The organism is Methylobacterium bullatum, assembly GCF_014845095.1.
Lineage (GTDB): Bacteria > Pseudomonadota > Alphaproteobacteria > Rhizobiales > Beijerinckiaceae > Methylobacterium > Methylobacterium bullatum.
Map to the genome: position 1 here is coordinate 1 of NZ_NKUG01000144.1, position 57,083 is coordinate 57,083.

Annotated in this window: 50 protein-coding genes and 1 tRNA gene (1 of these 51 running past the window's edge); 33 read left to right on the plus strand and 18 right to left on the minus strand. The window is 67.9% G+C overall.

What is annotated here, in order from left to right; genetic code table 11:
- The first annotated feature begins 253 nt into the window (after positions 1-253).
- Genes MBTS_RS18890 through MBTS_RS18900 form a run of 3 tightly spaced genes read left to right on the plus strand, consistent with a single transcriptional unit; the run spans position 254 to position 2,963 of the window.
- Positions 254-1,372, plus strand: a complete 1,119-nt coding sequence (locus MBTS_RS18890; protein ID WP_147831584.1) for a patatin-like phospholipase family protein — start codon at positions 254-256, stop codon at positions 1,370-1,372.
- Positions 1,373-1,407: 35 nt separating this feature from the next.
- On the plus strand, positions 1,408-2,151 hold the full coding sequence (locus MBTS_RS18895) for an acetoacetate decarboxylase (protein WP_056139874.1): 744 nt from the start codon (positions 1,408-1,410) through the stop codon (positions 2,149-2,151).
- Positions 2,152-2,177: 26 nt separating this feature from the next.
- Positions 2,178-2,963, plus strand: a complete 786-nt coding sequence (locus MBTS_RS18900; RefSeq protein ID WP_056139878.1) for a 3-hydroxybutyrate dehydrogenase — start codon at positions 2,178-2,180, stop codon at positions 2,961-2,963.
- Positions 2,964-3,032: 69 nt separating this feature from the next.
- On the opposite strand, the gene MBTS_RS18905 is transcribed toward MBTS_RS18900, so the two are convergent.
- From MBTS_RS18905 to meaB, 3 genes are all read right to left on the minus strand, one after another.
- Positions 3,033-3,377, minus strand: a complete 345-nt coding sequence (locus MBTS_RS18905) for a CsbD family protein (protein WP_147831583.1) — start codon at positions 3,375-3,377, stop codon at positions 3,033-3,035.
- A gap of 127 nt (positions 3,378-3,504) precedes the next feature.
- Entirely contained in the window at positions 3,505-4,137 is a 633-nt protein-coding gene (locus MBTS_RS18910; protein ID WP_147831581.1) for a pyroglutamyl-peptidase I, read from the minus strand.
- Complete coding sequence (gene meaB / locus MBTS_RS18915) at positions 4,134-5,138, minus strand: methylmalonyl Co-A mutase-associated GTPase MeaB (RefSeq protein ID WP_056139883.1); 1,005 nt, start codon at positions 5,136-5,138, stop codon at positions 4,134-4,136. The genes MBTS_RS18910 and meaB overlap by 4 nt, the downstream gene beginning before the upstream one ends.
- A gap of 234 nt (positions 5,139-5,372) precedes the next feature.
- Between meaB and MBTS_RS18920 the strand changes: the two genes are divergently transcribed.
- The 3 genes from MBTS_RS18920 to MBTS_RS18930 all read left to right on the plus strand — a co-directional run bounded on the left by MBTS_RS18920 (position 5,373) and on the right by MBTS_RS18930 (position 7,501).
- A complete protein-coding gene (locus MBTS_RS18920) occupies positions 5,373-6,410 on the plus strand; it encodes an alpha/beta hydrolase (protein WP_147831580.1) in 1,038 nt (345 codons plus the stop codon).
- A 147-nt stretch (positions 6,411-6,557) separates the two neighbouring features.
- Positions 6,558-6,920 carry a hypothetical protein gene (locus tag MBTS_RS18925; protein ID WP_018045358.1) on the plus strand — a complete coding sequence of 121 codons (363 nt, stop codon included), beginning with the start codon at positions 6,558-6,560 and terminating at the stop codon, positions 6,918-6,920.
- 206 nt (positions 6,921-7,126) lie between these two features.
- On the plus strand, positions 7,127-7,501 hold the full coding sequence (locus MBTS_RS18930) for a VOC family protein (RefSeq protein ID WP_056139886.1): 375 nt from the start codon (positions 7,127-7,129) through the stop codon (positions 7,499-7,501).
- Between the two features lie 5 nt (positions 7,502-7,506).
- Here MBTS_RS18930 and MBTS_RS18935 read toward each other — a convergent pair whose 3' ends face one another.
- The gene (locus tag MBTS_RS18935) at positions 7,507-9,024 is read right to left on the minus strand and encodes a L,D-transpeptidase family protein (protein ID WP_147831575.1); all 1,518 of its coding nucleotides are present in this window, start codon (positions 9,022-9,024) and stop codon (positions 7,507-7,509) included.
- Between the two features lie 144 nt (positions 9,025-9,168).
- On the opposite strand from MBTS_RS18935, the gene MBTS_RS18940 reads away from it, so the two are divergent.
- Positions 9,169-10,005: an SDR family NAD(P)-dependent oxidoreductase gene (locus tag MBTS_RS18940; RefSeq protein ID WP_147831573.1), complete on the plus strand. Its 837-nt coding sequence runs from the start codon at positions 9,169-9,171 to the stop codon at positions 10,003-10,005.
- 42 nt (positions 10,006-10,047) lie between these two features.
- Here the strand turns inward: MBTS_RS18940 and MBTS_RS18945 are convergent, their stop codons facing one another.
- Positions 10,048-11,592: a Dyp-type peroxidase gene (locus tag MBTS_RS18945; protein ID WP_147831571.1), complete on the minus strand. Its 1,545-nt coding sequence runs from the start codon at positions 11,590-11,592 to the stop codon at positions 10,048-10,050.
- Between the two features lie 739 nt (positions 11,593-12,331).
- On the opposite strand from MBTS_RS18945, the gene zwf reads away from it, so the two are divergent.
- Together zwf and MBTS_RS18955 are read left to right on the plus strand one after the other, a co-directional pair.
- Entirely contained in the window at positions 12,332-13,810 is a 1,479-nt protein-coding gene (zwf, locus tag MBTS_RS18950) for a glucose-6-phosphate dehydrogenase (RefSeq protein WP_056161427.1), read from the plus strand.
- Positions 13,811-13,955: 145 nt separating this feature from the next.
- On the plus strand, positions 13,956-14,630 hold the full coding sequence (locus tag MBTS_RS18955) for a GntR family transcriptional regulator (RefSeq protein WP_056139898.1): 675 nt from the start codon (positions 13,956-13,958) through the stop codon (positions 14,628-14,630).
- A 72-nt stretch (positions 14,631-14,702) separates the two neighbouring features.
- Here the strand turns inward: MBTS_RS18955 and MBTS_RS18960 are convergent, their stop codons facing one another.
- Both MBTS_RS18960 and MBTS_RS18965 read right to left on the minus strand, forming a co-directional pair.
- The gene (locus MBTS_RS18960) at positions 14,703-16,379 is read right to left on the minus strand and encodes a methyl-accepting chemotaxis protein (RefSeq protein WP_192216238.1); all 1,677 of its coding nucleotides are present in this window, start codon (positions 16,377-16,379) and stop codon (positions 14,703-14,705) included.
- Between the two features lie 127 nt (positions 16,380-16,506).
- Complete coding sequence (locus tag MBTS_RS18965) at positions 16,507-17,163, minus strand: GntR family transcriptional regulator (RefSeq protein ID WP_192216239.1); 657 nt, start codon at positions 17,161-17,163, stop codon at positions 16,507-16,509.
- A gap of 163 nt (positions 17,164-17,326) precedes the next feature.
- Between MBTS_RS18965 and dctP the strand changes: the two genes are divergently transcribed.
- The 3 genes from dctP to MBTS_RS18980 are packed head-to-tail and all read left to right on the plus strand — an operon-like array spanning position 17,327 to position 20,336.
- On the plus strand, positions 17,327-18,346 hold the full coding sequence (gene dctP / locus MBTS_RS18970) for a TRAP transporter substrate-binding protein DctP (RefSeq protein ID WP_018045349.1): 1,020 nt from the start codon (positions 17,327-17,329) through the stop codon (positions 18,344-18,346).
- Positions 18,343-18,987, plus strand: coding sequence for a TRAP transporter small permease (locus tag MBTS_RS18975; protein WP_056139906.1), 645 nt, complete (start codon positions 18,343-18,345; stop codon positions 18,985-18,987). The genes dctP and MBTS_RS18975 overlap by 4 nt, the downstream gene beginning before the upstream one ends.
- Positions 18,984-20,336: a TRAP transporter large permease gene (locus MBTS_RS18980; RefSeq protein ID WP_018045347.1), complete on the plus strand. Its 1,353-nt coding sequence runs from the start codon at positions 18,984-18,986 to the stop codon at positions 20,334-20,336. The genes MBTS_RS18975 and MBTS_RS18980 overlap by 4 nt, the downstream gene beginning before the upstream one ends.
- 94 nt (positions 20,337-20,430) lie before the next feature.
- On the opposite strand, the gene MBTS_RS18985 is transcribed toward MBTS_RS18980, so the two are convergent.
- Positions 20,431-21,027 (minus strand): LOG family protein, encoded by a 597-nt coding sequence (locus tag MBTS_RS18985; RefSeq protein ID WP_147831565.1) that lies wholly within the window; start codon positions 21,025-21,027, stop codon positions 20,431-20,433.
- A 215-nt stretch (positions 21,028-21,242) separates the two neighbouring features.
- Here MBTS_RS18985 and MBTS_RS18990 point away from each other — a divergent pair, with 215 nt between their 5' ends.
- From MBTS_RS18990 to MBTS_RS19035, 10 genes are all read left to right on the plus strand, one after another.
- Positions 21,243-22,853 (plus strand): LysM peptidoglycan-binding domain-containing protein, encoded by a 1,611-nt coding sequence (locus MBTS_RS18990; protein ID WP_147831563.1) that lies wholly within the window; start codon positions 21,243-21,245, stop codon positions 22,851-22,853.
- A gap of 122 nt (positions 22,854-22,975) precedes the next feature.
- Positions 22,976-24,943, plus strand: coding sequence for an ABCB family ABC transporter ATP-binding protein/permease (locus MBTS_RS18995; RefSeq protein WP_147831561.1), 1,968 nt, complete (start codon positions 22,976-22,978; stop codon positions 24,941-24,943).
- Between the two features lie 223 nt (positions 24,944-25,166).
- A complete protein-coding gene (locus MBTS_RS19000; RefSeq protein WP_056139923.1) occupies positions 25,167-25,421 on the plus strand; it encodes an acyl carrier protein in 255 nt (84 codons plus the stop codon).
- On the plus strand, positions 25,418-26,581 hold the full coding sequence (locus MBTS_RS19005) for an acyl-CoA dehydrogenase family protein (protein ID WP_147831560.1): 1,164 nt from the start codon (positions 25,418-25,420) through the stop codon (positions 26,579-26,581). The genes MBTS_RS19000 and MBTS_RS19005 overlap by 4 nt, the downstream gene beginning before the upstream one ends.
- Positions 26,581-27,516 carry an amino acid--[acyl-carrier-protein] ligase gene (locus MBTS_RS19010; RefSeq protein WP_192216255.1) on the plus strand — a complete coding sequence of 312 codons (936 nt, stop codon included), beginning with the start codon at positions 26,581-26,583 and terminating at the stop codon, positions 27,514-27,516. The genes MBTS_RS19005 and MBTS_RS19010 overlap by 1 nt, the downstream gene beginning before the upstream one ends.
- 3 nt (positions 27,517-27,519) lie before the next feature.
- Entirely contained in the window at positions 27,520-28,485 is a 966-nt protein-coding gene (locus MBTS_RS19015) for a DUF1839 family protein (RefSeq protein WP_192216240.1), read from the plus strand.
- An 11-nt stretch (positions 28,486-28,496) separates the two neighbouring features.
- On the plus strand, positions 28,497-30,971 hold the full coding sequence (locus MBTS_RS19020; protein ID WP_192216241.1) for a glycoside hydrolase family 2 protein: 2,475 nt from the start codon (positions 28,497-28,499) through the stop codon (positions 30,969-30,971).
- Positions 30,961-32,691 (plus strand): alpha/beta fold hydrolase, encoded by a 1,731-nt coding sequence (locus MBTS_RS19025; protein ID WP_192216242.1) that lies wholly within the window; start codon positions 30,961-30,963, stop codon positions 32,689-32,691. The genes MBTS_RS19020 and MBTS_RS19025 overlap by 11 nt, the downstream gene beginning before the upstream one ends.
- A 61-nt stretch (positions 32,692-32,752) precedes the next feature.
- Entirely contained in the window at positions 32,753-33,673 is a 921-nt protein-coding gene (locus tag MBTS_RS19030; RefSeq protein WP_192216243.1) for an ADP-ribosylglycohydrolase family protein, read from the plus strand.
- A gap of 103 nt (positions 33,674-33,776) precedes the next feature.
- Entirely contained in the window at positions 33,777-34,952 is a 1,176-nt protein-coding gene (locus MBTS_RS19035; RefSeq protein ID WP_056161453.1) for an MFS transporter, read from the plus strand.
- A gap of 30 nt (positions 34,953-34,982) precedes the next feature.
- Here the strand turns inward: MBTS_RS19035 and MBTS_RS19040 are convergent, their stop codons facing one another.
- From MBTS_RS19040 to MBTS_RS19055, 4 genes are all read right to left on the minus strand, one after another.
- Positions 34,983-35,303, minus strand: a complete 321-nt coding sequence (locus tag MBTS_RS19040) for a hypothetical protein (protein WP_192216244.1) — start codon at positions 35,301-35,303, stop codon at positions 34,983-34,985.
- A gap of 67 nt (positions 35,304-35,370) precedes the next feature.
- Positions 35,371-36,144 (minus strand): ABC transporter ATP-binding protein, encoded by a 774-nt coding sequence (locus MBTS_RS19045; protein ID WP_192216245.1) that lies wholly within the window; start codon positions 36,142-36,144, stop codon positions 35,371-35,373.
- The gene (locus MBTS_RS19050; protein WP_192216246.1) at positions 36,141-37,181 is read right to left on the minus strand and encodes a FecCD family ABC transporter permease; all 1,041 of its coding nucleotides are present in this window, start codon (positions 37,179-37,181) and stop codon (positions 36,141-36,143) included. The genes MBTS_RS19045 and MBTS_RS19050 overlap by 4 nt, the downstream gene beginning before the upstream one ends.
- Entirely contained in the window at positions 37,178-38,275 is a 1,098-nt protein-coding gene (locus MBTS_RS19055) for an iron ABC transporter substrate-binding protein (RefSeq protein WP_192216247.1), read from the minus strand. Before MBTS_RS19055 ends, MBTS_RS19050 begins: the two co-directional genes overlap by 4 nt.
- A gap of 262 nt (positions 38,276-38,537) precedes the next feature.
- On the opposite strand from MBTS_RS19055, the gene MBTS_RS19060 reads away from it, so the two are divergent.
- Positions 38,538-39,854, plus strand: a complete 1,317-nt coding sequence (locus tag MBTS_RS19060; RefSeq protein WP_192216248.1) for a UDP-glucose dehydrogenase family protein — start codon at positions 38,538-38,540, stop codon at positions 39,852-39,854.
- A gap of 95 nt (positions 39,855-39,949) precedes the next feature.
- Here MBTS_RS19060 and MBTS_RS19065 read toward each other — a convergent pair whose 3' ends face one another.
- Positions 39,950-41,131: an MFS transporter gene (locus MBTS_RS19065; RefSeq protein ID WP_192216249.1), complete on the minus strand. Its 1,182-nt coding sequence runs from the start codon at positions 41,129-41,131 to the stop codon at positions 39,950-39,952.
- Positions 41,132-41,259: 128 nt separating this feature from the next.
- Here MBTS_RS19065 and MBTS_RS19070 point away from each other — a divergent pair, with 128 nt between their 5' ends.
- On the plus strand, positions 41,260-42,159 hold the full coding sequence (locus MBTS_RS19070) for a LysR family transcriptional regulator (RefSeq protein ID WP_056139970.1): 900 nt from the start codon (positions 41,260-41,262) through the stop codon (positions 42,157-42,159).
- Positions 42,160-42,253: 94 nt separating this feature from the next.
- Here the strand turns inward: MBTS_RS19070 and MBTS_RS19075 are convergent, their stop codons facing one another.
- Complete coding sequence (locus tag MBTS_RS19075) at positions 42,254-44,230, minus strand: acyl CoA:acetate/3-ketoacid CoA transferase (RefSeq protein ID WP_018045329.1); 1,977 nt, start codon at positions 44,228-44,230, stop codon at positions 42,254-42,256.
- A gap of 613 nt (positions 44,231-44,843) precedes the next feature.
- On the opposite strand from MBTS_RS19075, the gene MBTS_RS19080 reads away from it, so the two are divergent.
- Positions 44,844-45,764, plus strand: coding sequence for a bestrophin family protein (locus MBTS_RS19080; protein ID WP_056161469.1), 921 nt, complete (start codon positions 44,844-44,846; stop codon positions 45,762-45,764).
- A 22-nt stretch (positions 45,765-45,786) separates the two neighbouring features.
- On the opposite strand, the gene MBTS_RS19085 is transcribed toward MBTS_RS19080, so the two are convergent.
- The gene (locus MBTS_RS19085) at positions 45,787-46,932 is read right to left on the minus strand and encodes a type II asparaginase (RefSeq protein ID WP_147831858.1); all 1,146 of its coding nucleotides are present in this window, start codon (positions 46,930-46,932) and stop codon (positions 45,787-45,789) included.
- A 378-nt stretch (positions 46,933-47,310) separates the two neighbouring features.
- On the opposite strand from MBTS_RS19085, the gene MBTS_RS19090 reads away from it, so the two are divergent.
- The 4 genes from MBTS_RS19090 (at position 47,311) to MBTS_RS19105 (ending at position 49,759) form a co-directional block, all read left to right on the plus strand.
- Positions 47,311-47,778 (plus strand): MarR family winged helix-turn-helix transcriptional regulator, encoded by a 468-nt coding sequence (locus MBTS_RS19090; protein WP_018045326.1) that lies wholly within the window; start codon positions 47,311-47,313, stop codon positions 47,776-47,778.
- A 400-nt stretch (positions 47,779-48,178) separates the two neighbouring features.
- Positions 48,179-48,667 carry an NUDIX hydrolase gene (locus MBTS_RS19095; RefSeq protein WP_043764370.1) on the plus strand — a complete coding sequence of 163 codons (489 nt, stop codon included), beginning with the start codon at positions 48,179-48,181 and terminating at the stop codon, positions 48,665-48,667.
- Between the two features lie 59 nt (positions 48,668-48,726).
- Positions 48,727-48,801, plus strand: a tRNA-Thr gene (locus MBTS_RS19100).
- Between the two features lie 355 nt (positions 48,802-49,156).
- Positions 49,157-49,759: a hypothetical protein gene (locus MBTS_RS19105; RefSeq protein WP_238254024.1), complete on the plus strand. Its 603-nt coding sequence runs from the start codon at positions 49,157-49,159 to the stop codon at positions 49,757-49,759.
- A 73-nt stretch (positions 49,760-49,832) separates the two neighbouring features.
- Here the strand turns inward: MBTS_RS19105 and argB are convergent, their stop codons facing one another.
- Entirely contained in the window at positions 49,833-50,744 is a 912-nt protein-coding gene (gene argB / locus MBTS_RS19110; RefSeq protein WP_018045323.1) for an acetylglutamate kinase, read from the minus strand.
- Positions 50,745-50,971: 227 nt separating this feature from the next.
- Between argB and MBTS_RS19115 the strand changes: the two genes are divergently transcribed.
- Together MBTS_RS19115 and MBTS_RS19120 are read left to right on the plus strand one after the other, a co-directional pair.
- The gene (locus MBTS_RS19115; RefSeq protein ID WP_192216251.1) at positions 50,972-51,235 is read left to right on the plus strand and encodes a hypothetical protein; all 264 of its coding nucleotides are present in this window, start codon (positions 50,972-50,974) and stop codon (positions 51,233-51,235) included.
- Positions 51,236-51,431: 196 nt separating this feature from the next.
- Positions 51,432-51,707, plus strand: coding sequence for a hypothetical protein (locus MBTS_RS19120; RefSeq protein WP_018045321.1), 276 nt, complete (start codon positions 51,432-51,434; stop codon positions 51,705-51,707).
- A gap of 117 nt (positions 51,708-51,824) precedes the next feature.
- Here MBTS_RS19120 and MBTS_RS19125 read toward each other — a convergent pair whose 3' ends face one another.
- The gene (locus tag MBTS_RS19125) at positions 51,825-52,616 is read right to left on the minus strand and encodes an MOSC domain-containing protein (protein ID WP_238254026.1); all 792 of its coding nucleotides are present in this window, start codon (positions 52,614-52,616) and stop codon (positions 51,825-51,827) included.
- Between the two features lie 202 nt (positions 52,617-52,818).
- Between MBTS_RS19125 and clpB the strand changes: the two genes are divergently transcribed.
- The gene (gene clpB / locus MBTS_RS19130; RefSeq protein ID WP_192216252.1) at positions 52,819-55,449 is read left to right on the plus strand and encodes an ATP-dependent chaperone ClpB; all 2,631 of its coding nucleotides are present in this window, start codon (positions 52,819-52,821) and stop codon (positions 55,447-55,449) included.
- A 123-nt stretch (positions 55,450-55,572) separates the two neighbouring features.
- On the opposite strand, the gene MBTS_RS19135 is transcribed toward clpB, so the two are convergent.
- A complete protein-coding gene (locus MBTS_RS19135; protein WP_056161473.1) occupies positions 55,573-55,929 on the minus strand; it encodes a hypothetical protein in 357 nt (118 codons plus the stop codon).
- 188 nt (positions 55,930-56,117) lie between these two features.
- Here MBTS_RS19135 and MBTS_RS19140 point away from each other — a divergent pair, with 188 nt between their 5' ends.
- Positions 56,118-57,083, plus strand: partial view of a short-chain fatty acid transporter gene (locus MBTS_RS19140; RefSeq protein WP_056139988.1) — the 5' portion only. It continues 516 nt past the right edge of the window; the window shows 966 of its 1,482 coding nt (coding positions 1-966); it begins with the start codon at positions 56,118-56,120; its stop codon lies off the right edge, out of view.

Consider the following 57,083-nt stretch of genomic DNA (forward strand, 5'->3'; position numbering starts at 1 on the left):
AAGATTTCTAGGTCGGTCCCGGGGGCTCGGAAGTGTGTATAAGGGGCAGGGGCGGGCGGGAAAAGCCGCGGTTGGCCCGGCGGTGTTGGCGAAGGAACACCGCCTGTCAACCATCCCGCCCTCCCGAGCCGTCTTCGCACTGCGGGACGATGGTCATCGGTTCGGCCTTGGGTCATGGTGCCGTCATCGTTCGACGTCCACCTTGCTTCACCGGTGAACGGCGTCGAGGGACGTCCGTGAGAGGTCCGCGCCCGTGACAGAGTTTTCCAGCGGCGAGTCCCATGTCCTCGTGCTCCAGGGCGGCGGGGCCCTCGGCTCCTATCAGGCCGGCATCTACGAGACCCTGGCGGCGGAGGCCATCGCGCCCGATTGGGTGGCGGGCATCTCCATCGGCGCCATCAACGCGGCCCTGATCGCCGGCAACTCGCCCGAGCGCCGCGTGGAGCGGCTGAAGGCGTTCTGGGAGCAGGTCTCCTCCGGGGTGATGGGCTCGCCCTGGTTCCCCGGTGAGCAGGCGCGGGCGGCCTTCAACGAAGCCAGCGCCAACTGGATCGCCACCGTGGGCGTGCCCGGTTTCTTCAAGCCGCGCTTTCCTCCGGCCACCCTCTACCCACCCGGCGCACCGGAAGCGCTGAGCTACTACGACACCGCTCCGCTGAAGGCGACGCTGGAGCGGCTCGTGGATTTTGATCTCATCAACGAGGGCCGGACCCGGCTCAGCATCGGCGCTGTGAACGTGCGCACCGGCAACTTCGTCTATTTCGACAATCGCTGCGACCGGATCACGGCCGAGCACATCATGGCTTCTGGCGCGCTGCCGCCGGGCTTTCCGCCGGTGACCATCGACGGCGAGCAATATTGGGACGGCGGCATCGTCTCGAACACGCCGTTGCAGTACATCCTCGACGAGGAGCGCACCCGCGACCTCGTGGTCTATCAGGTCGACCTGTTCGCGGCGCGCGGGCCTATGCCGCGCACTCTCATCGAATCGGCAGAGCGCGAGAAGGACATCCGCTTCTCGAGCCGCACCCGGCTCAACACCGACAAGAACCTCGAAGCCCGCCGGGCGAAGGCCGCCTTCCGGCGGCTGGCCGAGAAGCTGCCCCCCGAGCTGATGAGCGACGAGGACGTCGCCTACCTGCGCCAGGTCACCCACGCCAACTTCACCACCGTGATGCAGCTGATCTACCGGCGGAAGGCCTATGAGGGGAACTCGAAGGATTACGAGTTCTCCCGCGCCACCATGCTGGAACATTGGGCGGCGGGTGCCGGTGACATGCGCCGCTCTCTGCGCTCCCCCGCCTGGTGCGACCGGGTGCACGACGAAACCGGCGTCGCCGTGTTCGACCTGACGCGGGACGCCCGCGACTGACCCCGCCCTGATTTTCTACACGGGAGCCCCACGCCATGACCCGCGACGAGATCCTGCACGTCCCCTCAATGCCCGCCTTCAGCCCGAGCTATCCGCGCGGGCCGTATCGCTTCCTCAGGCGCGAATACCTCATCATCACCTACGAGACCGATGCGGAGGCCCTGCGCCGGGCGCTGCCGGAGCCCCTGGAGCCGCACCCCGAGAACCTCGTCTATTACGAGTGGATGAAGATGCCGGATTCCTCCGGCTTCGGCGATTACGAGGAGAGCGGCTCGGGCGCCATCGCCACCTATAACGGCGAGGCCTGCAACTTCTCGATCCAGATGTATCTCGACGACGAGCCGCCGATCACCGCCGGCCGCGAGATCTGGGGCTTCCCGAAGAAATGGGGCGTGCCCCGCCTCAAGGTCACGAAGGACACCCTCACCGGTACGCTCCATTACGACGAGGAGCGGGTGGCGATGGGCACCATGACCTACAAGCACAAGAGCCTGGAGAAGGAGCTCGACACGGTGAAGGCCGGCCTCGGCCGCCTCAACGTCAACCTCAAGCTCCTCCCCGATGTCACCGGCGCGCCGAAAGTGGCCCAGCTCGTGGGCTATCGCCTGGAGGACATCACCGTCCACGGCGCCTGGGACGGCGAGGCCCGCCTCGACCTGATCCCGCACGTGAACTGCCGGGTCGCCGACCTGCCGGTGAAGCGCATCGTCGGGGGTCGGCACATGATCGTCGACTTCACCTTGCCCTACGGGCAGGTGCTGCACGACTATCTCGCCTGATCGCTCAGTTGACCCGAGAGGCTTCCATGATCCTGACATCCAAGACCGCCGTCGTCACGGGGTCCACCAGCGGCATCGGCCTCGCCTATGCCCGCGCCTTCGCCAAGGAAGGCGCCAATGTCGTCATCAACGGCTTCGGCAAGCCCGAGGACATCGAGAAGGAGCGCGCCGGGATCGAGGCGGATTTCGGCGTGAAGGCGGCCTATTCCCCGGCCGACCTGACCAAGCCCGGCGAGATCGAGGGATTGATCCGCCTTGGCGAAGAGACGTTCGGCTCCGTCGACGTGCTCGTGAACAATGCCGGCGTCCAGTTCGTCTCGCCGATCGAGGATTTCCCGCCGGAGAAGTGGGAGCAGATCATCGCCCTCAACCTGTCCTCGGCCTTCTACACGATGCGCTACGCCATCCCCGGCATGAAGGCGCGCAAATGGGGGCGGATCATCAACACCGCCTCGGCCCATTCGCTGGTCGCCTCGCCGTTCAAGTCGGCCTACGTCTCGGCCAAGCACGGCATCGCGGGCCTCACCAAGACCGCCGCCCTCGAACTCGCCACCCACGGCATCACCGTGAACTGTATCTCGCCGGGCTATGTCTGGACGCCGCTGGTCGAGGCGCAGATCCCCGACACGATGAAGGCGCGGGGCCTGACGAAGGAGCAGGTCATGAACGACGTGCTGCTGGCGGCCCAGCCCACCAAGCAGTTCGTGACGGTGGAGCAGGTGGCGGCCCTCGCCGTCTTCCTGTGCGGCGACGGTGCCAGCCAGATCACCGGCGCCAACATCCCCATGGATGGTGGCTGGACCGCGCAGTAGCCGACACAGAAAGCCCTGCCTCGCCGGAGGGCGAGGCAGGGCGATCGACAGGCGATGGGCCGTGAAGGCTCAGCGGCGGCCGTGCAGCAGCAGGGCGAGGCCGTAGCCGACGGCTCCCGCGATCACCAGGGCGATGATCGGGTTCTCCTCGACGCGGCTCTCCACGGCGCGGGCGCCGTCGCGGACATAGGATCCGCCGCGATCGTAGGCCTCGCCGGCGTAATCCGACACGTTTCCGGCGACATCGCGCAGGGTGTCCTTGGCCTGGCCGTAGACCTCCTGGGCGCGGCCTTCCGCCTCGCGGTAGCGGCCTTCCGCCGAATTGCGCGACGATCCTACGGCATCGCCGATGGCGCTCTGTGCGCGGCCGCCGAAATCCTTGGCCGCTCCGACGACCCGATCCGTATCAACCATTGGTCTGCTCCTTCAGAATCGACAACGCGTGATCGGCGCTTCCAAGGCGGCGCCCGCATCCGATGGTCACAGAACGTGCGAACCGGCCAAGCGCACCATCGCACGACAACTTTCTTGAGCGAGCGGTTTACGGGGCGTGTCGCTCCCGGGCTTCGATGAGCAGCAGACGCCCCACCTCGGCCACCGCCCTGGGGAGGACCGCCAGGGGATCGCGCCGTTTTCGCGCGGGCGACGCGGATCGCCGCCATGCCGCCCGGACGGGTGGGATGTGGAGGAACAGAACCGGGATAGGCTCGGCCAGCGCCTGGAAGTAACTGGCATTGCACAGGTAGCGGCCGGCATTCCGGGACGGGATCGCCGAAATTCCCTGTCGTTTCAGGCAGACCAAGGCGCGGGCCGCGATGGCGGTTTCGCGCTGCGCCGGTCCCTGACGGTCGAGCCGCAGGGTGGTCGGAATCCGCCCCGATGCATCGGGAAACAGCCGGCTCGCCCGGTTGAGCGCGCGAGCCTCGACGCGAACCCGTTTGGCGCGCCCGGCGACGCCGATCATCAGCACGGCGGCCGGGCTCTCGGCGAGGGCCGGCTTCAACGACTCGGAAAGAGCCGCATAGGCGGTGCGCAGGATCAGCGTGCGCACCGGGACCCCCGCGATGCCATGCCGGCCGAGATGTCCGACCTGCCGGGCGAGCGTTTCGCTCGGGTTGCGCGGCATGCCGGGGAAGGGGCCGAAGCCGGTGACGAGGAGATGCCCCCGCGTCACAGCCCGATCAGGGTTGCGATGGCCTCCGCGCCGGCGGCCGGGGAGGATTCGCCCCGTGCCACGCCGGCTTCCGCCTCCGCGGTCTGCTTGCGCACCTCGGGCGAGCCGACGAGGCGCTGGTGCAGGCGCTCGTGGACGAGGGCCCACATCCACTTCACGTCCTGCGCCCGGCGCTTCTTCGCGATCTCGCCGGTGGCGGTGAGCTTGTTGCGGTGGTCGACCACCTTGTCCCATAGCGCGTCGAGGCGCTTGTTGTTGAGCCCGGAGATCGTGACCACGGGGGGCGTCCAGCTCGAACTCGGTGCGCTGAGGATGTGGAGCGCGGCCCGGTATTCGCCGGCCGCCGCATTGGCCCGGCGCTCGCCCTCGCCGTCGTCTGCCTTGTTCACCGCGATCATGTCGGCGAGTTCGAGGATGCCCTTCTTGATGCCCTGCAACTCGTCGCCGGCGCCGGGCAGCATCAGCACGAGGAAGAAGTCGGTGAGGTCGGCCACCGCCGTCTCCGACTGGCCGACGCCCACCGTCTCCACCAGGATGACGTCGAACCCCGCCGCCTCGCAGAGGAGCATGGTCTCACGGGTCTTGGCGGCGACACCCCCCAGCGTTCCCGAGGAGGGGGAGGGGCGGATGAAGGCGTTGGGATCGAGCGCCAGCTGCGCCATCCGGGTCTTGTCGCCGAGGATCGACCCGCCGGTGCGGCTGGAAGAGGGGTCCACCGCCAGCACCGCAACCTTGTGCCCGGCGGCGGTGAGGTTGGCGCCGAGATTGTCGATGGTGGTGGACTTGCCGACCCCCGGCACCCCGGTGATGCCGACGCGGATCGCGGTGCCGGTCTGCGGCAGCACCGCATCGATGAGGTCGCGCGCCGCCGCCCGGTGATCGGCCCGTTTCGATTCGGCCAGGGTGATCGCCCGCGCCAGAGCCGCACGGTCGCCCGCGAGCAGCCGCTCGCGCAGGGAATCGAGGTCGAGGGAAGGAGGAAGAGCCATGAGCCCCTTCATGCCGGGCCGGCCCGGTTTCGTCGAGGGGGCGCGTGTCGTTGCACCGGGGTCCCTGGCGCGGGAGTACCTGTACCCGCCGGGCCACGGACCGGGCTCTGCCCGCAATTCACATCGCCTCCCGCCACGTCCGCGCCCTGCCATGGTCACGATCGTCGCCGACAGGGTAGGACGAGAGAGCCGGGACCGAGCGCCGGGCCATCACGGGGCCGTCGACACGCCATGATCCGAAACCGCATGCCGGGAGCACCATCGCAGACCCGCCGCTCGCTCATCCGCGGCGCCGCCCTTCTGGGCGTCGCGAGCCTCACGCCGGGCCTCGCCGGCTGCGTCACCGAAGGGCTCGTCACCGGGGGCACCGGCCCCGAGCGGCAATCGAACCTCGACGTCAGCCCGATCCTGCTGGTGGCGACCACCCGCAAGCCCGTGGGCAGCCCGCCCAAGAGCCCGTATTTCAGTTCCGAGCGCGGGCGCGGTCTGAGCTTTGCCGAAGTCCGTGTCTCGGCCCCCGATCGCTCGCTCATCGGCAAGGTCTCCTCCGTGGTCAGCGGGGACTGGGCGGTGACGGCGGTGCCGCAGGTCGAGACCGGACCCAGCGCGGCGGCGGCCTTCACCCAGGCCGCCTTCGGGCGAGACGTGCTGATCTACGTCCACGGCTACCGCGAGAGCTTCGCTTCCGCGGCGGTGAGTGCGGCGCGCCTGTCGGACGGCATCCGTTTCCGGGGCGCCTCGGCCCTGTTCACCTGGCCGTCCGCCGCCGCCACCTTCGATTACGGCTACGACCGAGAGAGCGCCCTATGGTCGCGCGATGCGTTCGAGGATCTCCTCAAGGCGCTGGCTGGCTCGCCCTCCGGCGGGCGCATCAACATCGTCGCCCATTCCATGGGGACGTTGCTGACCCTGGAGACCATCCGCATGCTGCGCGCCGAGGCCGGCGAGGCGGCGATGGCACGCATCGGCGCCATCGTGCTCGCCGCCCCCGACATCGACATCGACCTGTTCACCGGGGCGGTGGAGCGGATGGGGCCGGACGTGTCGAAGATCACCGTGATCTCGTCCACCAAGGACCGGGCGCTGGAACTCTCCGGTGCCATCGCGGGCGGCGTCGTGCGTGCGGGCGCAGCCGACCGCGAGCGCCTCGAGGCCCTCGGGGTCCGCGTGGCGGATGCCTCGGATTACGGCGGCGGCCTGATCAACCACGACCTGTTCCTGTCGAATCCTGAGGTCCAGGGCGTGGTCAAGCGCGCCATCGGCCGGGCGGCGGGCGGCGCCTGAACGTTGCACCGCAAGAAGACTCAGCTTGAGGACGTGGCTTGAGGTCTTGGCCTCGGCCCCGTTCGCCCCTACACGGGCGGCTGTCGGGCTGACGATTCCCACGCCGACGCGGCCGCCTCCCGGCGCGCCCAGAATGAGGATTGTGCGATGTTCACACTCGATATCGATGGCGTGGCCATCGCGGTCATCAACGGGACCGAGGAAACCGCTCGCGACCTGTTCACCTGCGACGGCTTCAAGGAAGACATCCAGGCGATGAAGAGCGACGGCAAGGTGCTGTGGAACGGCACCTCCGAGCTCAAGATCCGCCCCGCCACCGAGGACGAGATCGAGATCTTCGAGGATGCCCTGGCAGAGGATGATTCGGAGGAGGACGCCCCGTTCGAGCCCGACATGCGCCACGCCAAGAGCGCCGAAGAGCCCGACGAGGACGAGGATGAAGACGGCGAGGACGACGCCGACATCGTGTTCCTCGTGGATATCGACGAGGATGCCGGCCTCGATTCGTAAGGTCTGATCCCGCAGGATCATCTATCGCCGACCGCCTCGCCCGGACACGGGCGGGGCCTTGTATCGCGATCCCTTCTGCCAGCCGTTGACGGCGGCTCTTGCGGGCTATCCCTGAGCCGTTGGGGTATCCGCCGGGATCGGGCAAGGTCTCGAACACGGCGTGGGCGCGATGCCTGCCACGAGTCTCGGCACAGAGCGAGGACCGCATGACTTTCCGCTTCGAACACCTTCATCTTCGCAGCCGGGACGCCGTGGCGGCCGCCGGTTTCTATGCGGAGACCTTCGGCGCCCGCGAGATCGCCCGCGAAGGTGCGCCGTCCGTGACGCGCGTGGTCCTCGACCTGTCGGGGCTCACCCTCTTCATCGAGCACGCGCCCGAGGCCGGCCCCGCCGCCAAGCCGCCGAACCGGGGCATCGAGCATATCGGCCTGGCCGTCGACGACCTAGAGAGCACGGTCGCCGATCTGAAGCGCCGCGGTGTCGCCTTCGTCATCGACATCACCGACGTCCGCCCCGGGCTTCGCACCGCGTTTCTCGACGGACCGGACGGGGTCCGGATCGAGCTGTTGCAGCGCGGCTGATCCGGTCAGTTCGCCGCCGGTCGCGCCGCCTTCTGCGGGATCAGGCCCGGCGGCACCGGGGCGTTGCCCGGAGCCTTCGCCGGAGCGGCGGGCGCCGCCTTCTTCGGCGTGATGGAGCCCGTCATGACCGCGTCCCGCATCGGCACCGCCGGCGAATCGATGCCGTAGATGTCGTCGCGGAAATGCGCGCGTCCGTCCGGGGTGGCGTAGCCGGTGAGATAGACGAAGGTGACCGGGATCTGGTTCGGCAGCTTGATATCGAGCCGCTCGTTGGTGGCGATGTTGGCCTCGATCTCCATCGGTCCCCAGGTCGAGCCGGGGCCGCTCGGGCCGGGAGTGCCCTCCAGAAGCCAGCCCGCCAGCTCCTTCACCTGGGCCACCCGTACACAGCCATGCGAGTGGAAACGCACCTCGCGGGCGAACAGCGATTTCGACGGCGTGTCGTGCATGTACACGGCCTGCTTGTTCGGCATGTCGATGCGGACCTGCCCCAGCGAGTTGTCGAGGCCGGAATCCTGGCGCAGCGTGTAGTTCGCGGCCTTCTCGCCGGCCCAGTCGATGGTCGTCGGATCGACCTCGACGCCGCCGGGGCCGAGGATGCGGATCCGCTCGCGGGCGAGATAGCCCGGGTCTTTCCGCATCTTGGGGATGATCTCCTTCTTGATGATGGAGACCGGCAGGGTCCAGGTCGGGTTGAGGTTCACGTCGGTGATGCGCGCCTCGATCCGCGGCGTCGCCTTGTCAGGCTTGCCGACCACGGCCACGTAGCGGCGCACCACGACGCCGTTCTCCACCGCCTCCACGGCGGCCGACGGGATGTTCACCACCACGTAACGGTCGCCGTAGGGGAAGTTGGAGCCGATCTGCCGCGCGGCCGAGGCCGAGAGCTGGCGCTGGCGGGTCGCCGCCGGCACGTTGAGGGCGGTCACCGTCTGGCGGCCGACCATGCCGGTCTCGGGCAGTCCGTGGCGCGCCTGAAACGCCTTCACCGCCGAGACGAGGATGGGGTCGAGCACGTCGGAGCTCGGCACGCCGGCCGGCAGATCGCCGGTGAGGACGAGGTGCTGGCGAAGTGCTGGAATGTTCGGGTCGCGGGCACCCGGCTTGATCGTCAGGTCGGCGGGCAGGGTCCCCCAGCCCCCGGCATCGACGATGGCCTGATAGCGCTCGGCCATGCGGAACGTGTCGAGGAAGGTCGAGGGCGCCAGGGTCGGGACGGGGTCGTCCGAGACGCGCGCCACCACGAGGGGAGGCAGTTCGCGGGATTTCTTCGGCGCCGCCGGTGCCGACTCCGCGCCTTGCGCCAGCGGGACCGCATTCGCCGGCGCCACCTGTTCGGGCTTCGGAGCGGCGTCGGGTCTCGGACCGGCCTCGGCCTTGGGCGCAGGCTTGGCGGCAGCCGGCGGCGCCTCTGGGGGAACCGGAGCCGGTTCGGCCCCAGCGCCGGTCAGGCACAGCATCAGCGCCAGCGGCGACAGGCCGGCACTCAGGATCGACGGGAACACGACGCAACGCGACGACACAGGCAGCCCTCATGAGCAGACAGAGCCGGATCATGCGGGCGGGATGGTTACCAAGTTCCTCCGCCTCCCTGCCGGGCGGCCCTGACAAAACGGGACACCCCGCCCTACCTCCCGGCCAACCCGAACCGCCAAGGAGGCCGTGCCATGATTCATCATCCCGCGATCCGCAGAGGCGGCACGGCCGTCGTGACGGGAGCCGCGAGCGGCATCGGGCTCGCCGCCGCCAGGCGGTTCGCCGCTTCCGGCATGAGGGTCGTCCTCGCCGACCTGCCCGGCGAGGCGCTGGAGACGGCGCGCGCGGAGATCGCGGCGACGGGCGCCGATGTGCTGGCCCGTCCCACCGATGTCGGCCGCCGCGAGGACATGGACGCTCTGCGCGAGGCGGCGGGCGACGCGCCCGCGCTCGTCATGCTCAATGCCGGGATCGAGGCCGGAGGTCGCCTGTTCTCGGACGACGCGACCTGGCGGCGCATCCTCGACACCAACCTCTGGGGCGTCGTCAACGGTATCCAGGCCTTCGTTCCGGCGATGATCGAGGCGGGCGAGCCCGGCGCGGTCATCGTCACCGGCTCGAAACAGGGGATCACCACGCCGCCGGGCAACACGCCCTACAACGTCTCGAAAGCCGGGGTGAAGGTGGTCGCGGAGGCCCTCGCGCATGACTTGCGCGGGCGGGAGGGCGCGCCGGTCAGCGCCCACCTGCTGATCCCCGGCTTCGTCTTTACCGGCCTGACGAAGGCGCGCGGCGTGGCCGAGAAGCCCGAGGGCGCCTGGACACCGGAGGAGACGGTGGAACTCATGATCGAGGCGATGGGCCGGGGCGACTTCTACATCCTCTGCCCCGACAACGAGACCACCCGCGAGCAGGACGAGCGCCGCATCGCCTGGGCGGCGGGGGACGTGATCGAGAACCGGCCCGCGCTCTCACGCTGGCATCCGGATTTTGCCGAGGCGTTCAAGGACTTTCTCGCTTCCCGATGAAGGGCGGTCCCCGGAGCCCGCCGTGGCGATGCGGCCGCCCCGTCAAGACAGTTCCTTCAGGGCCAGGATGGAGGGGGCGAAGAAATACTCGCCGCCTTCCATCCGGACGAAGCTCCTGAGGTTGAAATCCGGCCTGTTCGCCTCCACCAGCGAGAACGGAGCCGCGCCCTTGAAGGGACGGTCGACAGAGGCCGATTGGCCGATGATCGGATCGATGCCGCTGGCCGGGTGGGAGAAGTCGTCCGCGTTGCACCAGCTCCGTTGGACGAACTCGAACTGGTCGTCGATCGAGGTGACGTAGCATTTGAACAGTAACCCGCGGGACAGCCGGACCTTGCTGTCTTCGTCGGGGGTGCCGGCGTTGTCGATCGCGCCCGAGACGCCGGACAATGCCTCGGCCTCGGTGACTTCCGGCCCGAAAGAGATGCCCCGGCGCATCATGCGGTGGCTCTGCGTGAACGCTTCGGCTCTGCCGATGGCCTTCTCGTCGGGTTCGAGTTCGTGCCGGACATCGTCGCGCGGATAGGCCTTGCGGATATGAGCGGCCCACGGGCAGACGACGCCCTCTCGATCCTCGCCGAATTCGAAATCATTGGCGCGCGGCGTGTTGTCCCCGACGCTGCGGTCGTCACCTCTCGGCGCGTTGATCATGGCCGCACCGCTCTTCCAGCGCCCCACCATCTGGGCGCCGAGGAGGTCGGGATCGGCCAAGTCCGCTCCGGCGGGGATCGCCGCGGAAGCCGTCTTCACCGATGCGTTGAATTCCGGAACAAACTGGGCGAGGCGCCGAATGACAAGATAGGCCCCGTGGTTCATGAAAGGGATCGGCGGTTCGGCGACCGGGCCCTTCACCTCGAACCGCGGGGCGTTCGGATTTTGTCCGGGGAAGCCGAACACGAACTCGCCCGGCCACAGGAGATCTTGGCCCAGGGCGGCCTGATTGTCCTTGCCGCCCTCGGCCGTCGGATGGAACGGGGTGTCGTGGCCGATCCGGCCCCGGAGGCCCGGTTGAGAGACGCCGTCCGCGTATCCGAAATGTTCGTGACCCACCACCGGCTCCGGTCGCACCTGACCGACCTCCTCATGGAGCAGGCTCCATCCGTTCTCGGCTGGCGGGACCAGCCTCAGGGACATGACGTCGACGACTTCGGCGTGCGAAGCGCCGGTGACGATGAAGACACCGTGGAGATCGGGGTCTGGATTCAGTGCCGTCCACTCGGACGACGGCGGGTCTTGCAGGATCGCCTGGCGACTCGCCATCCCCTCCCTGAAGGCATCCGCTCCGGTCATCGTTGCGGCATCCTCCACATCGAGCCTGTCCAGACCCGCGAAGGTGAAGGCGAGGTTCAGTCCGGGCGTCGGGACGAGCTGTGCGTTGATGAGCTTCTGGGCCGCGATTTTGGCCCGATCGTCTATGCAATCCTGCATGCTCGTGATGTGGAGGGACTTGAGGAATGCCTTGAACGCTGCCGGATCGGTGATCGTGAAGAACATCAGGTGCTCGTGGCGCTTGGGCAAACCGGCGAGGATGTCGCCCTGGATGGCGTCGAGCGGGAACAACGGCTCGTCTGCGATATCGCGGGCCATGTGGTCGTCCCTCCGGAATGGTCACACGGACCCGTTCACGCGGGTGCCGTTGCGTGTTTGCAGGATCAAAAAGTGATTATCTACAGTTGCCGGGGCATAATATTTGAGCCGTATCCGGCATTTAATGCAAGTTAATGGACTTTTGGAAATGAATTGATCTCTCGGCATCTGCGAGTCGCCGGGGATAGATCACGCTTCGGGATTCGTCCCGATCGGAAGTCATGGCAGGATTTTGCCGCTGAAATGCTGTGTCTTCCGCTAACACGTCTATACTTCGCTCTGGTCGAAATCGAAAGGACGAATTGGTATGATGATAGATCGTGGGGTGACCCAAAGGTGTTACACTTGGGACCGGACCGTCACCGCTTGAGCACGACGGGGGGGCGGTCTGGCGATACGCTGGAGTGAAAGCTGCCGGCGGAAGGAGCGCGGTTTTCGACTGAAAATGTCGTCGCAGGACTGGTTCGTTCCCGTCCATGATCCCCGTGTGCGTAGACTCACTGGGCATCTCGCGCCGTCCCGGGTAATGCTCGTTTCCCGGCTTCGGCCGATCCGGCGGAGGGCGCTTCCGAGCAGGAGGCGGGCGCCAGGCGAGTGATGCAATTACCCGGCAGCCCTGCTGGCGGCGCTCTTGCTTGCAGGGTATGGCATCGCCACGATCGCGGGGCCGGATTGCCGGGGCCGCTGGGCCCAAGATCGGCCCGTTTCAACCGGCGCTGACAAACCCGGGAGTAGCCCTTTGGCCACCATCATCCCCGTCGCCTCCTTCGATTGCGTCGTGTTCGGCGCCACAGGCGATCTGACCACCCGCAAGCTGCTGCCTGCCCTGTATTACCGCTACAAGGACGGGCAGATTCCCGGCACCAGCCGCATCATCGGCGCGTCCCGCTCCGAGATGAGCGTCGAGGCGTTCCGCGAGCGGGCGCGTGACGCGCTCAAGCGCTTCGTCCCGGCCCGCGACCTCGACGAGGACAAGCTTGCCGCCTTCCTAGACCATCTCGACTACGTGGCGGTGGACGGGGCCGGCGACGACGGCTGGGAGGATCTCGCCGCCAAGCTCGCCGAACGGCCGGACCAGGTGCGGCCCTATTATCTCGCCACCTCGCCGGATCTCTACGGCTCGATCTGCCGCAACCTTTCGGCCCATGGGCTCATCGGTGAGAAGTCGCGGGTGGTGCTGGAAAAGCCCATCGGCAAAGATCTGAAATCGGCCCGCGCCATCAACGACGCGGTCGGCGAGGTCTTCCCCGAGGAGCAGATCTTCCGCATCGACCATTACCTCGGCAAGGAGACGGTGCAGAACCTGCTCGCCCTGCGCTTTGCCAACACCATCTTCGAGCGCCTGTGGACGGCGGACGTGATCGACCACGTCCAGATCACGGTGGGCGAGACGGTGGGGGTCGAGGGCCGTGCCGGTTACTACGACACGTCGGGGGCGCTCCGCGACATGGTGCAGAATCACCTGCTCCAGCTTCTCTGCCTGATGGCGATGGAGAGCCCGCTCACCCTCGACGCCAATTCGGTGCGGGACGAGAAGCTGAAGGTGCTGCGTGCGCTGAAGCCGATCACGCCCCACGACGTCCAGGCCGTCACCGTGCGCGGCCAGTACGCGGCCGGCGCCGTGGACGGCAAACCGGTTCAGGGCTACCGCGCCGATCTCGGCGGCGAGACGGAGAGCCGAACGGAGACCTTCGTCGCCCTCAAGCTCGAAGTTCAGTCCTGGCGCTGGGCCGGGGTGCCCTTCTACATCCGCACCGGGAAACGCCTGCCCCAGAAGCTCTCCGAGATCGTGGTGCAGTTCCGCGCCTCTCCCTTCTCGATCTTCCCGGCTGAGTCCTTCGGGCGCGAGCCCAATCGCCTCGTCATCCGGCTCCAGCCGGAGGAGGGGATCAAGCTCGAAGTGATGACCAAGGACCCGGGGCCGGGCGGCATGCGCCTGCGGCCGACCAACCTCGACATCTCCTTCGAGGAGACGTTCAAGCAGCGGTATCCCGATGCCTACGAGCGCTTGCTGATGGACGTGGTGCGCGGCAACGCCACCCTGTTCATGCGCCGCGACGAGGTGGAGGTGGCCTGGGCCTGGGCCGATTCGCTGCTGAAGGCCTGGGCGGACCGGCCCGAGCCGCCCCGCGCCTATCCGGCCGGAAGCTGGGGCCCAACCGCCGCCATCGCCCTGATCGAGCGGGACGGACGGACCTGGCACGAGGAAATGCACTGATCGGCGGGGGGGCGTCGTCTCAGGTGCTAAGTTATTTGTAAGACCGGAATAAAAACAACTAATCGGGCTCTCCCTCGACAGGCCGATGCCCGACGCCTAAACCTCAGGAGAGTATCCACCCTCCAACGACAAGACCTACGCCCCCATGGAAAAGCTGGACTCGGCGGTCGGGATCAATCGCCGCTACCTCCACGACGAAGTCGTGGACCGGATGCGGGATCTCATCCAGTCGGGGGAACTCGAGCCACGGGCGCGGGTGAACGAGAGCGAGCTCACCGAGCGGTTCGGCATCTCGCGCACGCCCCTGCGCGAGGCGATCAAGATCCTCGCCACGGAAGGGCTGCTCGAACTGCTGCCCAACCGCGGGGCGCGGGTGGCCAGCCTGTCCCAGGTCGAGATTGAGGAAATGATCGAGGTCATCGCCGGCCTCGAGGCGACCGCGGCCGATCTCGCCTGCCGCACCATCGGCGACGAGGAGGTCGCCGAGATCGAGCGGGATCACCACGCCATGGTGAAGGCCTGGAAGGACGGCGAGGAGGCCACGTATTTCCGGCTCAATCGCACGATCCACGAAGCGATCATGGCCGCGAGCCGCAATTCTGTGCTGGGCAGCATCTACGCCAGCCTGTCGGGCCGCATCCAGCGCTCGCGCTATGCCGTTCACCAGACCGCCGAGCAATGGAGCCGTGCCGTCTCCGAGCACGAACGGATGATCGAACTCCTCCACGCCCGGAACGGTCCTGCGCTGGCGACGCTCATGCGCGACCATATCCGCTCCAAGACCCCGGTCATCGCCGAGAATTTCGGCGCGGGGACCTGAAGGGCCGACCCGACGACGGGACCCGGCCTCAGGACGCCGATCGGGTGCGGGACGTCGACGGGCAGGGCCGTCTCAGGCCGCGCGGATCGTGGCCAGGAAGCGCCCCACTTCCGCGTTGAGATGCTCCGATTCCCGGGAGAGTTCGGAGGCGGAGGCCAGCACCTGAGAGGCTGCGGCGCCCGTCTCCTCGGCGGCGCCCGCCACGCCCGCGATGTTGGTCGTCACCTCCCCAGTGCCCTCGGCGGCCTGGTTGATGTTGCGCACGATCTCCTGGGTCGCCGCCCCCTGCTCCTCCACTGCCGCCGCGATCGACGTGGCGACGGAACTGATCTCGCGGATGCGGGCGGTGATCGTTTCGATCGCCGTGACGGCTTGGCCGGTGGAGCCCTGGATCCGGCCGATCTGGCTGCCGATCTCGTCGGTGGCCCGCGCGGTCTGGTTGGCGAGTTCCTTCACCTCGGCCGCCACGACGGCAAAGCCCCGGCCCGCCTCGCCGGCACGGGCCGCCTCGATGGTGGCGTTGAGGGCGAGGAGGTTGGTCTGGCCAGCGATGGTGGCGATCATCGCGACGACGTCGCCGATCTTCGCCGCGGCGTCACTCAGATCCTTCATCTGCGCGCCCGTCCGCGTCGCGTCCTCCACCGCCTGGTGCGCCAAGCTGGTGGAGCCGTCCACCTGACGGCCGATTTCCATGACGGACGAACCGAGTTCCTCCGCCGCTGCCGCCACCATGGTGACGTTGGTGCCCGCCTGTTCGGCCGCCGCCGCTACGGCGACGGATTGGTGCGCCGTCTCCGTGGCGGTGCCGGACATGCCTTGGGAGGTCGAACGCAACTGCGTCGCCGCCGCCGAGACCCGGGTCAGGATATCGCCGACCGCATTCTCGAAACCGTCGGCCAAGGCCAGGGCGGCGGACCTGCGCTGGGCTTCCGCCCCGGCACGGGCCAGGGCGGCCTCACTCTCCAGGGCACGGGTACGGACCAGATTGTCCCGGAAGGTGTCCAGGGTCGCGGCCATGGCGCCGATCTCGTCCCGCCGTCCGGTGCCGGGGATGGTGACCTCGGTATCGCCGGAGGCCAGACGGCGCATGGCGGCCGTCACCCGCTCGATGGGACGCGACACCCCGAAGAACGCGAAGGCCATGGCGGCCAGCGCCATGACGACGGCCGCGACCAGCATGATCTGCGTGGTGAAGACCGCCTGCGCCTGTTCCTCGCGCGCGGCCGCGCTGGCTGCCGCTCCGGCCCGGCCGTTGAATTCGACGAGCCTGCGTCCGGCGGCGGTCGCGGCGAGGTACTCGGCGTTCATCGGACCACGAAAACGCTCGGTGATCGCCGCGCGCTGGGAGGGATCGATCTTGCTCAGGCCATTCCAGCCGTCGAGCATGATCTGCCACTTCGCACCGAACTCATCGAACAGCGCCTGCTCCTCGGGCGAACCGATGAGGAGACGATAGGCGTTCCTGTTCTTCTCGACGCTCTGGATCATCTCGCCGGCATTCTTGACGCTCAGGGCACGCTCGGCCTCGTCCTCCGCCATCAGGTAGCGGAACTGCCAGAGGCGGGTGCGCATCACCAGCGCATTCAGGGCATGGGCCGCATCGACCGAAGGTAGCGCATTCGAGGCCAGCAACTCGATCCGGCCACCGATGGCGACGAGCTTCCGCAGAGCAACCACGCCCTGCACGGTGGTAATGATGGCGAGCGCGGTGAACAGGCCGATGAGCGTCGTCTTGATGGAGAGGCGCATGAAACGATCCGGGGAACGAGCGAATTTATGCAAAATCGCCGTGACCATGATGGCTAATTCCTAACGAAAGTTTGGTCTCCGCCCGAAAGCTTGCCGGCGATAGTCCACTCTTGTCGGCCGGCCGGTTTCACGCCGCGTCGCTGATCGAGCGCAGGTTGGCGACGAGATCGGAGAACCTGTCCCCTTGGACGATGACATGGGCGCGCAGCCGGTCCGACGCCGCGATCTCGTCGCCGGCGACGATGGCGGCGACGATGGCCTCGTGTTCGGCGAGGGATTGCCCCAGCCGGTGACGCGCTCTCAGCTGCATCCGCCGGAACGGGGTCAGGCGCCGGTGGAGAAGCCGCGCCTGCTCGCACAGGAAGTTGTTGCGGCAGGCGCGGTAGATCACCGTGTGGAAGACGTAATTCTCCTGGTAGTAGGTCTCGGGGTCCTCGTCGGCCGCCGCCGCCGCGCAGGCGGCGAGCGCCTGTTTCAAGGCGGTCTCGTCGGCCGCGATCAGCCGGCGGGCGGCGAGCCGGCCGCACGAGGCCTCGATCTCGGCCATCGTCTCGAACATCGCGACGAGCAGTTCCGGATCGGGCGCGCTGACGATGGCGCCCCGGCGCGGCTTGATCTCCACGAGGCCGGTCATCGCCAGCTGCAGCAACGCCTCGCGGATCGGCGTGCGCGAGACGCCGAAGCGCTCGGCCAGCTCGGTCTCGTCGAGGCGGGAGCCGATGGCCAGCCGACCATCCACGATCTCCGTCTCGATCGTCTGCCTGAGGCTGAGCGATCGGGTCATGGCGTTCCCGTCCTATAGGTCATGAAATTCGTTGCGATCCATTATTCAATGTCGTTGACAAAATATACAAGACATAGTTCGTTGGTATATCGAATGCGCGTTGCAGTATAAATGTTGCGCCGCAAAACAGCGAGACCACAAAGGTCCGCCCGGGAGAGACGCCATGACGTTGACACGCCGCGCCCTCGTCGCATCCGGCCTCGCCGCCCCCGCTATCCTGTCGATGGGGCTGAAGGCCAAGGCGGCGACGACCCTGAAAATCTCGCACCAGTTCCCCGGCGGCACCATCGACGAGGGCGACTTCCGCGACCGCATGTGCCGCAAGTTCGCCGCTCTCCTGGCCGAGCGCTCGAAAGGCGCGCTGGAGGTGCAGGTCTATCCCGGCTCGTCGCTGATGAAGACGAACGCCCAGTTCGGCGCCATGCGCAAGGGCGCCCTCGATATGAGCCTCTACCCGTCGCCCTATGCGGGCGGCGAGGTGGCGGAGATGAATATCGGCCTGATGCCGGCGCTCGTGAGTTCCTACGAGCAGGCCGTCGCCTGGAAGGCGGCGCCGGTCGGCCGGAAGATCACCGAGATCCTCGATTCGAAGGGCATCCTCCTCGTCTCCTGGGTCTGGCAATCGGGCGGCGTCGCCAGCCGCGAGCGTCCCCTCTACGCTCCGGCGGACGCCAAGGGCCTCAAGGTCCGTGGCGGCTCGCGCGAGATGGACCTGATGATGAAGCAGGCGGGTGCTGCCACCCTGTCGATCCCGTCGAGCGAATCCTACGCCGCCATGCAGACCGGCGCCTGCGATGCGGTGATCACCTCGTCCACCAGCCTGATCTCGTTCCGCCTGGAGGAATTGTCGAAGTCCCTGACGTCCGGCCGCGAGCGCTCCTACTGGTTCATGCTCGAGCCGATCATGATGTCGAAGATCGCCTTCGAGCGCCTGCCCAAGGACCAGCAGGATCTCATCATGGCGATCGGCGCCGAACTCGAACCCTTCGGCCAGGCCGGCGCCAAGGCGGACGACACAAAGGTCGAGGAGATCTTCACCAAGGCCGGAGCCAAGGTCCAGAACCTCGACGAGAAGACGCTGGGCCAGTGGCGCGACATCGCCCGTGAGACTGCCTGGAAGGACTTCGCGGGCAAGTCGGCCAGCTGCGCCGAGCTCCTCAAGCTGGCGGAGCAGGTGTCGTGAGCCACGCCTTCGACGCGGCCTCGGCCGCTTCAGAGACCGCCACGATGGCGCCCGAGCCCCGGATCCCCGGGATTCTCGGGCATCTCGACAGGGGCATGAAGGCCATCAACCGGGTGATCATGCTGCTCGGCGGCATCGCCCTGGTCTGCGCCTGCCTCGTGCTCAGCTACAGCGTGGTCGTGCGCTATGCTTTGCACGAGCCCACCGATTGGCAGGACGAGATGGCGGTGTTCCTCATCGTGGGGGCCACCTTCTTCTCCGCCGCCGCCGTGCAGGCCAAGCGCGGCCATGTGGCGATCGAGGCCCTGAGCGGCCTGCTCTCGCCCCGCGTGAACCGGGCCCGCCTGCTGATGGCCGACATCATCAGCATCGTGTTCGTCACCTTCTTCGCCTGGAAGAGCTGGACGCTGCTGCACGAGGCCTGGGTCGACGGGCAGGTCTCGCAATCCTCCTGGGGGCCGCCCCTGTGGATTCCCTACGCGCTCATGGCGATCGGCATGAGCTTCCTCGGCCTGCAATTCCTGCTGCAGATCGTCGAGGCGCTCACCTACGGCCCGCGCGCGGCGGGCTGGGCCAACCCGAAGGTCGGCCTCGGTGCCGATCTCAACAAGACTCCTCTGAAGACGGGCAACCACCCATGAGCGTCGCGGCCATCGGCTTCCTCTATGCGGGCGCGACGCTCAGCGCGATGCTCGCCGGTATCCCCATCGCCTTCGCCCTGGGCTTCGTCGCCCTGGCCTTCATGTTCTTCTTCATGCCCGGCGCCTCCCTCGATACGGTGGCGCAGAACGTCTACGAGGAAATGGCCTCCATCACCCTGCTGTCGATCCCGCTCTTCATCCTGAAGGGCGCGGCCATCGGCCGGTCCAAGGCGGGTCAGGACCTCTACTCGGCCATGCATGCCTGGATGCACAAGATCCCGGGCGGCCTCGGCATCGCCAACGTCTTCGCCTGCGCGCTGTTCGCCGCCATGGCGGGGTCTTCGCCCGCCACCTGCTCGGCCATCGGCTCGGCGGGCATTCCGGAGATGAGGAAGCGCGGCTACTCGCCGGGCTTCGCCGCCGGCATCATCGCGGCGGGCGGAACCCTCGGTATCCTGCTGCCCCCCTCCATCACCATGATCCTTTACGCGGTCGCCGCCGAGCAGTCGCTGGGCCGCCTGTTCCTCGCCGGCATCGGGCCGGGCCTGCTGCTGGTCGGTCTGTTCGCCGCCTGGTCGGTCTACCGCTTCCGCTCGGAATACGCCGCCGCGAAGGACGCCTACGAGCGCCACGGCACCGCCTCGGCGATCCTGGCCGAGGACACCTACAGCATGCGCCAGCGCTTCTCGACGCTGCCGCGCGTGCTGCCCTTCGTGATCCTGCTCACCGGCGTGATGGTGGCACTCTATGGCGGCTACGCCACGCCCTCGGAGACGGCCGGCCTCGGCGGCCTCCTGGCCCTCGGCCTCATCGCGGTCATCTACGGCGTCTGGCGCCCGAAAGACGTGACCCCGATCCTCGCGGCGACCCTGCGGGAATCCACCATGCTGATGCTCATCATCGGCATGTCGCTGCTCTACGCCTACGTGATGAGCTACCTGCACATCTCCCAATCGGCGGCGGCCGCCATCGTGGCGATGCAGCTGTCGAAGTGGGTGCTGCTGGTGACGATCCTCGGCCTCGTGATCCTGCTCGGCTTCTTCCTGCCGCCGGTCTCGATCATCCTGATGACCGCGCCGATCATTCTGCCGCCGTTGAAGGCCGCCGGGTTCGACCTCGTCTGGTTCGGCGTGGTGATGACCATCACGATGGAGATGGGGCTGATCCACCCGCCGGTGGGCCTCAACATCTTCGTCATCAAGAACATCGCCCCCGACATCCCGCTGAAGGACATCATCTGGGGCACGCTGCCCTTCGTGATCCTGATGGCCGTGGCGATCCTGATCCTCTGCCTCGTCCCCGGCATCGCCATGTGGCTGCCGAACTGGCTCCTGCCCTCGACGCGGTGACGGAGACAACCACACGGCCCCCTTCTCCTGCCCATCCCAGGGGAAGGAGGCCGTGCCGTACGCCAAGAGGTGAGGCGGCGAAACCGGCGTGCGGTCAGAACCGCTCGGCCACGAAAGCCTCTGCCTCCGGCGACGTCTCCGCTGATTGGCTCTGCAGCAGGCCGATGACCTCGGCGGCGTCCTTGGCCACGAGGTAGTTCAGCTCCAGCCCCTCGCGGATGAAGCCCTGGTCGCGCATGTGGTCGAGGAGGGTCAGCAGCGGCGTCCAGAAATCGGCGATCGAGAGAAGCAGGATCGGCTTCTTGTGCTGGCCGAGCTGCGCCCAGGTGAGCTGCTCCACGAGTTCTTCCAGGGTCCCGATGCCACCGGGCAAGGCCACGAAGGCGTCGGACCGCTCGAACATCAGCCGCTTGCGGGTATGCATGTCGCCGACGACGATGGTCTCCTGGATGGCGTCCAGCATCCGCTCGCGCGATTTCAGGAAGTCGGGGATGATGCCGGTGACATGGCCGCCGGCATCGAGCACCGCCTGAGCCACCGTGCCCATCAGCCCCACATTGCCGCCGCCATAGACGAGGCCGAGCCCGGCTTCCGCCAGGGAGCGGCCAAGCGCCGCCGCGGCCTCGGCGAAGGCCGGGTCGCCCCCGAAGCCCGAGCCGCAATAGACGCAGACGTTTTTCACCGGGGCCATGCCGAGCCTCCCCCGATGAGGGGCAGGGAGGCGCCATCCAGGGGCCAAACTGCTGATTTCGTGAATGATCCCGCCTTTCGGGGGGAAGCGCGATTTGGTGTTGAGATCATGTCGGCTAGTATGTCGCCATCAATCGACGTTTTGTCGACAGCCAGAGTCGAAACCCGACGATGTTATCTGCCGCAAAGTCGAGGGATTTGAAGAGCGGGGGTGCCATGACGGCGCAGTGGCGGCGAGGCCTGATTCTCGCGGGCGGTGGCCTGCTGGCCGGATTCGCCCTGGTCGTCGTGCTGTTCGGCACCGGCGAGATGTTCAAGCTCGCGCAGGGCGACAAGCAGCCCGTCGCCGCGGCGACGTCGCCTCGGACGAAGGAGACCAGCACGCCCGAATCGCGGGCGGCGGAATCGCCCGCCGCTCCCGGCTCGCCGGTGACGCCTCCGGCGCGCCGCGATGAGGGGGCTTCGACGACGCCGGGAAAGTCGTCGGCGGGGGGCAGGGGCGCCACCGGGCAGACGGGCACCCCGCCGGCCGCGCAGGATCAGGCGCAGGCTCCGACCTTCGACATCATCCGCGTCGAGCCGACGGGCGAGACCGTGATCGCCGGTCGCGGAACCCCCAACACCACCGTCGAGATGCTGCGCGACAACCACCCGATTGCCCGTGCGCTCATCGACCCGTCCGGCCAGTTTGCCATCGTCCCGCCTGCGCTCCCCGCCGGTAGCAGCGAGATCACCCTGAGTTCGATCGGGGCCGACGGCCAGGGTCGGCAGGCGCGGGAGACCGTCATGGTGGTGGTCTCCGCCGACCGTACCACCAAGCCCCTCATCGCCCTGACGTCCCCCGACAAACCCACCGTCGTCCTGTCGCAGCCGGATCGTCCGGTGGATGCGGCCTCGGCCAAGGTGGCCGGCGGCGGTCCGAAGGGCGCCGGTGCGGACAAGTCCGGCAGCACGGCCAGGGCCCCGGGCGATCCAGCTCAAGCGAATGGCGCGGTTGCCGCCAAGCCTGAAGCGGCCGGTCCCGACTCGTCCGGCGCGCCGAAGCCGGATGCCGTGCCGGTGAAGGTCGTCAGTGTCGATGCGGAGGAGGGCGGACGCCTCTTCGTCACCGGGCAGGCGCCGGCCGGTGCCACCGTCCGCCTCTACATCAACGACGCCCAGATCGCGCCCGGCAGCGTCGGCGCCGACGGGCGGGTCTCGTTCACGATCGGGCGCGGGGTCGCCCCCGGCGATTACCGGATCCGTATCGATCAGGTGGATCCCGTCTCGGGCAAGGTGAAGAACCGGTCCGAAGTCGCCTTCTCCATGCCGCATGCGGCAAAGCCCGTGGTCGGTCCGCTACAGGACGCGCCGCCGAACGCGGCGCCGCCGACTCTCGCGGCCAAGCCTTCGCCGAGCGCCGCGCCGGCGGCGAGGCCGCATGCCAAATCCTCGCCGGTTCTTGCCTCGTCCCTCGGTCGCCCGATCCAGGGGGCACCCCAGGACGCCTCGCCGAGCGCGCCGGCCTCTGCCATGACGATGGGCCGGTCGCAGCCGAGCCCGACGACGGACGAAGCCGGCGCGAGAGCGGTGTCGGCCCTGGCGATCCAGCCCTCGTCCGCGCCTCAAAGCGTGTTCGTACCGGAGATCAACACCGCCCGGATCACCCGCGGCGACAGCCTCTGGGAGATCAGCCGGCGGGTCTACGGCAAGGGGACCCGATACACGGTGATCTTCGATGCCAACCAGCCGCAGATCCGCAACCCCGACCTGATCTATCCCGGCCAGATCTTCGTCGTCCCGTCCGAGAGTGCCTCCACGCTGCCGCAGGACAAGCGACGCAGCTGAGCCGCGACCGCGCATCCTGCATCCCGGCCCTGCGCCGCTGGGCGACTGTCTGGAACGGTTCGAGGGACTATATCGGGAGCTGAATTCGACCGCTCCCGGTCCCGCTGCCCGAGTTTGCCTGAATGAGCACCGATCCCACCTCCGCGGCGGGCGGCGGCACGACGCCGCCCGAGCGCCCCGGCCTGTTCGCCACCTATCGGCGCCTGTGGCCCTATCTCTGGCCCCATACCCGGCCGGACCTGCAGCGGCGCGTCTTCCTCGCCTTCGGCCTCCTCCTCGTCGCCAAGTTCGTGACGATGCTGACGCCCTTCACCTTCAAATGGGCGACCGACGCCCTCGTGGCGGCGGTGGGGGACAAGGACGGTCTCGGCGCGACGCTCCCCACGGGCCTGTTCGCGGCACCGATGCTGATGATCGGGCTCTACGGCCTGTCGCGGGTGATCATGGCCGTGCTCACCCAGGTGCGCGACGGGCTCTTCGCCAAGGTGGCGATGCATGCGGTGCGCCGCCTCGCGCTCCAGACCTTCGAGCACATGCACCGGCTCTCCCTGCGCTTCCACCTGGAGCGCAAGACCGGCGGCCTCACCCGCGTGCTGGAGCGCGGGCGCGGCGGCATCGAGGAACTCTCTCGCCTGATGGTGCTGACGCTGGTCCCCACCATCGTCGAGTTCCTCCTCGTCATCGGCGTCCTCGCCTACGAATTCGACTGGCTCTATTCGTTCGTCGTCTTCGTCATGGTGTCGGCCTACCTCGCCTTCACCTGGAAGGCGACGCAATGGCGGATCGAGATCCGCCGGCGGATGAACAACTCGGATACCGATGCCAACACCAAGGCCGTCGATTCACTGCTGAATTTCGAGACGGTGAAGTATTTCGGCGCCGAACTGCGCGAGGCCGAGCGCTACGACGGCTCCATGGCCAAATACGAGAAGGCCTCGACCCAGACCTACGTCTCGCTCGCCGTGCTCAATGCCGGCCAGGCCCTGATCTTCACCATCGGCATGACGGTGGTGATGTGGCTCGCCGCGCGGGACATCATGGTCGGCCGCACGACGCTCGGCGGGTTCGTCCTCGTCAACACGATGCTGGTGCAGCTCTCCATGCCGCTCAACTTCATGGGCATGATCTACCGGGAGATCAAACAGGCGCTCATCGACATCGACGACATGTTCCAGATCCTGCATCGCAACCCCGAGATCGCCGACAGGCCGGGCGCGAAACCCCTCGCCGTGTCGGACGGCGTGGTCCGGTTCGAAGATGTCCGCTTCGCCTACGACCCGGCACGGCCGATCCTGCGCGGCGTCAGCTTCGAAGTGCCGGCCGGGCGGACCATCGCCATCGTTGGCCCGTCGGGGGCCGGCAAATCGACCCTGTCGCGGCTTCTGTTCCGGTTCTACGAGCCGCAATCCGGCCGCATCCTCATCGACGGGCAGGACATCGCCGGGGTCGAACAGGGCAGCCTTCGGGCCGCCATCGGCATGGTCCCGCAGGACACCGTCCTGTTCAACGACACGATCGGTTACAACATCCGCTACGGCCAATGGGACGCGAGCGACGAGGCGGTCCGCGAGGCCGCTCGTCTCGCCCAGATCGACCGCTTCGTCTCTTCCCTGCCGGAGGGCTACGACACGCCGGTGGGCGAGCGCGGGCTGAAGCTGTCGGGCGGCGAGAAACAGCGCGTCGCCATCGCCCGCACTATTCTTAAGGGGCCGCCGATCTTGGTCCTCGACGAGGCGACCTCGGCCCTCGATTCCTTTACCGAGCGCGAGATCCAGGACGCGCTCGACAAGGTGAGCCGTGGCCGCACCACCCTCGTCATCGCCCACCGCCTGTCGACGGTGGTCAATGCGGACGAGATCATCGTCCTCGACCGGGGCGTGATCGTCGAGCGCGGCGACCATCAGAGCCTGCTCGATCTCGGCGGTGTCTATGCCTCCCTGTGGAGCCGTCAGCGCGAGGCCGACGAGGCCCGCGAGATTCTCAAGAGGGCGGAGGAGCGGCGGGCCGACGAGGAAGTGTCACTCTCCGATGTGCAGGCCAATCCTCAACCGATGAGGCCTGTCGTTCCGGAGCCGATGCCCGCCGAATAGGGCATCGGCAAGAGGGCATCGGCAAGGGGACATGGCCATGCGCGATCATGGATGGTCGTATCCACGATGCGATGACTGTTCAGGAGGGGGCGCGGTAAGAAACTCTATTGACCAGTATTTCATGCCGGCTTGTGCCGCTCATTAACTACCTGAGCCGAATGGTCTTGACCGGCATGGGCACCGCGATATTTTACGAGAAATATTACGTAAAAGGCGCGGCAACATGGTGCTTCCCGAAGATATCCGCGACACGCTCAAGAGCGTCGCGGCCCTGACCGAGGTGGTCGACAGTCTCGGAGAAGACGACAACCTGTTCGACAGAGGCCTGGACTCGTTCGGTTCGGTCCAGCTGATGCTCGCGCTCGAAGAACGCTACAACATCGAGTTCCCCGATAACCTCCTCAACCGGCGCTCCTTCTCCACCATCCGCATCATCGTCGAGACGGTGAGCAAGCTGACCGTTTCGGCAGCCGCATGACCGACATCGCCATCCGCGCCAAGCGGGTCGCTTCTGTCGCTGCCCTCCATGCCGACGACGTCGACCGTCAGGCCCGCTTTCCCGCCGAGGCGGTGACGGCTCTCAAGGCGGAGCGCCTGATCGGGATGCAGATCCCCATGCAGTTCGGCGGCGAGAGCGCGAGCCTGTCGCAGATCGCCGAGGTCTGCTTCACCCTGTCCCAGGCCTGTTCCGCTGCGGCGATGGTCTTCGCCATGCACCAGATCAAGGTCGCGAGCCTCGTCTCGCACGGCCTCGACAGCGAGTGGCATTGCACCCTGATGGAAAGGGTGGCGCGCGATCAGCTCCTCTTCGCCTCGGCCACCACCGAGGGGGGCATCGGCGGCGACCTGCGCAACAGCCTCTGCGCGGTCGAGACGGCGGGCGACGTGTTCCATTTCGCTAAGGACGCCACCGTCATCTCCTACGGTGCCCATGCCGACGTGATCCTCGCCACCGGTCGCCGTCATCCGGAGGCGTCCTCGTCGGATCAGGTCCTCGTGGCCTTGATGAAGGGACAGATGTCCCTGGAGCGCACGAGCACCTGGGATACGCTGGGCATGCGCGGCACCTGCAGCGACGGGTTCAAGCTGGAAGCCCGCGACGTGCCGGTGGCGCAGATCCTGCCCAAGCCCTTCGCCGAGATCGCGGCGCAGTCCATGCTCGCCTGGTCGCACCTGCTCTGGAGCAGCGTCTGGTTCGGCATCGCCAGCCATGCCCTCGACAGGGCCAGGGCCTATGTCCAGGGCGAAGCCCGGCGTCGGCCGGGCCAGGTTCCGCCCGGCGCCCTGCGTCTGGCAGAAGCCGCCAACGAACTCCAGGCCATGAAGGCGACGGTGATCGCCGCCCTCAAGCGCTACGAGGCGGCGCAGGGCGACGCCGACGAACTCGGCTCCATCGGGTTCGCCGTCATGCTCAACAACGTCAAGACGACGATCTCCGACAAGGCGGTCGACATCGTCCAGCGCGCGCTGGGGATCGTCGGGCTCTCCGGCTACAAGAACGGCACTCCGTTCAGCCTCGGCCGGCAACTCCGCGACGTGCTGTCGGCGCCGCTGATGATCAACAACGACCGCATCCTCGCCAACACCGCAAACCTCCTGCTCGTGCAGAAGGGCGGGGGCCAGCTCCTGAGCGCATGATGGACCAGCTTCCCGCCCGCGATCCCGTGTCCGGGCCGCGCTCCCTGCTGGACCGGCTCTTCGACCAGGGCCTCCTCGTTCGCACCGGCGTCGACGGGCTCTATGGGCGCAGCGGCGAGTTCGAGAGCGTGGTCGAGGCCGTGGACCGGATCGCCACCCGGCTCGGCGCCGGCGACGGGGCCGAATCCCTCCGCTTCCCCCCCGGCATGAGCCGGCCGGCCTTCGAGCGCAGCGGTTACCTCAAGGGGTTTCCCAACCTCGCCGGCACCATCCACTGCTTCTGCGGAAACGACGCCGATCACGCTCGGCTGCTGGCCTGTATCGAGGCCGGCACCGACTGGACCGGCGGCCAGGCCGCCAGCGAGATCGTGCTGACGCCCGCCGCCTGCTACCCGCTCTACCCGGTGGCCGCGGCGCGCGGGGCGCTGCCCGAAGGCGGGCTGCTGTTCGACCTGCAATCCTACTGCTTCCGCCACGAGCCCTCGCTGGAGCCGACGCGGATGCAGATGTTCCGCATGCGCGAATACGTGCGCATGGGCAGTCCCGATCAGGTTCTCGCCTTCCGCGAGCTCTGGCTGGAGCGCGGCACCGCGATGATGCGCGAACTCGGCCTGCCGATCGCGGTGGACCCGGCCAACGATCCGTTCTTCGGCCGCGCCGGGCGCATGCTCGCCAACAACCAGCGCGCCCAGGGGCTGAAATTCGAGCTGAACGTGCCTGTCAACAGCGAGGACAAGCCCACCGCCTGCCTCAGTTTCAATTACCACCAGGACCATTTCGGCACGATCTGGGATATCCGGCAGGCCGATGGCGAGGTGGCGCACACCGCCTGCGTCGGGTTCGGGTTGGAGCGGATCACCCTGGCCCTGCTCCGCCATCACGGCCTCGACATCGAGGCGTGGCCGGACGCCGTGCGCGACCGGCTCTGGGGCTAGAAGGTGTCCGCCACCGCCCTCCGCGAAGAGGCTTCGGACCCGTCGCCATCCGCCTCCCATGCCCTTCATGGCTCCGACCGGATCTGGCCGGAGACGAACTGCTACGTCGATCTCTGGATCGAGCTGCTGCACGGCCGGGGCCTCGTGCCGGAAGCCATGCTCGGCTTCACCCTGCGGCAGGATTTCGAAGGCGACCAGTTCACCTTCTTCAAGCCTCCTCCCGGCGAGATCGAGCGGCTCTACGGATTGTCGATCCAGGAACTCGCACTCTTCGAGAGCCTGGAGGCGCATGCCGGCGTGCAGGTCGCGCGCGGATGCCCGGTCCTCGTGGAAGTGGACGCGATCCACCTGCCCGACACAGTCGGCACTACCTATGGTCGCGAGCATGGCAAGACCACGATCGGGATCCTCGGCCTCGAGGCGGGCGAGCGCCGGCTCGACTACCTCCACAATGCCGGCCGCTTCCGTCTCCAGGGGGGCGATTACGACGGCATCTTCGCCGCCGGAATCCTTTTCCCCTATGCCGAATTCGTGAAGCCGGTCGGCCCGCCGCTCACGCCGGACGACCTGCCCCGTGCCGCCCTCGACCTGCTGCGCCATCACCGGCGCTTCGCGCCAAGGACCAATCCGATCCTCGCTTTCCGGGATGCCCTGGCGGAACGGGTGGAGGTGCTGGTGCAGAACCCGCTCAGCGTCTTCCACGGCTACGCCTTCAACACGACCCGCCAACTCGGAGCCAATTTCGAGCTTCTCGGCAGCCATCTCGCATGGCTCGACAGCCATGGCGTTGCCGACATGTCTTCCGGCTCGGAACTGGCGCAAAAGCTCGCGGCGGAAGCTAAGGCCTTCCAGTTCCAGCTAGCGCGCGCCTTCGGCCGGCGCAACGCCGCGGGTCTCTGCCAACGCCTCGACGGGCTGGCCGGCACCTACGATGCGGTCTTCGCCGCCCTCGACCGCGCGCTGTCCTGAGAGGCATCGCGGTGGCGCGTATCCTCGCCGTCGACGGCATGCCGGCCCTCAACGTCGAGGGACCTTGGCACCTGGTGGTGACGCCGTCGAACGCCTGCGCGACACCCCGCGACCTGCCGGGCGAGGGATGGATCGCGGCCCGCGTTCCCGGCACGGCGGCGGCCTCCTTGCGCGAGGACGGGCTCTGGTCCGAGGCGGCGCCGACGCCGCTCCACGAGTCCGATGTCTGGTATCGAGCCACTCTCTCCGGCACCGGCCGCGAGCGACTGCGCTTCGAGGGGCTGGCGACACTCAGTGAGATCTGGATCGACGGGGTTCTCGCCGGTACCGGTCGCTCGATGTTCCTGGCCCGGGAGGTCGAGGCGGATCTCTCGGGCGAGACCGAGATCGCCCTCTGCTTCCGGTCGCTTTCGGCCGAGTTGGCGCGCCCGCACAAGCGTGGCCGCTGGCGACCGCTCCTGGCGACGCCGGGCTCGCTGCGCCATGTCCGCACCAGCCTGCTCGGGTTCATGCCGGGCTGGTGCCCGTCCATCGACAGCGTCGGCCCCTATCGGCCGGTGACGCACAAAGTTCTTCGCGGGGACGATGTGGATATCGCGTCCGTCGATCTGCGCACGACCCTCGAAGACGAGACGGGACGCCTCACCGTGCGGATCGAACTCGACGGCGTGGCGGAGGGACCGGCGTTCCTGATCTGCGACGGCCGCGAGGCCGCCCTTCGTCAGGTCGCCCCCGGAGGGTTCGAAGGCGAACTCCTGTTGCCGGACATCGCCCCGTGGTGGCCCCACACCCACGGCGAGCCGAGGCTTCACACGGTTGACGTTTCGGTCGCGGGCAGGCGTATCGATCTCGGCCGCGTCGGCTTCCGCACCATCGCCCTGACCCGCCCGTTCGAGGAGGGGTTGAGCCTCGCGATCAACGGCGTGCCGGTCTACTGCCGCGGCGCCTGCTGGACGCCGCCCGACCTCGTGGGTCTGCCCAGCGACCGCAACAGCTATCGGCCCCTCCTCGAACTGGCGCGGGAGGCCGGCATGAACATGCTGCGCGTGCCGGGGATCACGCTCTATGAAGCTTCGGCTTTCCACGATCTCTGCGACGAACTCGGCATCCTGGTCTGGCAGGATCTGATGCTGGCTAATTTCGATTATCCGACCGACGATCCCGCCTTCCGCGAAATCCTCGTCGAGGAGATCACGCAGTTCCTCGACCGCACGCAGACCTCGCCCTCGCTCTGCGTGCTGTCGGGCGGAAACGAGGTCTGGCAGCAGGCGGCGATGCTCGGCTTCCCGCGCGCGGTCTGGGCCGGCAGCTTCGTCACGGAAGCGCTTCCCGATCTGGTTGCCAGGACCAGACCCGACCTCGTCGTGGTGCCCAACTCCCCCTCGGGCGGCGATCTACCCTTCTCCACCAGCGCCGGGGTGACGCATTATTACGGCGTCGGCGCCTATCGCCGTCCGTTCGAGGATGCCCGCCGGGCCGAGGTCGGGTTCGCCTCCGAATGCCTCGCCTTCGCCAACGTGCCGGACGCCGCGACCCTCGCCGAATGCGGCCTCACCGATCCCGCATCACCGCGTTGGATGGCGGGCATCCCCCGCGACCGGGGGGCGGATTGGGATTTCGAGGGCGTGCGCGACCATTACGTGGCGACGCTGTTCGGTGCCGATCCCGAACGGCTCCGCCGGGAGAATCCCGAGCGCTACCACGCGCTCGGCCGCGCGGCGAGCGGCGCGTGCATGGAGGCGGTGTTCGCGGAATGGCGCCGGGCGCGCTCGCCCAATGCCGGCGGGCTCGTCTGGTTTTTCCGCGATCTCGCGCCGGGGGCGGGATGGGGCGTCGTCGACTGCCTCGGGCGTCCGAAACCCGCCTGGTACGCCCTCAAGCGCGCGTTCAGGCCGGTCCAGGTCACCCTGTCCGACGAAGGCTTGAACGGACTCCATCTCCATGTCCACAACGAGACGGCGCAGCGGCTCGATGCGACCCTCCGCCTCGCCTTCACCGATGCGGGCGGCCGGGTGGTCGTCGGGGCCGAGCGGGTGATCGAGGTCGGCCCGCGCGTCTCCGCCTCATGGTCCTCGGCGGAACTGCTGGGGCGCTTCTTCGACGCCACCCATGCCTATCGGTTCGGGCCGCCGGCCCATAGCCTCGGCCATGCGAGCCTCATCGAGACCGGCACGGGCGCGGTGATCGCCGAAGCGTTTCACTACCCGCAGGGGCGGGATTCCGAACCGCGTGATCTCGGTCTCAGCGCCGCGCTCGTCGCCGATCGATCCGGCTGGGCGCTCCGGATCGCCACCGGACTGCATGCCCTCCACGTCCAGATCGAGACCACGCTCGGACGGCCGTTGGACAATGGTTTCTCCCTCGCGCCGGGGGCGAGCCGTCTCGTGCCGCTTCTCGGCACTTCGGAGACAGCGCCCGAGCCGGCGGGACGGATCAGCGCCATCAATGGCATCGAGATCGTGAGGTTCGGTCCGGATGGCGTTTGAGACAGTCCCTGTCGGGAGCGATGCCGCTGCGTCGCCCCTGCCGCTGAGCCCCGTCGCCTTCGACGGTCTGTTCGGCTGGTTCGGCCCGGGGATCTCGCGCCGGGGTGTCGTCCTGTGCGCCACCCACGGCTACGAGCAGCTCTCGGCGCATCGCCCCTGGCGGGCGCTCGCCGAGGGGATCGCCACCACGGGCTGCGCCACCCTGAGCTTCGACTATCCCGGAACGGGCGATTCCGCCGACGCGGAGGCCGACAGCGTCGAGGGCCGGGTGCGGGCGATCCGCCGGGCGATCCGCCATCTCCGCGACGAGGCGGGGGTGGAGGAGATCGTCCTCGTCGGGCTTCGCCTCGGCGGCACGCTCGCGGCCCTGGCGGCGGAGGGGGATCACGTCGACCGGCTCGTCCTGCTGGCGCCCTTCGCGACCGGGCGCGCTTATCTGCGCGAAATGAAGATGCAGTCGCGCACCATCGGGCGCCTGCCGGACGGTTCGCCACTGCCGCAGGAGGAGGGCTGCCTCACCGTGGGCGGATTCCATCTCGGTCCCGCTCTCGCCGCCGAACTTTCCGTCATCGACCTCACCAAGGCCGAGCGGGCGCCGGCTCCCGACATCCTGCTCGTCGGGGCTGAGGCCGGCGGGCTCGGCCCCCGTTACGCAGCGCTGGGGGCGCGGGTGACGACGCGGCCCTTTCCCGGCCTCGCCGCCCTCGTCGCCAACCCGCTCTATGCCGAGACGCCGGACGAGGCCTTCTCGGCGGTGATCGCTTCCGTCGCCGAAGGGGCGCAGCCCCGTCCCGTCCCGGCCGCCGCGCTCCCGCCGCTCCCGGCCAATCCGATCCGGGGGGACGGCTGGTGGGAGGAACCCTCGCGGTTCGGCCCGTCTCTGTTCGGCATCCTCTGCCATCCGCGCGACGTGGAAGCGGCGCGGCCGATGGTGCTCTTCGTCAATGCGGGCACCAACGTGCATTCCGGCTGGGGGCGGCAAACGACCACGCTCGCGCGACGTCTCGCCGACCAGGGCTTTCCGTCCCTGCGCATGGACCTGCGCGGCATCGGCGACAGTCCGAACCGGCCGGGCGGTGCGTCTCCCCTCTACAGCCTCGACGCGCTCGACGATGTCCGCGCCGCCCTCGACCGTCTTGAGACCGTTCGATCTGGCCCGATCGTCATCGTGGGCGCCTGCAGCGGGGCCTATCTCGCCTTCCGGGCCGTCTGCCGCGAGGAGAGGCTGAAGGGCGCGGTGCTGGTCAACCCCTATTGCTTCGACTGGAACCCGGCGGACGACGTGGACAGCGTTATCCGCAACGTGTTCCGGAACGCCTCGACCTATGCCGGCCTGCTGAAGCAGGGAGCCGCATGGCGACGCCTCGCGCGCGGCGAAATCCGCGTCGGCGCCATCGCGCGGGCGATCACCCGGGCCGCCATCGGGCGGGTGGGTAAGCGGCTCGCCCTCCTGCTCCGGCCCCGCCCTGCCGGCGGAAGCGTGGCGCAGCGCATCGCCGCCCTGCGCCGGCGCGGTGCCCATCTCGAACTCGTCTACAGCGCGGGCGATCGCGGCCTCGCCGCCCTGCACGAGGCGCTCGGCCGCTCCCCCGCAAGGATGGCCCGCCGCCTCGGCGGCCCGGTGACGATCATCGAGGGGGCGGATCACGATCTCAGCCCGGCCGCGGCGCAGGCGCGGATGACCGAGGTGCTTGAGCGGCTGCTCGCGCGCCTGCGCTGAAGCCCGTATCGCCGCGCCCCTCCGCGACGGGTATGGTTGCCGGAGCCAACGGAGCCTCCGCGTGACCTTGCCCGATCCGACGCACTCCCCCGCGATCCGCGACCGCGCCCGCGGCGCTTTCCTCGGCCTCGCGATCGGCGACGCCCTCGGCACCACCCTGGAATTCAGCCGCCGGGATACGCTTCCGCATCACACCGAGATGACCGGCGGCGGCCCGTTCGATCTTGAGCCCGGTCAATGGACCGACGATACCAGCATGGCTCTGGCGCTTGCCGAGAGCCTGCTTCAAGCCGGACCTTTCGACCCCCACGACCTCGCCACCCGTTTCGTCGCGTGGTGGAAGCAGGGCGCCTATTCCTGCACCGGCGCCTGTTTCGACATCGGCCTGACGACGCGGGACGCCCTGGCCCGGTTCGTCGAGACCGGCCGAGCCGAGTCCGGCTCCACCGATCCGGACACCGCCGGCAACGGCTCTCTGATGCGGCTCGCCCCCGTCGCCCTCGTCACTCTGCGCGATCCCCGCGAGGCCGAACGGATCGCCGAGGCGCAGAGCCGGACCACCCACGGCGCGCAGGAGGCCGTCGAGGCCTGCACCTATTTCGTCCAGCTCCTCCGTGGTGCGATTCTCGGCGAGGCGGATAGTCTGCGTCCGCGCACCGTCGGCGGCTCCGCCACATCGGCCGTCGGGGCGATCGCCCGTGGCTCATGGCGCGGGAAGACACGGGCCGGGATCCGTTCGTCCGGCTACGTGATCCACACGCTGGAGGCGGCCCTCTGGGCGGTCGGCACCACCGAGACCTTCGAGGACGCGCTGATCCTGGCCGTCAATCTGGGCGAGGACGCCGATACGGTCGGTGCCGTCACCGGACAGCTCGCGGGCGCCCTCTACGGCGCCTCGGCGATCCCCGAACGCTGGCTCCGGCCCCTGGCCTGGCGCGAGCGGATCGTCGATCTCGCCGACGCCCTGGTGGCGAAAGCCTGATCCCGGGCGCATCGCGCGTTGCCGTCATGATCCGCGTATGAAACACACCCCTGTGGACGCTCGCGCGAGGGCCGACCGGATCGTCCCCGTTTCGAGGGTGTGAATGACCGCAGCACCAACGGCCTTCTCGACCACGCGGCTCATCGTGATCCTGGCCGTGGCCGGCTTTGCCAGTACCTTCGCCGGGCGCGCCATCGAGCCCCTCGTCGGCGTCCTCGCCCGCGATCTGCGCAGCGATCCACATACGGTCGCTTTGCTGTCGACGGCCTTCGCGCTGCCCTACGCCCTGATCCAGCCGATCCTAGGGCCGGTGGGGGATTCGCTGGGCAAGGAACGGGTCATCGCCGTCTGTCTCGGCATCCTCACTTTGGCACTCGCCGGATGCGCGCTCTCGGCGGATCTCACCGTGCTGTTCGGGCTGCGCGTGCTCGCGGGCGCGGCGGCGGGCGGCGTCATCCCGCTGGCGCTCGCTCTCATGGGGGACCGTATCCCGCTGGAGCGCCGACAGGTCGCCATCGGCCGCTTCCTCGTCGCCGTCATCCTCGGGCAATTGTCCGGCTCGACCTTCGCCGGTCTGATCGAGGCCGATGTCGGCTGGAAGGGCGTCTTCGCCATCACGGCGGCCATCGCGGCGCTCGGCTGCGCGGCGGCGATCCTCGGCTTCGAATGGGCGGCCGGCGCGGCACCCAAGCGCTTCGCGTTGGGCGAGGCGGTGGCGCGCTACCGCACCATCGTCGCCATTCCCCGTGCGCGGGTGCTGTTCGCCGCCGTGTTCATCGAGGCGATCGCGGTCTTCGGCATCTTCCCCCATCTCGCGCCGCTCATTGAGGCGCGCGGGGAGGGCGGCCCGCGCGAGGCCGGGCTGGCCCTGGCGGGCTTCGCCGCCGGCGGTTTGCTCTACTCGGCCTTCGTCGCCCTCCTCCTGCGGTTCCTCGGGATGCGCCGGATGCTGGTCGGCGGAGGCGCCATCTGCGCCGGCGCCCTCCTCGTCATCGGCAGCGCGGGAAGCTGGCAGGTGGATTGCGCGGCCCTCGTGGCGCTGGGCCTCGGCTTCTACATGCTCCACAACACCTTTCAGGTTCAGGTCACCGAAGTGGCGCCCACGGCCCGCGCCTCGGCGGTCTCCCTCCACGCCTTCTCGTTCTTCTGCGGACAGGCTCTGGGCGTGGCGATCCTCGGCGCGGCGCTTCAAGGCCTCGGCCAGTTCACCGCGCTCGCACTCTGCGCCCTCGTGATCCTGGGTGTCGGCACTCTCACCGGGAAGCTGCTCTCGCGGTAGGATCACGCGCCCATCGTTGGGGGAGGCCGCCTACGTCTCCGGGAGCCCCGCATACCACTCGGCATAGGTCGTGTTCGCGACCATGCGGCGGTTCTGGTCGGGGGCGCCGTCCGTCCACCAGACGGGGCCGCGTTCGCCCAGACCGTGCTTGGCGGCGTCGACCGCCGCGCGGGCGCGCTTCATGTCGGCCTCGTCGCCCGAGCGCTTGGCCTCCTTCACCGCCCGCCGCGCATCCATCAATGCCTTGACGAGGTGCTCCCGCTTCTCTTCGCTCAGGTTCGGATCGGTGCGCCGCCAGAGCCGTCCCTTGACGACGATGTAGCGGCCGTCGGGGGTCTCCAGCACTGGCATCCGGTCTCCGTTCCCTCATCGACGCTCATCGGCACGGCAACGCGCGGGCGGGTGCCGGCGTGCCGCGTCAGCTGGGCAGGATCGGCGTGCAGACGAAGCGTCCGCTGCCCGGCAGGGGGACGATGGCGACGTCGATGCCGTAGAGGAGGCGCAGGGTCTCGGGCGTGACGGCCTCCTCCGGTCTGCCGAGTGCCAGGAGCCGGCCCTCGTGCAGGAGTGCGACCGTGTCGCAGAGGAAGGCGTGATCCGGGTCGTGGGTCGAGAGAACGATGCCCATGCCGCGTTCCTTGAGGCGCCGCACTTGGTCGAGGACGCGGGCCTGATTGCCGAAATCGAGACTGGCGGTGGGCTCGTCCATGACGAGGAAGCGGGGTTCTCCCGCCAGCGCCCGGGCGATGAGGACGAGCTGGCGCTCGCCCCCGCTGATCTCCGTGTAACGCCGCTCGGACAGATGCCGGATGCCGAGGGTGGCGAGCGCCTCGAGGGCTATCGCCTCGTCCGCCCTGCCGGGAGCGGCGAAGGCACCGAGGCGGCTCGCCCGGCCCATCAGCACCACGTCCTGCACGCGGAAAGGAAAGAAGGCGGCATGGGCCTGGGGCACGTAGGCGACGCTGCGCGCGAACCGCGCCCGCGACCAGGTGGTCACATCCTCGCCGTCGAGGGTGATCCGCCCGGCTTTCGCGGGGAGCAGGCCGAGGAGGGTCTTGAACAGGGTGGTCTTGCCGCCGCCATTCGGACCCAGAAGGCCGAGCACCTCGCCCGCCTTCAAGGTGAAGCCGATGCCCACGCCGAGGGGCTTCGTGCCGTAGCCGAAGGCGAGGTTCTGGACTTCCAGGCTCAAGCCCAGCCCCCCTTCGCGGTGGCCAGGAGCCAGAGGAAGAACGGTGCGCCGATGAGCGCGGTGAGGATGCCCAGCGGCACCTCGATCGGCGCGACGGTGCGGGCGACGAGATCCACCGCCAGGAGGTAGCCCGCCCCCATCAGGAGGGAGGCCGGCAGCAGGCGGCGGAAGTCCGGCCCGACGATCAGCCGGGCCACATGCGGGATGATGAGGCCGATCCAGCCGATCACGCCGGTGACGGAGACGGCGGCCGCGGTCACCAGGGTCGCGGCGGCGATGAAGAGCGGGCGCAGCAGGCGCGTCTCGACGCCCAGCGCCCTGGCCTCTTCCTCACCGAGACTCATCAGGTTCATCCGCCAGGCGAACAGGACGAGGGGCAGCAGGCCGAGCACCATCGCCGGCAGGATCGCGCCGACATCGCCGAGGGTGACGGAAGCGAGGCTGCCGAGCAGCCAATAGGTGATGGCGGGCAGCTGGTTGTAGGGGTCGGCCAGCACCTTCAGCAGTGAGATCGCTGAGCCGAGGACGGCCCCGATGGCGACGCCGGCGAGCACCAGGGTCAGTACCGGATCGTGCCGTCGCACCGCGAGGCCCACCGCGTAGACCGCGCCCACGGCGAGCAATCCCCCGGCGAAAGCGAGGAGCTGGATCGCACCCACGGGGAGCGAGAGAAAGATGCCGAGCACGGCGCCGAGGCTCGCGCCGGCCGAGACCCCGAGGATGTCGGGCGAGACCAGGGGATTGCGGAACAGGCCCTGGTAGGTCGAGCCCGCCGCGGCCAGGGCCGCGCCGACGACGAGGCTCGCTGCCACGCGCGGCAGGCGCACCTGCAGCACGACGATCTGCGCGGTCGGATCGATGGAGGAGGAGAGCCCAAGCAGCTTCGCCCAGAGGATGCGCGCCACGTCGGCGATGGGCACGGAGTACTTGCCCGTTGCCAGGGAGACGAGAACGAGGAGCAGCAGCGCGAGAAGCGGTAGCACGCCCGCCACGGCGAGGCGCAAGGCAGGCCGGGCGGCGAGGGAGGAGGCTGTCACGGGCGTGCGGCCCCTGCATCCTTCAGCAGGGTTTCCAACTGCGCCGCGTCGAGGTCCACATGGTAGAAGCGCCTGTAGAAATCGCGCGTGATGCCCTCCATCGGTTCGGGAAAGAGGTCGGGATACAGCCGGGCCGCGAGCCAGCGCAGGCCGATCAGGCGGTTGATCCCCGGCGGGGAATCGAACCAGCCGAAGGGCAGGCGCGGTGTCTGGTAGACTCGGCCGGCCCGCACGGCCCGTAGCGTGCTCCAGAGCGGATCGGTGGCTATGGCCCGGTAGAAGGCGGGGTCGAGGGTGACGATGGCGTCGGGATCCCAGGCCAGGACCTGTTCCGGCGAGATCGTGGTGAGTCCCGCAGCGCCCCCGCCCTCCGCGACATTGCGAGCGCCGGCCAGGTCGAGGATCTCGGTATTGATCGAGCCCGAAACCCCCGTCTCCAGGCCGCGAGGCCCGCGGGCGTAATAGACGCGCTGCCGCCGGTCGGCGGGGACCGAGGCGATCCGGCCCTTCACCTCGGCGATCATCGCCTCCGCATGGGTAGCGAGATCGCTGGCGCGCTCCGGGACGCCGATGAGTTCCCCGAGCTTGGCATAGGTCTCGGACGTGCGGTCGATGGCGCCGTCGAGGAGAATGTACGGAATGCCCGTCTGGGCCTGAACCCGGTCGGCGAGGGAGACATAGGTCGGCGCCGTGCTGCCCACGTCGATGATGAGATCCGGCTTCAGGGTCAGCACGGCCTCGACATTGGCGGTGTTGCCCTTGCCCGTCAGCCGGCCGTAGGCGGGCAGGCCACGCGTCTCCGGCGTCAGGAAGGCGGCCTCGTCGGGGGAGGGGGCGCGGACCCAGCCGATCATGGTCTTTGGGGCCAGGGTGTAGAGCAGTACCGAGGCCGGCGGACCGGCGGCGAGGATGCGGCGCGCACGCTCCGGCACCTCCACCGTTCGCCCGGCCGCATCGACGAAGGGGCGGGCAAAAGCCGCCTCCACGGAGAGGGCGAGGCCCGCCAGAGTTATCGCGACCGCCACGAGCGCCTGCAAAGCACGGGACGGAACGTGGTTCCGGGCGGTGGCCGGCGGGATGAAGCGAAGGATCATGGCCTGGATCGTATCATGGCGACGGGCGCGGCGCTCCGTGACGCACGCGCCCGGAACCGAGGCCGCCGTACCCTCTCGTTTGTCATCCGCAGGGGGCTGCTATACAGCCCCGGCCTACCGATCCGCCCGGCGGAGGTGGAGGCTTCGGGACCTGCCGACGTGATGGTCGGCCATCCTCCCGGTCCGTCATGGATCTGTCACCGCCGGCGGCGAGAGACGGTTGGTCGAGACGCCTGATCGAGGCGGCCGAGGAGAGAGCCTGATGAAGATCGCGATGATCGGCGCGGGGTATGTCGGCCTGGTCTCCGGTGCGTGCTTCGCCGATTTCGGCCACACGGTCTGTTGCGTCGACAACGATCCGGCAAAGATCGAAGCGCTCGAGCAGGGGCGCATCCCGATCTTCGAGCCGGGCCTCAACACGCTGGTGGCCGACAATGTCCGCCAGAACCGCCTGACCTTCACCACCGACCTGACGAGCGCGGTGGCCGCCGCCGACACGGTGTTCATCGCGGTGGGCACGCCGTCCCGGCGGGGCGACGGCTTCGCCGATCTCTCCTACGTCTATGCGGCGGCCCGCGACATCGCCGCCGCGCTCACCGGCTATACGGTGGTGGTAACCAAATCCACGGTTCCCGTCGGCACCGGCGACGAGGTCGAGCGCATCATCCGCGAGGCGCGGCCCGATGCGGATTTCGCCGTGGTGTCGAACCCGGAATTCCTGCGCGAAGGCGCGGCGATCGGCGATTTCAAGCGGCCCGACCGCATCGTCATCGGGGCCGACGACGCCCGCGCGGCCAACGTGATGAACGAGGTCTACCGCCCGCTCTATCTCAACCAGGCGCCGATCCTCGTCACCGGCCGGCGCACGGCCGAGCTGACGAAATACGCCGCCAACGCGTTCCTCGCCACCAAGATCACGTTCATCAACGAGATCGCCGATCTCTGCGAGCAGGTCGGCGCCAATGTGCAGGAGGTCGCCCGTGGCATCGGCCTCGACAACCGCATCGGCTCGAAATTCCTGCATGCCGGGCCGGGCTATGGCGGCTCGTGCTTCCCGAAGGATACCCTGGCGCTGGTGAAGACCGCTCAGGATTGCGGCACGCCGATCCGGCTGGTGGAGGCGGTGGTCGCCGTCAACGACCAGCGCAAGCGGGCCATGGCCCGCAAGATCGTCACCGCCTGCGGCGGCTCGGTGCGCGGCAAGACCATCGCGCTGCTGGGCCTCACCTTCAAGCCGAACACCGACGACATGCGCGATGCGCCGTCCCTCTCCATCGTCGCCGGCCTGCAGGATGCCGGCGCGCGCATCCGCGCCCATGATCCGGAGGGGATGGAGGGCGCGAAGCACCTGATGCCGGACATCGCCTATGCCGACGACCCCTATTCCTGCGCCGAAGGGGCGGACGCCCTCGTCATCGTCACCGAGTGGAACGCCTTCCGCGCCCTCGACTGGGCGTTGCTCGCCGATAGCATGGCCGTCCGGGTGGTGGTGGACCTGCGCAACGTCTACCGGGGCGAGGACGTGGCTCGCCACGGCTTCCACTATGTCGGCATCGGCGTTCCGACGCCGGAGGCGTGAGCTAAGGGGAGAGGACGCCTTTTCGCGTCCCGAGGCCTCGTTTCCGACCCGCGCTCGTTCAATGAGCCGATATCGATCTCGTCGAAGGAGGGTTCTCAAGCGAACCCGGTTTTGCGGTCTGCCAGGACCAAGAGACCGACGAAGGCCAGCAGCCCCACGAGGCTCCAGGGCAGGGCGGCGGCACCGCCGGATTGAAGCAAGAGGCCTCCGAGCACGCCGCCCCCGGCGATCGCGAGGTTCCAGGCGGTGACGATCATCGATTGGGCCACGTCGGCGGTCTTTCCCGAAATCCGTGCCGAGGCCGTCTGGAAAAGGGATGCCGCCCCGCCAAAGGCGACACCCCATACCGATACGGCCACCAGCACGGCCCATCGGGTGTCACCGAGGATGGCGAGAACCAGTCCCGCGCCGCAGAAAGCGGCGATGCTGATCTGCGTGAGCGTCCGCAGGCTCCGGTCGATCCGGGATCCCACGATCCAGATTCCCACCAGCGCGGCGAGGCCGAACAGCAGCAGCACGGCATCGGTGCGGGAGGCCAGGCCGGAGCGGGCGAGGAAGGGCGCGACATAGGTGTAGAGGATGTTGTGAGCCAGCACGAAGCCCAGCGTCACCGCCAGCACCGTCTTCAGGCCCGGCAGGGCGATGACCTCGGCGAGGGGGAGTCTGCGGTCATGGGCTTCGCCCTCGAAGTCAGGGACCTTCCAGGCGATCCAGCCGACCAGCACGACGCTGAGACCGCTCAGGATAGTAAAGACCGGGCGCCATCCGACGAGACCACCGAGCAACGTCCCGGCCGGAATACCGATCGACAGGGCCAAGGGCGCGCCGACCATGGCGATGGAGATGGCGCGGCCCCTCAGATGTTCAGGGGCCATGCGGCCGGCATAGCCGGCGAGCAGGGACCAGACGAGCCCCGCGAAGAGCCCGGCGATGAAGCGGGCGGCCAGCATCAGCCTGTAATCGGTCGACGACGCCGTCACGGCATTGACCACGAGGAAGCCGCCCATGGCCAGCATGAGGAGCGGTCGCCGTCGCCATGTCCGGGTTGCCGCCGTGAGCGGAATGGCCGCGACAAGAGAGCCGATCGCGTAGGCGGTGACGAGTTGTCCGACCATGGCCTCGGACACGCCGAGATCCGAGCTCATGAGCGGGAGCAGTCCGGCGGGCAGGGCTTCGGTCAGGATGGTGAGGAAGCCCGCCATCGCCAGGGCCGAAAGGCCGACGACCGGCAAGCGGGTTGCGCCCGGCGCCACGGGCGGGGTGATCGTTTCAGCCATTGGATCGGTCCGTCGAGAGGCGGTCCGAGCGACCGCGTCATCGGCGATACCCCTCTGCAATGGAGCGAAAAATACTCTATCGTTCCGGTTTATCCGGACGTTGGTGTCCGCAATCGTGGGACGATACCGTGGACACTCTGTCCGCCCTCAACGTTTTCCTACAAGCAGCTGAGGCTGGAAGCTTCGTCGAGGCCGCCCGGCGGCTCGGAGTTTCTCCCTCGGCGGTGGGCAAGGCCATCGCGCGGCTGGAGCTGCGGTTGGGCACCCGTCTGTTTCACCGCAGCACCCGCAGCATCGCCCTGACGGCGGAAGGCAGCCTGCTCTTGGAGCGCAGCCGCCGCATCTTTGCCGAGGTCGATGCCGCGACCCGCGAGATGTCCTTGTCACAGGAGAGGCCGCGGGGACGGCTGCGGATCAGCCTTCCGCTGGTGGGGATGCTGTTGATGCCGTCCCTGTCCGCCTTCATGCGCGCATATCCGGATGTCGAGCTCGACCTCGATTTCACCGATCGCGTCGTCGATGTAGTGGAGGAGGGGTTCGACGCGGTCGTGCGGACTGGCGAGGTCTCCGATTCCCGGCTGATGACGCGCATGCTCGGGCAATTCGAGCACAGGGTCGTGGGGGCGCCGGAATACTTCGATAGGATGGGATACCCGAACATACCGGAGGATCTCGCCGGGCATGCCTGCCTGCAGCACCGCTATCCCTCGAACGGCAAGCTGGAGCGATGGCCTCTCTACCGGGGCGATATCTTCGTCGGAGGCGATGTGCCGGTCGCGTTGACGGCGAGCACGCTCGAGCCGCTGATCTATCTGGCGGAGCGGGGACAGGGCGTCACCTGCGTCCCTCTCTTCACCATCCGGCCGCAGATCGAAGCCAGTCTGCTCCTGCCGGTTCTGACCCCTTACATCAAAAGCACGGGCAAGCTCAGGATCGTCTGGCCCTCGAGCCGGCAGGTGAGCCCCAAAGTTCGCGCCTTCGTCGATTTCCTGGCTACCGATCTCACGGTGTCGGAGCGCACTGCCTGATCAAGCGTGATGCGACCTGCCGCATCCTCGTGCATGCCGGCAGCACGAGGGATGGAGACCGGTCGTCGAACCCGATCTCCATCCCGCCGTGATCTCACGCCGCCGCGTCGATGGCGGTGGAGGCCCGGCGCACCTTGCGGTCCATGCCGTCGAGGAAGGCGTGGGCGTCTTCCTTGCGCTCGAAGACGTGCGGGGCGAGGCCACGATTGTTCAGCGCTTCTTCCATCTTGAGGCGCAGGAAGGCGCTCGTCGCGTAGCGAGTGGTGGTGAGATAGTAGTTCGCCGACAGGTATTGGATCATGCTGGCGTAATCGTCGTACAGGTTCTCGTTGATGCGGAACCCGTCATGGTTGACCACCGAGTTGACCCGCTGGCCGGCCTTCTTGCAGGCATCGACCAGAACCTTGCGCAGGTCGTCGATGTCGCTCTTGATGCGGGCGTGCCAGCCTTCGAGGTTGAGGAAGAGGATGTTGCGCTCGGCGTCGTAGCTGACCCGTTCCGGCAGGTTGAGGTTGAGGAGATCCGAGAGCAACTCCATCGGCTCGTCCCGGAACAGTCGGGCATCCATCTGCGCCGGGTGCTTGATGATCGGCGTGAAGCCCATATGGGGCAGGATATCGCGCTCGATATCGATGCCGGGCGCCACCTCGATGAGTTCGAGCCCTTCGTCGGTGAGCTGGAAGACGCAACGCTCGGTGACGTAGATCACCGGCTGCGAGCGCTTCTGTGCGTAGGGGCCGCTGAAGGTGATCTGCTCCACCTGCGGCAGGAACTTCTGCGAGCGCCCCTCGGTGACGATCTTGAGCTTGCCGTCCTCGATCGTGGTCTCCAGGCCGCCCACGGTGAAGGTGCCGGCGAAGACAACGCTCCGCGCGTTCTGGCTGATGTTGATGAAGCCGCCGCAACCGTTGAGCTTGCCGCCGAACGCGCTGGTGTTGACGTTGCCGTGCTGGTCGCACTCGGCCATGCCGAGGCAGGTCATGTCGAGGCCGCCGCCATCGTAGAAATCGAACATCTGGTTCTGGTCGATGACGCAATCGGCATTCGTCGCCGCGCCGAAGCTCGACCCGGACGCGAGCACGCCGCCCACGGCGCCGGCTTCCGTGGTGAGGGTGATGTAGGGCGTCACCTTCTCCTCGTTGGCCACCGCCGAAATGCCCTCGGGTGCGCCGACGCCGAGATTGACCACGCCGTTCGGCGGCAATTCGAAGGCCGCGCGGCGGGCGATGATCTTGCGGGCGTCGAGCTTCATCTTCTTCATGCCGCTCACCGGCACGCGGATCTGGCCGGCGAGCGCCGCATCGTGCTGCACGCCGTAATTCATGCGGTGCATCTCGGGCTCGGCCAGCACCACGCAATCCACCAGGATGCCCGGCACCCGCACGTCCTTGGGCAGCAGGAAGCCGTCATCGACGATGCGCTCCACCTGCGCGATGACGATGCCGCCATTGTTGCGCGCCGCCATGGCCTGGGCCAGGCAGTCGAGGGTGAGCGCTTCCTTCTCGAAGGAGATGTTGCCGGCCGGGTCCGCCGAGGTGCCGCGGATGAAGGCGACGTCGATCTTGGTGGCGGTGTAGAACAGCCACTCCTCGCCATCGACCTCCACGAGCTTGACGATCTCGTCCGTCGTCACCTGGTTGACGCGGGCGCCGCCATGGCGCGGATCGACATAGGTGTGCAGGCCTACTTTGGAAAAGAGGCCGGGCTGGCCGGCGGCGCAGGCGCGGTAGAGCTGCGAGATCACGCCCTGGGGCAGGTTGTAGCCGACGATCTTGTTGTCCTGGGCGGCCTTGGCCACCTTCGGCATGCGACCGAAATTGGCGGCGATGACGCGCTTCAGCAGGCCCTCATGGTGGAGGCGGCCGGTGCCGAGGCCTTTGCTGTCGCCGGCGCCGGCGGTCATGATCAGGGTGAGGCCGCGCGGGGCGCCCGTGTCGACGAAGCGCTTCTCCAGGGCGGCATGAAGCGCCTCCGGGATGCAGCTCTGGACGAACCCCGTGGTGGTGACGACGTCGTCGTGCCGAATGAGGGCGATCGCCTCCTCGGCCGTGATCACCTTATTTTTCTTCATCGACCGGTCTATCCTCGGAGCGCCTCCCCCGTCCCGTCCCTAACACAAGTGATATCTTGCATAGTGTCGGGAGTGCGGAAGTCTTGTTTGGCGCCCATAGCGTAAAGATACGGTCCAGTTTCCGCAAGGGGCCGGTCTAGGGGAAGTAGCGGTGCGAATGTCTTGTTGCACTGCAGCGGATTGGTTGGTTCTCGCCTCCCGATATCCGGCCTTTCCGGCGGTTCGCGAGGATTCTGCGCAATTGTCCGCTCTTGCTTGGGCGGCACGAAGACTTTTGCGGTGCGGGAACGTCGACAATATTCAACATTCTGCGTTCCATCGCTGCCGAGCGCCCTGTGCCGATCTCCATTCCCGGTGTTCCGACCACGCGGCGAGATCGGGCGCGGTGCGCCGTGGATCGATGGTGTTCATGGCGGGCAGACCTCGTGAAAGTCGTCCATCGGTCTTGCATCCTGGAACCTGCGACGCTCGAAAGGACTGAGCGAGGGACGCGTCGGCTTGCCGGTGCGAGCCTGCTCGGGTTGGCGTGTCGTGGAGCGACCGGTGACGCGGGCTCGTCCGGGTTGTCCTTTCGCGCGGCCCTCGATCCCATCAACGGAACCTCGAACCCACCATGATCGTCCGTTCACGTCCAAACCTGATGGCGGTGCTGTTCACGCTTCAGGGCTCGATCCTGCCGAGGGTGGCGCTGAAGGTGAGCTTCATCACCGCGGCTGCCATTGCAGTCGTCGCGGTGGAGCGGGCATGGCCCCATCCCTTCCCGATGAGTGCCGGCATCGGCCCCTTCACGCTGGTCGGGCTGGCGCTCTCGATCTTCCTGAGTTTCCGCAACGGGGCCTGCTACGACCGTTGGTGGGAGGCGCGCAAAGCCTGGGGAACGCTGATCCTCGAAGCGCGCTCCTTTGCCCGCCTCCTGGCCGCGCTCCTGCCCGAGGAGCAGCATCGCGCCCTTCGCGCGCGGACGCTGAGGCGCGTCATGGCCTTCGCCCTCGCCCTGCACGCGCAAATGCGCCGAGGCGACGAGGCCGCGGCCGCCATGCCGTGGCTCCCCGAGGCGGAGGCGGCGGATCTGCACGCCCGGCCCAGTCCGGCCGAGGCGGTGCTCGTCCACCAATTGGCCGATCTCGGGCGGGCCCGGAGCGAGGGCGCCGTCTCCGACATCCTGTTCGGCCTCGTGGAGCAGAAGATCGCCGCGCTTGGCCAGGTTCAGATCGTCTGCGAGCGCATCCAGAGCACACCGCTCCCCTTCGCCTACACCCTGCTCCTGTACCGCACGGCCTGGATCTACTGTCTGCTCCTGCCCTTCGGGCTCGCGGGCACCCTGGGCTGGGTGACGCCGCTCGTGACGGCGCTCGTCGCGTATACCTTCTTCGGCCTCGATGCCCTGGGGGACGAGCTGGAGGATCCCTTCGGCACCGAACCCAACGATTTGCCTCTCGATGCCCTCGTCCGCGTGGTGGAGGGGATCGTCCGCGACGCCCTCGGTGAGCCCGCACCGCCGCCCCTCGCGCCGGAGGGGTTCCTCCTGCGCTGAGGCGATGGTCGGGGCGATCCGCTCAGTATTCCCAGAAGATCCGCTGCAGCTCCTTGGTGTCCTGCGTCTTGGTCAGGGCGACGGCGGCGAGGATCTTGGCCTTCTGCGGGTTGAGGTCGTGGGCGACGACCCAATCGTACTTGTCGTCCGGCTGCTCGGCATTGCGCAGGACGAAGCCGTCGCCGACGCGGGACGAACGGATGATCTGCACCCCCTTGGAGCGGATGTCCTTCAGGGTGTCGACGAGATAGCCGGCCACCGAGCCGTTGCCGGTGCCGGCATGGATGATGGCCTTCGCGCCGCCGGCCACGGCCGAGGTGTAGGGTTCGGGGTGCATGTTGCCCGAGCCGTAGACGATGGCGACGTCCGGAAGGGAGTCGATCGTCTCGATGTCGAACTCGGAGGTCGTGCCGTGGCGCTTCACCGGCGCGCGGAACCAGTAGGTCTTGCCCTCCACCACCATGCCGAGCGGCCCCCACTGGCTGAAAAAGGCGGAGGGCTTGATGTTCACGCGCTTGGTGCTGTCGCGTCCGGCCTGGATCTCGTCGTTCATGGTGAGGAGCACGCCCTTGGCGCGGGAATCCTTCGCGCCGGCGACCACCACGGCGTCGAGGAGATTGAGGGCGCCGTCCGCCGAGATTGCGGTGGAGGGGCGCATGGAAGCGACCATGACGATGGGCTTGTCGGTCTTCACGACGAGGTCGAGGAAATAGGCGGTCTCCTCCACGGTGTCGGTGCCATGGGTGATGACCACCCCATCGACGTCGTCGCGTTTGACCAGGGCCGAGACCTGCTTGGCGAGCTGGATCAACTGGGCGTTGGTGAAGCTCTCCGACGCGATCTGGAAGGCCTGCTCTCCGCGCACCTCGGCGATCTGGGCGATGGCGGGCACGGCGGCGATGAGCTTGTCCACCGGGACCTTGGCCGCCTGGTAGGTGGCGCTGTTGGCGGCATCCGCACCGGCGCCGGCGATGGTGCCGCCGGTGGCCACGATGACGACACGGGGCTTGGCTGCCGCCGCCGGCGCCGTGGCCTCACCCGGTTTGGCCGGAGCCGGGCCTTCGAGCGCCGAACCCGAGACCGGTGCCAGGGGCAGGCCGAGGCCGAAGGCCAGGGCGATGGCCATCGGAAGAGCGCGGGAGCGGGAGGCTGAAGGGGCGAGCTGCATCGTGGTATCCTGTCACGGGCTTGATCCCCGCATTGTGGCCGCTCCCTCCGCCGAGGCACAGGCCAAAAAGGGGGCGGTCACAGGCTGTTCGTGCATCAATCCGCCCCGTTCGTAACAGGGAGGGTGCGCTTGGGCCGGCTGCGTCGCGCGGCTCGCGCGATGGCGTGGCATCCCGTCCATGGCCGCCATCGGGTATGGATGCGGTCTGTGGTCCGGTAAATGCTTGCAATCGGAACGAAATGACGAGACTTTCGGACGTTGGCAGCCCCTCGTCCGGCTCCGCGTCCGATGCCCCGGGCACGGAGCCGGACGCGAGGAACCGAGGTCGCCGGTCGTGCGTCGTCTCGTCTGGATCTGGGGATCGATCGCGTGGTGTATATGGTCGATGCTCCAGAGCAGCAGGTGAGTTCCACCACGGACCCGCTGCTCCTCGACAATCAGCTCTGCTACGCGCTCTACGCCGCCGCGCATCGGATCACCCGGTCGTACCGGCCCATGCTGGAGCGGATGGGGCTGACCTATCCGCAATATCTGGTTCTCCTCGTCCTGTGGGAGACCGATGGCGTGACGGTGTCGGATATCGGTCGCCGTCTGAGGCTCGATTCCGGCACGCTGACGCCGGTTCTGAAACGGCTCGAGACGGCCGGTTTCCTGATCCGTAACCGACGGCGGAGTGACGAGCGCGAGGTCGAGATCCAACTGACCGAGCATGGCCGTGACCTTCGCGCCGAAGCCCGCCTCGTGCGGGAATCCGTGATGTGCCAGCTCAACATGTCGGAGCCGGAGGTCCAGGCCATGCGCGCCGACCTCAATGCCCTGATTGAGAACCTCAGCGCCGCCGGCTGAACACCGCCTTGCATCGACGTGCCGAGGGTCATTCCACCGGTGCCGGCTGAGTTCGCGGTGTCACACGCGTGTCGTAGGAACGCGGGTTCTCTACGCTGGAGGCACGGGAAGCCGTTTTAGTTTGCCGGATAAATTTTGCCTTGAGGGCAATCTTCTTTTTCCGGTAGAGCCAACCCGTGTCCGACACGTCCAAGCCAGCCTCGGCTGTTCCACACCTGCGGGCCCGTCCTAGCGGGACAGACAAGGGGCGTCCGATGATCCGGAGTTCGATGGTCCTCGTACCGATCGCTCATGCTGTGAAAACGCCCGTCTCGTCGCGAATGCGTACAGTGCCCCGTCACGAGCCTCACTGTCGGCCTCGGCCCGTCGAACCCGGACGGCGGCTGGGCGTTCACCTGCCATGAGTTCAATCCAATTGGAGAGTGAGGCGGAGCCTCGACGCCAAGTCGGTGCCTTGCCGTTCCGGCGCCTTCCGGATGGCGGGTTCAAGATCCTCCTCATCACCTCGCGCGAGAGCCGCCGGTGGGTGATCCCGAAAGGCTGGCCGATGAAGGGCCGCAAGCCGTTCGAGGCCGCCGCCCGGGAAGCCTATGAGGAGGCCGGTCTCCTGGGCGAGATCGGCAAGAGGCCGCTCGGCTTCTATCTTTACGAGAAACGCCTGAAGAGCCGCGATTTCGTCCTCTGCCAGGTCAAGGTGTTCCCCCTGGAAGTGCGCAAGCAGCTCAAGCACTGGCCGGAGCGGAACGAGCGCGAGGACCGCTGGTTCTCTCCCTCCGACGCGGCGGAAGCCGTCGCCGAATCCGGTCTGGCGGGCATCATACGAGCCGCCTGCAAGAGGGAAACCGGGCTGCTCGTTTCAAACGGATTGCTCAAAGGTGGCGAGAAGTGATTGCCAAGCCGCGTTTGATCCGCTAACTCCCCGCTCGTCCCGACACGTCGCGACGATCGGCTGCTGTAGCTCAGTGGTAGAGCACCTCATTGGTAATGAGGAGGTCGACAGTTCAATCCTGTCCAGCAGCACCATTTTCTCCGATCACATCATTGATTTATCTGATGGTGTCCCGATGGTCACGGGACGTGTCGGTCGAGTGCTCAGACATGGCTGGGCACCTTACTTTCCTTCCCATTTTTGATTCACCCGTATCGCCAAGAGGCGGATGTGGTGGCGATTGCCTTGACGCTGTCGCGGCCGAGGCGATAGGGCTACGCCCCGTCTCGGTAGCCGGCCTGCGAAACCAAGGCTCGAGCGCGGGGCACATGTGCGCGGCGGTGTCGCCGGTTTCTCGGCATGGCGGCTTCCGACACGGGAGCGGCACCGCGAACGGTCGGGGAAGCGATCCGCGGCGCGGCGCCCCAGATCGATCGAGAGGGTTTCATCGTGAGCTTTGAGCCGGACCACAAGGCATTGGCGATTCCCGGCCCCGACGTTTCCGACGAGCGACCTTCGGCGGACGCGGAGTCCATCATCGCAGCCCTGGAGAAGGCGGCCGTTTCAGCCTCCGAGTCCCCACCGTCGCTCAAGATGGTGGATTTGGCCAAGCGTCTCGTCGTCGAACTGCGGGTAGCCTGTCGGGGGCGACCCGACGCCAAGCCGATGATCCTGCGCGGCCGCGCCGCCCTCAAGAAGGTTGAGGCTGCGTTCCGGCCCGACGGGGCGGATGTGACCGAGGATGCGGTCTCCGCCGACGAGCGCCGCGCCGCGAAGGCCGAGGCGGCCCGCCGTCGCGTGGCCGAGCGGGAGGAGGTGTTCGCGCAGAATGCCGACCGCATGCGCAAGATCGTGGGTGCGTTGACGGCCGCCGCGAAGACCGAGGATCCAGGCCGCTTCACGGTCCAGGCCGGCCTGTGTCAGCAGATATGGGACGAGATCGGCCCCGCGGGCCCGGAAGGGCCCGCCCTGCTCAAAGCCTATCGCAAGGCGACGGCTTTGTTCTGGGCCAAGGCCGGTGTGCCCGAGCCCGGCAAGGCCGAAGACGCGTGATGGTCTCCGGCCCCGGCCGGCTTCCAATGTGCCGTGCCCCGGGACGCAGACGAGACGTCCCGGGGCTTCGTGGCTACGTACGGCGGATCAGGGTACCCGCGCCGTGGTCGGTGAAGAGCTCGAGCAACACCGCGTGGCTGACCTTGCCGTCGAGGATGACCACGGCCTCGACGCCCTGTTCCAGCGCGTAGATGCAGGTCTCGATCTTCGGGATCATCCCGCCCGTGATGGTGCCGTCGGCGATGAGGCGGCGGCAATCCTCGAGGGTCAGGTCGGTGATCAGCTTCTTGTCCTTGTCGAGTACGCCCGGCACGTCGGTGAGCAGCAACAGGCGCTTGGCCCGCAGCGCCCCGGCGATCGCTCCGGCGAACGTATCGGCATTGACGTTGTAGGTCTGGCCGTCCGCCCCGAACGCGACCGGGGCGAGGACCGGAATCAGCTCGGCTTTCAGCACCGCATCGAGGACGCCGCGTTCCACGTGCTCGGGCTCGCCCACGAGGCCGAGATCGATCTCCTGCTCGGTCTGGCTCTCCGGGTCGAGGACGGTACGCGTCGCCTTGCGGGCGCGGACCATGTTGCCGTCCTTGCCGCAGAGACCGATGGCGCGGCCACCCTCGGCCGAGATCCAGCCGACGATCTGTTTGTTGATCGAGCCGGCGAGCACCATCTCGACCACCTCCACGGTGGCCTCGTCGGTGACGCGCAGGCCGCCGCGGAATTCGGATTCGATCCCGAGCCGGCCGAGCATCCGTCCGATCTGCGGGCCGCCGCCATGGACGACGATGGGCTTCAGGCCGGACTGCTCGAGGAGGACGATGTCCTCGGCGAAATCCTCCGCCGCCGCGCGGTCGCCCATGGCGTGGCCGCCATACTTGATGACGACGATTTCCTGGTCGTAGCGCTGCATGTGTGGGAGCGCCTGGACCAGGACTTCCGCGCGGACATGCACGTTCGGGAGGGCGTCTTTTGCCAGAGATTCTTTCATCGTGAGGCACTGTCCTCGCTACGGCGCCGGATCGGGATGCGCGACGACGCGCTTCTAGCGCAGCGATGTCGCACTGCGAAGCGCCATAGCCGCCAAAGCTCGGAAAAATGGTCCCGCCGTGAAAGGCGGATCGGTGGTGAGAACGGCCGGCACCAAGGGGGAGGGTATAACCATGCGTTAACCATGTCCTGTGATCCTTTGGACGATTGCACAGGACGCTTCCTCCGATGCTCGCCGCGGATCCCACCCTCGCCCGTCCGACCCTCACCGGCCTTCGGAATCTGACTGCCGCCCTCGCCCAGATCGGGAAGGACACCGCCTCTCCCGCAGAAGTCTGGCGCAGACTGACCGACAGCTACGTCGTCGATCTCGATGCCGTCGCCAGCATCCTGCCCCGCGCCGAGCCCGAGCCGACTTGGCTCGTGACCCGTAACGAGGATCGCCTCGTCACCGGCCGATCGCGGGCCGGCAAGGTGTCGCTTCGCGCATGAATCCGAAGTCTTCGCGCCGCGCATGAGAGCCATGTCCGGCCCGGATCGAGGCTACCTTGCGACAGGTTTGGCATCTGTCATGCTAGACCAAGTCCAATGAAAAACGACGAGGAACGCTCAGGCAACAATCACGCGGCCGCTCGACGCCTGAGCAACACCGCGGACCTTATTCGCCGAACCGAAAAAGGGGTCCGTCATGTCCGAATTGTTAGCCGTCGCCCTCGTTTGCTCCAGCATGATCGCGGTGCAGGATTGCTCCCGCACCACCGCCCTCGACGTCATCGTGTCTCCCGCGCACACGCCGATGGAATGCATGATCCATGGCCAGACCATGGCTGCTTCCACTTGGAGCGATGATGGTGAGAAGCGCTACGTCAGGGTGACCTGCGAGCGCCGCCATGCCGATCTTCGCGGCCTGCGCCGGGCGGGCTACGCCGCAGCTATCGTCCTCGTCCCGCGTCACGCGATCTGAGCGATCCCGCCTGGGGGAACGCGACGGACGATCAGGGCCCGCAGGCCTCAGCGCTCTCCCAAGCAGGTTTCGCAGACGTGGCCGCCGCGCTTCTGCGATACAAACCTGTTTAGCGCCTCACGCCTCGATCCGGAGCGTCTCGCCCCGTTCGAGGCGGCCCCCATGGAGCACCTCCGCGTAGACCCCGCAATCGGCATGGCCGAGACGCGTGGAGAGCGTCCGGGGGATCGCGAGGTCACGGATGCCGGTCGCCGGATCGACATTCGTCGCCGCACAGCGCTCCGTCCGCTTCGAGATCCGCAGGCGCACGCCTCCCGCCGTGGCGAGAATGCGCCCGACGAGGTCGAGTTCGGCGAAGGGGGGAAGGCCGGTGAGGTGAAGGTTCGCGCGGAAGCGCAACGGATCGACGGGCGCGCCCACCATGTCCTGCGTCGCCGCGACGCTGGCGAGGTTGAGGAGCGAGACGAAGCCGCGTGCTGAATCGGTGAAGCGGAAGCCGTCCGGTGCGGCGAGCAGCCTCGGCGGCCCGCGCAGGGCGTCCGCGAATTCGGCACGGAAGAACGCTTCCACCGCCTCGCGCCCTTCCGGCGTCGAGAGGTCGGCCTCGACCACGAGGCCGTCGCCCTGGCGGATCGTCAGCACCGACGTTTCGTCGTCGTAGCGCGTGATGAGGCGGGCCAGGGCCTCGTTGCGCATCAGCATCAGGAACTTGATCTTGGGCTGATGCTTCGGCGCGGCCGGATCGAAGCCGGACGGCCCGTTCTCGATGGCGAACAGCCGGTCGCCCGGAAAATAGCGTCCCGCTTCCAGCGTCACTTGCTCCAGCCCCTCGGGCGAGAGCCCCTTCACGGGGTAGCGGTGGAGCGCTTCGAGGCGCAGTTCGGGAAGGCTGGTCGGCGTCGCGGTCATGCCGTCAGCCTCGCCCGAAGCCATCCTCGCACGCAAGTCCGTGATCGGGTCTTGTGGTGCTCATTTGCAACACTACATCGTGAGCAATCGGCGGCCCTCGCGGCGCCGAGGTTTCCCGGACCATCCGGTCGGGAAGCGACGTCTCGACGGGGCCGCGCCGCTTGGCGGGCGGTGGATCGTCGGAACGGGGGAGAGGACAGACATGAATTTCGAGATCTATACCGAACGCGCCCGCGGCTTCGTCCAGGCCGCGCAATCCCTGGCCCTTCGCGAAGGCCATCCGCAATTGCAGCCCGGCCACCTGCTCAAGGTGCTCCTGGACGATCCAGAGGGGCTCTGCGCCGGTCTGATCGACCGCGCCGGCGGGCAGTCCCGCGTGGCCCTCGCTCAGGTCGAGCAATGGCTGGCCAAGCAGCCCAAGGTCTCCGGCAACTCGGCGCAGCCCCAGGCGACGCGCGAACTCGTGCGCCTGTTCGACACCGCCGAGAAGGCCGCCCAGAAGGCGGGCGATTCCTACGTCACCGTGGAGCGCCTGCTCCTGGCCCTCGCCGTGGAGAAGGACACCGAATCCGGCCGTGCCCTCGCCGCCGCCGGCGTCACGGCCGCGTCGCTGAACGCTGCCATCAACGCGCTCCGTAAGGGCCGCACCGCCGACAACGCCACGGCCGAGAACGCCTACGACGCTCTCAAGAAATACGCCCGCGACCTCACCGAGGCCGCCCGGGAGGGCAAGCTCGACCCGGTGATCGGCCGTGACGAGGAGATCCGCCGCACCATCCAGGTCCTGTCCCGGCGCACCAAGAACAACCCGGTGCTGATCGGCGAACCCGGCGTCGGCAAAACCGCCATCGTCGAGGGGCTGGCCCTGCGCATCGTCGATGGCGACGTGCCGGAGAGCCTGAAGGACAAGAGTCTGCTGGCCCTCGACATGGGCGCGCTGATCGCCGGCGCGAAGTATCGCGGCGAGTTCGAGGAGCGGCTGAAGGGCGTGCTGTCGGAAGTCACTTCGGCCGCCGGGGGCATCATCCTGTTCATCGACGAGATGCACACGCTGGTGGGAGCCGGCAAGGCGGACGGGGCGATGGACGCCTCCAACCTGCTCAAGCCAGCTCTGGCGCGCGGCGAGCTGCATTGCGTCGGCGCGACCACCCTCGACGAATACCGTAAGCACGTGGAGAAGGACGCGGCCCTCGCCCGCCGCTTCCAGCCCGTCTTCGTGTCCGAGCCCACCGTCGAGGACACGGTCTCGATCCTGCGCGGCATCAAGGAGAAGTACGAGCAGCACCACGGCGTCCGTATTCAGGACGCGGCCCTCGTGGCGGCCGCGACCCTGTCGAACCGCTACATCACCGACCGCTTCCTGCCGGACAAGGCCATCGACCTGATGGACGAGGCCGGCTCGCGCCTGCGCATGCAGGTCGATTCTAAGCCGGAGGAGCTCGACAACATCGACCGCGAGGTGGTGCGCCTCAAGATCGAGGGCGAGGCCCTGAAGAAGGAGACCGATTCCGCCTCCCGCGACCGTCTGGTGCGGCTGGAGAAGGAACTGGCCGATCTCGAAGAGCAGTCGGCCGCGATCACCTCCCGCTGGAAGGCCGAGAAGGACAAGTTGGGTGCCGCAGCCGAACTCAAGAAGAAGCTCGACGAGGCGCGCAACGAACTCGCCTCGGCCCAGCGCCAGGGCCAGTATCAGCGCGCGGGCGAACTCGCCTACGGCGTGATCCCTGGGTTGGAGCGGGAGCTCGCCGAGAACGAGGCCGCTGCCGAAACCGCCGTCGCCCGCGACGGTATGGTCGAGGAGGCGGTGACGCCGGCCCATATCGCCGGTGTCGTCTCGCGCTGGACCGGCGTGCCCGTGGACAAGATGCTGGAAGGCGAGCGCGAGAAGCTGCTCGCCATGGAAGCGGCGCTCGGGCAGCGTGTCGTCGGCCAGCGCGAAGCCGTGGAAGCCGTGGCCACCGCCGTGCGGCGTGCCCGTGCCGGCCTGCAGGACCCGAACCGGCCGATCGGCTCGTTCATGTTCCTCGGGCCGACGGGCGTCGGCAAGACCGAGCTGACCAAGGCACTCGCCGGGTTCCTGTTCGACGACGACACCGCCCTCGTGCGGATCGACATGTCGGAATACATGGAGAAGCACTCCGTGGCCCGGCTCATCGGCGCGCCTCCGGGCTATGTCGGCTACGAGGAGGGCGGAGCGCTCACGGAAGCCGTGCGGCGCCGGCCCTATCAGGTCGTGCTGTTCGACGAGATCGAGAAGGCGCATCCGGACGTGTTCAACGTCCTGCTGCAGGTTCTCGATGACGGGCGACTCACGGACGGGCAGGGGCGGACGGTGGATTTCCGCAATACGCTTCTGATCATGACCTCGAATCTCGGCTCCGAATATCTGGTGGCGCAGACGGAGGGGCAGGAGACGGACGAGGTCCGCGAGGAGGTGATGGGCGTGGTCCGCCATCATTTCCGGCCGGAATTCCTCAACCGGATCGACGAGATCATCCTGTTCCACCGTCTCCGGCGGTCGGAGATGGGGGCGATCGTCGATATCCAGCTCAAGCGGCTGCAGACCCTCCTCGACGAGCGCAAGATCGCCCTCGACGTGGAGCCCGATGCCCGCGACTGGCTCGCCGACAAGGGCTACGACCCGGCCTACGGGGCGCGTCCGCTCAAGCGTGTGATCCAGAAGGCGGTGCAGGATCGGCTGGCCGAGCAGCTGCTCGCGGGTCGTATCCATGACGGCGAGGCGGTGCAGGTCCGGCTCGGCCCGTCCGGCCTGATGATCGGCGACGATCCGGCCCTGCCGGAGCGGCGCCCGGCGAGCGTCACGCTGAACTGAGGCGCGGCCTGTCTCACGGCCCCGGCGGGCTCGTTTCGCCGGGGCAGGTCAGGCGATGGCCGCCATCTCCCGTGTCATCTCCCGAAGGAATGCGCGCATCCCGGGCGGGGAGCGAGGCGTCGATCAGCGACCCGAGCCGCGCAGCGTCATTGTCACCCGCTGTTCGAGCAGGTTCCACCGCGCTGAGAACCCGCTCGCCACGCAGCCCCCATAGGTCTGGCCTACGAAGAAGCCCTGCGCTGCCCGGTTTCGGCAATCGAGCACGGGCGGCAGAGCCAGGACGACGAGGACGGCGCCGGCAATCGCCGCCACGCTGGCCAGGATGCCGAACAGCCACGCCAATTGCGAACCGTAGGCCTTCCTCCCACCGTCATCACGGTCGGACCCGGTCCCGTCGGTCAAATCGCGGGACATCGCATCCGCCCGGGGGCGGCGGTCGCGGATGATCTCCACGGGGGATTGGCTCGCCGGCTTCGTCACGCCTCGTCTTCCCCAAGAATTGCCGATGCGATCTAAGCGTGCAGTGTTGAAGGAAGATTGAAGGGGAGGCGTGCCTGTCGCCTTTGCTTGGTGACAAGCCAAAACGCCGGGCTTGAGCCTGCTCCATGTTTGGGCAACATGCACGGCGTCGGCTTGATGGACCAGGCCGGATCACGGCGGGATTTCAGATGTCGGCACGCAATCCAGAAACCCGCAATCCGGTTCCGTCCAAACCGGGAACCGGCCGCCCCGCTGGCGAAGCTGCTACCGACGGTGCCCTGTCCCGCCTCGGCATCCGCTTCACCGTCTGGGCCGAGCGCTGGTTTCCCGACGCGTTCATCTTCGTGGCCATCGCGGTGGTCATCGTGGCCCTCGGGGCGCTGGCCAATGGCGCTCCCGCGATGACGGTGGCCAAGAGCTTCGGCGACGGATTCTGGAGCCTGATCCCCTTCACCATGCAGATGGCCTTCGTCACCATCGGCGGCTACGTGGTGGCGACGGCGCCGCCGGTTCAGCGGCTGATCGACCGGCTCGCCCTCGTGCCGAAGACCGGCCGGGGCGCGGTCGGCTTCGTGGCGGCGGCGACGATGCTGTCGTCGTTCCTGAGCTGGGGCCTCAGCCTGATCTTCGGCGGCCTTCTCGCCCGCGCGCTCGCCCGCCGCACCGAACTCCGCATGGACTACCGGGCCGCGGGGGCGGCCGCCTATCTCGGCCTCGGCGCCACCTGGGCCATGGGCCTCAGCTCATCGGCCGCGCAGTTGCAGGCCAATCCCAAAAGCCTGCCGCCGAGCCTCCTGCCGATCACCGGCGTGATTCCGTTCAGCGAGACGATCTTCCTCTGGCAGTCGATGCTGATCGCCCTGATCCTCTTCGTGATCTCGATCGTCATCGCCTACGTGTCGGCGCCCCAGCCCGCCACCGCCGTGACGGCCGACGACCTCGGCCTCGACGTCTCGCGCGACAAGCCGGACGAGTCCCGGCCGCAGCAGCCTTCGGAATGGCTGGAACATTCGCCGATCCTGACCCTGCTCCTCGTCATCATCGCCGGCGGCTGGCTCTACCAGGAATTCGCGCGCCAATCCTGGATCACCGCGATCTCCAACCTCAACACCTACAACCTGCTCTTCCTCACCCTCGGCCTGCTGCTGCATTGG

Excerpts from the sequence above, each read along its gene's own strand:
- MBTS_RS18895 (WP_056139874.1), top strand. The coding sequence starts at position 1,408 with ATGACCCGCGACGAGATCCTGCACGTCCCCTCAATGCCCGCCTTCAGC.
- MBTS_RS18900 (WP_056139878.1), top strand. The coding sequence starts at position 2,178 with ATGATCCTGACATCCAAGACCGCCGTCGTCACGGGGTCCACCAGCGGC.
- MBTS_RS18905 (WP_147831583.1), bottom strand. The coding sequence starts at position 3,377 with ATGGTTGATACGGATCGGGTCGTCGGAGCGGCCAAGGATTTCGGCGGC.
- meaB (WP_056139883.1), bottom strand. The coding sequence starts at position 5,138 with ATGAAGGGGCTCATGGCTCTTCCTCCTTCCCTCGACCTCGATTCCCTG.
- MBTS_RS18920 (WP_147831580.1), top strand. The coding sequence starts at position 5,373 with ATGCCGGGAGCACCATCGCAGACCCGCCGCTCGCTCATCCGCGGCGCC.
- MBTS_RS18925 (WP_018045358.1), top strand. The coding sequence starts at position 6,558 with ATGTTCACACTCGATATCGATGGCGTGGCCATCGCGGTCATCAACGGG.
- MBTS_RS18930 (WP_056139886.1), top strand. The coding sequence starts at position 7,127 with ATGACTTTCCGCTTCGAACACCTTCATCTTCGCAGCCGGGACGCCGTG.
- MBTS_RS18940 (WP_147831573.1), top strand. The coding sequence starts at position 9,169 with ATGATTCATCATCCCGCGATCCGCAGAGGCGGCACGGCCGTCGTGACG.
- MBTS_RS18945 (WP_147831571.1), bottom strand. The coding sequence starts at position 11,592 with ATGGCCCGCGATATCGCAGACGAGCCGTTGTTCCCGCTCGACGCCATC.
- MBTS_RS18955 (WP_056139898.1), top strand. The coding sequence starts at position 13,956 with ATGGAAAAGCTGGACTCGGCGGTCGGGATCAATCGCCGCTACCTCCAC.
- MBTS_RS18960 (WP_192216238.1), bottom strand. The coding sequence starts at position 16,379 with ATGCGCCTCTCCATCAAGACGACGCTCATCGGCCTGTTCACCGCGCTC.
- MBTS_RS18965 (WP_192216239.1), bottom strand. The coding sequence starts at position 17,163 with ATGACCCGATCGCTCAGCCTCAGGCAGACGATCGAGACGGAGATCGTG.
- dctP (WP_018045349.1), top strand. The coding sequence starts at position 17,327 with ATGACGTTGACACGCCGCGCCCTCGTCGCATCCGGCCTCGCCGCCCCC.
- MBTS_RS18980 (WP_018045347.1), top strand. The coding sequence starts at position 18,984 with ATGAGCGTCGCGGCCATCGGCTTCCTCTATGCGGGCGCGACGCTCAGC.
- MBTS_RS18985 (WP_147831565.1), bottom strand. The coding sequence starts at position 21,027 with ATGGCCCCGGTGAAAAACGTCTGCGTCTATTGCGGCTCGGGCTTCGGG.
- MBTS_RS18990 (WP_147831563.1), top strand. The coding sequence starts at position 21,243 with ATGACGGCGCAGTGGCGGCGAGGCCTGATTCTCGCGGGCGGTGGCCTG.
- MBTS_RS18995 (WP_147831561.1), top strand. The coding sequence starts at position 22,976 with ATGAGCACCGATCCCACCTCCGCGGCGGGCGGCGGCACGACGCCGCCC.
- MBTS_RS19000 (WP_056139923.1), top strand. The coding sequence starts at position 25,167 with ATGGTGCTTCCCGAAGATATCCGCGACACGCTCAAGAGCGTCGCGGCC.
- MBTS_RS19005 (WP_147831560.1), top strand. The coding sequence starts at position 25,418 with ATGACCGACATCGCCATCCGCGCCAAGCGGGTCGCTTCTGTCGCTGCC.
- MBTS_RS19010 (WP_192216255.1), top strand. The coding sequence starts at position 26,581 with ATGGACCAGCTTCCCGCCCGCGATCCCGTGTCCGGGCCGCGCTCCCTG.
- MBTS_RS19025 (WP_192216242.1), top strand. The coding sequence starts at position 30,961 with ATGGCGTTTGAGACAGTCCCTGTCGGGAGCGATGCCGCTGCGTCGCCC.
- MBTS_RS19035 (WP_056161453.1), top strand. The coding sequence starts at position 33,777 with ATGACCGCAGCACCAACGGCCTTCTCGACCACGCGGCTCATCGTGATC.
- MBTS_RS19040 (WP_192216244.1), bottom strand. The coding sequence starts at position 35,303 with ATGCCAGTGCTGGAGACCCCCGACGGCCGCTACATCGTCGTCAAGGGA.
- MBTS_RS19055 (WP_192216247.1), bottom strand. The coding sequence starts at position 38,275 with ATGATCCTTCGCTTCATCCCGCCGGCCACCGCCCGGAACCACGTTCCG.
- MBTS_RS19060 (WP_192216248.1), top strand. The coding sequence starts at position 38,538 with ATGAAGATCGCGATGATCGGCGCGGGGTATGTCGGCCTGGTCTCCGGT.
- MBTS_RS19065 (WP_192216249.1), bottom strand. The coding sequence starts at position 41,131 with ATGGCTGAAACGATCACCCCGCCCGTGGCGCCGGGCGCAACCCGCTTG.
- MBTS_RS19075 (WP_018045329.1), bottom strand. The coding sequence starts at position 44,230 with ATGAAGAAAAATAAGGTGATCACGGCCGAGGAGGCGATCGCCCTCATT.
- MBTS_RS19080 (WP_056161469.1), top strand. The coding sequence starts at position 44,844 with ATGATCGTCCGTTCACGTCCAAACCTGATGGCGGTGCTGTTCACGCTT.
- MBTS_RS19085 (WP_147831858.1), bottom strand. The coding sequence starts at position 46,932 with ATGCAGCTCGCCCCTTCAGCCTCCCGCTCCCGCGCTCTTCCGATGGCC.
- MBTS_RS19090 (WP_018045326.1), top strand. The coding sequence starts at position 47,311 with ATGGTCGATGCTCCAGAGCAGCAGGTGAGTTCCACCACGGACCCGCTG.
- MBTS_RS19095 (WP_043764370.1), top strand. The coding sequence starts at position 48,179 with ATGAGTTCAATCCAATTGGAGAGTGAGGCGGAGCCTCGACGCCAAGTC.
- argB (WP_018045323.1), bottom strand. The coding sequence starts at position 50,744 with ATGAAAGAATCTCTGGCAAAAGACGCCCTCCCGAACGTGCATGTCCGC.
- MBTS_RS19115 (WP_192216251.1), top strand. The coding sequence starts at position 50,972 with ATGCTCGCCGCGGATCCCACCCTCGCCCGTCCGACCCTCACCGGCCTT.
- MBTS_RS19120 (WP_018045321.1), top strand. The coding sequence starts at position 51,432 with ATGTCCGAATTGTTAGCCGTCGCCCTCGTTTGCTCCAGCATGATCGCG.
- MBTS_RS19125 (WP_238254026.1), bottom strand. The coding sequence starts at position 52,616 with ATGACCGCGACGCCGACCAGCCTTCCCGAACTGCGCCTCGAAGCGCTC.
- clpB (WP_192216252.1), top strand. The coding sequence starts at position 52,819 with ATGAATTTCGAGATCTATACCGAACGCGCCCGCGGCTTCGTCCAGGCC.